This is a genomic window from Roseovarius sp. B08, assembly GCF_051417955.1.
GTDB lineage: Bacteria > Pseudomonadota > Alphaproteobacteria > Rhodobacterales > Rhodobacteraceae > Roseovarius.
Genome location: NZ_JBPRLW010000001.1, coordinates 170667 through 227896, shown reverse-complemented (window position 1 = coordinate 227896; position 57230 = coordinate 170667). Strand labels below are relative to the sequence as shown.

Here is a 57230-nt window from a genome sequence, read left to right as displayed (position 1 = left end):
GATGAGGGCCGCGTCCAGATCGTCATCAAGGATTTTCTGCCAGCAGGCACGGTGACTGTGAAAGGCCGCGATTTCAGATGGCCGCATCGTGAAAGGATAGGTCGGCCGCATAAGCTTGCGGCGATAGGCGTCGGCGTGGACATCGCTCATCTGCTGGCCGTCCACGGCTCTGACGACATGAGACTCAAGCGGCACGGCCTTTTTCGTGGCTTCAACCTGCGGCAGACGGGCCTCTGCTCGCTCAAGGTGGATAATCATACACTCCGCTTCCAAAAAATCGGCCTTTCTACGAGCTGACGTCGATACCTAACACCTATTGGCTTTCGAACCGAGATGCCACTGTAGGTCATACTTCGATTCAGAAAACGGCATGGCGTACGGCAAAAGTTCCGCTGTCCTGTTCGGCTTTGAATTTGTGCTCTCAACCCAATCTATCGCTCTTCCTTCGGTGAAATAGGTTCGCGACCTTCGCGGACCCGAGCGCAGAACACGGCCGACAAAGAGTGTCCGCACTGCTCACCAATTCCTTTCAAAATACTTCACCCAGTACCGAATCCTCCTATTTCTTTTTCATGCGCTCAACTTAAACCCACGTCCTCCTCGCCGGCCCAAATGGGGACCGGATGGTAGGAGCGGGTAGTCCTCCTACCAGCAACTACCACTACCAAATCGAGGACAAGTTCATGACCCAGAAAACTCCAATTCCAAAGGACCAACGCCCCGCCGCGATCGAACGGCTACTTCGAGACTTTCGCAATAAAAACCCGGCCGCATGGATGCCTTGGAAGGAGGTTCTTCAAGCCGTCGGTGGCTCCGAGCGTGACCTGACCAAGATGATGCGGACGACGAAAGAAAAGATTTTGGCCGAAGAGGCAGCCATCGCGGCTATCCCCGAACTTCCCCCGGAAATAGGGTCAGAGTTCGAGCGGTTCGCGCTGAGCATTTGGAAGCAGGCCTGTGACGCCGCGGACGTCAATGCCTCGGAACTTCGCAATGCACGCCGGATTGATCGTGAAAACATGGATCGTGAACGTGGCGAATACGACGAGATTATCGACAGCCTCGTCCAGGAGCGCGACGGGTTGCGAGCAATGCTTGAGACCCTGCAAGCCACAGATTTGGAAAAATCCGAAAAGCTTGAGGAGAAACAGGCGGAGCTCCGTGATGCGAACGCAGCCCTCGAAGAACTCCGCTCACTCTTTTCCACTATCACCGGGAGTGCGCCCGACGCCGCAACGCCGAGCGAACAAAAGCCGTCTCCCCGGAAGGCAGCGTCGTCTCGGAAAACATCCGCGAAATCGCCAGCCACAAATGTTCAGAGCGAAGAACGTGACAACGCGTCCCCGAATGAGCCCGAGGAACCCGAACTCCCCATGTCGTGACCATCACCTGACAAGCTGGCGGTCTCTCACTGCGCGGCGCACGCGAATTGCTTCATGTGGTGTATCCGTGTGCAAGGTGGCTCGTTTCGGATTTTCGGCTTTTGACGGGTCGTATCGGCCCTTCTCGAGGTCGACGCCCCGCTGACGAGCCTCGAATGCCAGCACCCGCACGCCCATGCCGAATGTCGACTGAAGCGTCTCGTCGCTCTCGGAAAGGAGATACGCGTCCTGCGTCGCCGAGAAGCACCTCGCAAGACCAGCGTTCGACATTGCATCAAGTTGCTTCTGGACGGCGTTCCGATCCGTTTCCTTTGAAACGCCATACGCGTCGGGAAACATCTCGATGCCTTTGGAAAGATCGGGCTCTTCACCGCGCTCGACTGCTTCGAGGATGTTATGGAGGCCTTTAGGAACGAATTCCCGCAGCTTTCGACCAGCCTTTGCGATCATGCGGGCCCGCCATCCCAAATGCGCGGCCTGTGCCTCCTGCCGTTGCTCCTCGGCCCGCTGCTCGGCCTCACGCTGCCTTAGATCGGCGGAACGCGCGCTCAGGGCATCCTCGCTTTCTTGGAGTTCCTGTTCCCGACGCTCGATCGCGGCAAACCGGCGTGCAAACGCAATCACACCATCGAATGCAGGTAGAATCCGATCAGCCAGCTTGCACCGCTCCGATTTCTCTTCAGGTGCGTTCGGCCCGTATTGCAACCCTTCGGGTCTGTGTTTTGTCTTCGGCCGATACGCGATCTGCCTCTCCAAAACAGCCGTCGTTCCAGCATCAAGCGCATCCGCGCGAGCGGCCGCACTGGCCTCACGCGCTTCACTCCTCTCAATGGCTTCTGCAGCCTCGTCATTTTTCCTTTCAGCCGTTTCACGCAAATGCTCCGCTTGGATCATCTTCTCAGCGATAACGTCTTCTTGGATCCGGACCATTTTGGCTCTGTCGGAGACATCTGCGTCCCAGCGCTCAAGCCCCGCTCTACGTTCCTCATCCTCGGACCGAAGGCCTGCGGCCTCCTTCATCCTCTTGTAGTCCGCGCGTGACATACGCTCGCGCCTGGGGCCAACACGAAGCAGGCCAGCGTCCCGAAAGACCTCCTCGTAGAAATCTGTCTGCCACGCGCGCATTGCATCGCAATATGCCGCGTTCCCGAGCTTGTTGACCTCCTTCTTCGGTAAATTCTGACCTTGGCTTTCCTCGAAGACGCGCTTCTTTGCAGCCCGTCCCGGATGCAAATGGTCGACACGGCCAAGTTCAGGTTCGAGCGCAATGATGTGAACGTGCAAATACTCTTCGTCCCAGTGCACGACACCCATCATGAATCTGCCTCCGGCTTTCTCGATACGTCGCCGCTCATGATCAATAGAATCTTTCAAGAGCTCGACACTCCTGGATTTCAGATCCTCATCCTCCAGGGCCTCCTCTGTCCTCACAGGGAGCGATACGACGCTCGCATAAATCGATGCTGCATCGGCTCGGAGTTTGCGCTGGCGCATCGATCTGGTTCCGTCCTTTCCTGTATAAGGAAATTTCTCCTTCACCGATGCAGCCGCGATCTGCGCTTTTCGAAGGTCGCTGAAGTTATCGACCGCGCCCGGAAAAATCTCTGGCGCAGGCCGGTCTGCAATTACGTGCCGCGACGCATGCTCGAGCCGCTCAAGCTCGTCGATGATTTCCTGAGCCGTCCACGCGCGCTGTCCATTCTTCTTATTGCCATGCTGATCTTCCGGGCCTGCGGCCGTGCGGCCCTTCGCAGAATAGACTTCCATATGTGCGAACTGATAACCTTGCATTTCCACCTCCACTTTGGTTTTCGGTGGATCGGAATTAGGTAAACCTATCCGTGTTCGAAAAATCGCGCGGGTGTGTATCAAGAGACCGCGAATAAACTTAGGGACCGACTATGTGTATTGTTCGGCTTCTTCGGCGCCGAACAATACACAAGCGGCTCTCCGAGGGCCCCTCACCGGGGAGGCCTCCTGCGCGGAGTGCGGCAGGGGCGTCGTTCGACACTCCCCCTGCACCCCTGTCGCCCGCCGGCGGCTCGGGGAGGTCGTTCCGCACTCCTCCCCTGAACCCCTCCTGCTCGCTCTACGCAGCCAGGAGAGGGGAGTGGCCCCTCTCCTGGACCTCTCCCCGTTCTTGCGCAGCCGCATGGCCTGACACAGAGAAAAACGGCGACCTCTATCACCAATCACCCCTCACCTTGTGATCGATTTCGCAAGGGGGATCTCGCCATCTCCTTTTCCGCGCCGTCCTGGTGAGACGCTGAAAAGGAGATGACAGTTCTCATAAGGGGAAGAGCGCAGCTGACATGCCAATCCCGGCAGGTCCTCAGAATGAGGTGCTCAAAATGTATATACGCCTTCCCGATCTCCATGATTCCGCAACGCCGGTTCAGCCTCCAAATCTCAACCCGTTGAAGAGCCTGTTCCAAGAGCGGGCAGACGCGCTTTCAAATGCCGCCACGCTCCTTGCGGGATCCAAAGGGGCTGCGCTGGTGTTCGCGATCAGAGACGCGCTCCAGCGAAATGACCATCTGGGTCGGGGCGTAAAGACCGCTCTCCAACGTCTCCTCGATATCCTGTCGCTGGAGAACGTGAATGATCTCTCGCGCGAAGAAGCTGCACGTTTCGCAGCGATCGACTCCAGCGACTCGGTTGTCGAAGAAATCTGTCTGCTCACAGACGAGTTGCGGGATGCCCTTGATTGTGCGGACGCTACCACCGCACTGGCACCCCGCCAAAGGGTCATCGCGTAATACTGCGCGATCGACCCGCACCGCCCTGGTCTCCTGCCGGGCGGTGTCTGACCGCGCCAGCTAAACTGATCGTGTCGATCGTCGTCACGAGCTGGTCGCGTATGGTTCTGAACATGAACACCGTTATCCCTGGCTTTCACAGTATCGATCCTAAAGCCGTCCAAGATCGCCTTCGTCGACACCTTTCTAAAGAGAGAGTCAGCTTGGAAGAGCTCCTTCGGCAAGTCCGAGGAATACCGGAAGTTGGCGAGTGGCACATGCTGAATGATTTCGCGCCCAAGCGACTCTCGAGAGCCGATGCAGAGGAAGTCGTAGCACGCTTGCGGGCTTGTACGGATGAGCTTCTCGGCGCACTCGGCACGCCGGCAAACAACATCGATCGCGCATACAAGGCGCCGGAACTGGACGCTGCGATGCGCTGGCATGCGGCACAACTCACGGACCTCGAAAGAGATTTCAAGCGCGCATTCGGCTTATCTTAAGGCACGCGGTATCGGTGCAATTTCTCAATCTTCGGACCAGCGAATATGCACCGATACCTCTCGAAGCCTCGGCGTCAGTAAACCTTATTCCAGAGTTCTGCCGAGCTTCTCGGGAAGTATCGATCTCTCTTTTGCGGGCGCCCTGAGCCTCCGCGGAACGCAACTGAAGATCGAGCAGAACGAATGTCCAACCCGGAACTCATCACAATAAAGACCGCGGCCAAACAACTCGGCGTTCCAGCAACAGAGTTGCTGGAGTCGGCAAAGGAACACGGCTTCCTCGTGAAAATGGGGACCCGGACAATCCGTCTCGAGAAATCTTCTCTTACAGAATTGGTGAAAGCATGCCGAGAAAATCCAAAGGCGCACGCCTCTACTTCCGGAAAGCAAAAAACAAACGCAGGGCAGTCTATGTCATCCGCGACGGCGGAAAAGAGTACTCAACGGGCACAACGGATTTCAGCGAAGCTGAAACAGCGCTCCGAATCTACTTGAACGAAAGAGACAAGCCGCGAGCGGCTTCATCGGAAAACTACTTGGTCACAGATGCGCTCTTCACGTATGGCTCAGAACGAGCCGAGAACACGGAAAACCCGGAGCGAATTGGGTATGCCATCGATGCTTTGAGCATGTGGTGGTCCGGCCGTACGGTCTCTGATGTCAACGAAAATTCTTGTCATGCTTACGCGCGAGATATGCGCGAGGGCTATCAGCCTCCCGAAGCCGAAATTCGGCGGCGTCCAGTCGGCGACGGGACCATCCGTCGAGAACTTGGTTGCCTTCGCGCGGCGCTGAATCTGTGCGGTCGAAAGGGTCTATTGAGTTCGGTACCGACAGTCACCCTCCCACCGGCTCCGCCGGTCAAAGATCGTTGGTTGACCCGCGACGAGGTGGCCAGGCTCATTCGCGCGGCACGCAAATCACCAAGGACACGATACCTCGCGAGGTTCATTCTAACGGCTCTCTACACCGGATCCCGAAAATCGGTGATACTTGGTCTGGGTTTCATTCCTCACGTTTTTGGTGGCCATGTGGATTTCCGAACCGGAAAGCTTCACCGCAAGGGGAATGCCCAAAAGCAGACCAAAAAGAATGCGCCGACCATTCCGACTCCGGATCGGCTGCTCCGACATTTCGAGCGGTGGCAAAAGAATGGTGCGAAATGGGTTGTCGAGATCGAAGGACATCGCGTTGGAGGGATAAAGAACGATTGGGAAACCATCCGTGAGATCGCCGGGATGCCGGAGGTCACGCCCCACACATTGCGACACACCGCGATTACCTGGGCAATGCAGGGCGGTGCGAATGTCTGGCACGTATCCGGGTTCTTCGGCGTAACGATGGACACGCTCGAGAAGTATTACGCGCACCACCATCCCGACTACGTGAAAACGGCGGTCAACGTCGCCAACAAAATGGGCAAATCATAAATGTCCAACGGACACGCCAACGCTGAGCTTCACGCCGGCCTGCCTCCAAAGGAGAAGGGGCAGACCCCACCGTAAGACGAAGTCGGTGTCGCATTTCTGGGACGCGTCCCAGATAAAACCACATTTTGAAAAACCTAAAGGCCCCTCGGGGCCCTTATTTTATTGGTCGGAGTGAGAGGATTCGAACCTCCGGCCCCTGCCTCCCGAAGACAGTGCTCTACCAGGCTGAGCTACACTCCGACCGTAAGCCCGCCGATTATACCGGCGCAAATATTTTTGCAAGGGCAGATCGTCGGGAACCCGGAAGTGCGGGAAGGCGTTTACGACGGATCATGAGCTTTCATTTCGAACCCCATGCGCCCCTGCCGGAAGAGGTGCACAGGGTCGCCGAGGACCAATTGAACCGCGCCCTCGCCGCGACCGAATGCGCCGGCGACGATGTCGATGGCGCCGTGCACGACCTGCGCAAGCGCATGAAGAAGCTTCGAGGACTGGCGAGGCTGGTCCGAACGGGGTTGGGAGATACTTTTAACGAAAAAAACAAACACTTTCGTGATATAGCACGCCTGTTTTCGGGTATTCGGGATCCGCAGGTGCTGTGCGAAACACTGGACACCCTGCAACAGGCAGCAAACGGCGATGCAGCCGGGCAGAGCTTTCAGCCGCTCAGGGCTTGGGCGCAGGATCGGCGCGACCGCGTTCTGACTTCCGGCGACCTCGGTGACCGCATGTCCACCGCCCGCAACAGGCTGCGGGACGCTCTTGCCGACGTCGACGCGTGGCGCATCGATGGTCCTCCGGAGGACATTTTGCGGAAAGGCCTGAAAAAGACGTACAAGCGCGCCCGCAAACGCTACGAATTCGTTCAGGAAACGCCAGGCCCCGGCCCGCTTCACGAGTGGCGCAAGCGGGTAAAATACCATTGGTATCATTGCCGCCTGCTACGCGAAGGATGGCCTGAGATCCTGATGCCGCAGATCGACGCGCTTGACCGGCTCGGCGATCTGCTTGGCGACGATCATGACCTCGTCGTTCTGGTTGACACGCTGGAGGCGGAAGACGCGCCGGACGCCGCGCGAAACGTTATCGCCCGCTGCGCTGCGGAGCAGAGCCATTGCCTCAGGCGAGCCGCCTTCGCGCTCGCGCCACGCCTCATGCTCGAAAAACCGGCGGCCCTGTCCCGGCGGGTCGCCGGATACTGGGACGTCGCCTCGGATTAAAGGCCGTCAGACAAGGCCGCGACGATTGCATCGCCCATCTGGCTGGTCGACACCGGCTCGACCCCCTCTTCACCAAGCAGGTCTGCGGTGCGCAAACCATCGGCCAGCACCTTTTCGACCGCCGCCTCCAGTCGCGTCGCCTCGTCTCCCTGATCAAAGCTGTACCGCAGGGCCATTGCAAAGCTCAGGATGCAGGCGATTGGATTGGCCTTGCCCTGCCCGGCGATATCGGGCGCCGAGCCGTGTACCGGCTCGTAAAGCGCCTTGGGCCGCCCATTGGCCATTGGCGCGCCGAGGCTGGCAGAGGGCAGCATCCCAAGGCTGCCTGTCAGCATGGCCGCGGCGTCCGACAGAAGGTCTCCGAAAAGGTTGTCCGTGACGATCACGTCGAACTGCTTGGGCCAGCGGCACAGCTGCATGGCGCCGGCGTCGGCATACATGTGGCTCAGTTCGACGTCCGGGTAATCCTCGTCATGCACCTTTTGCACCACTTCGCGCCAGAGGATGCCAGATTCCATGACGTTGGCCTTTTCCATCGAGCAGACCTTGTTCGAGCGGCGCCGCGCCAGTTCGAACGCAGACCGCGCGACACGGTCGATTTCGGACTCGGTGTATCGCTGGGTGTTGATGCCGACCCGTTCGTTGCCTTCCTGGACGATACCACGCGGCTCTCCGAAATAGATGCCACTGGTCAGTTCGCGGATGATCACGATGTCCAAGCCCGCAACCACGTCCCTTTTCAGGCTCGAGAAATCCGCCAGGGCGTCAAAGCACTGTGCGGGGCGCAGGTTGGAATAAAGGTCCATCTCCTTGCGCAGACGCAACAGGCCGCGCTCCGGCTTTACCGAAAAATCGAGGTTGTCGTACTTCGGACCGCCGACAGCGCCGAGCAGAACTGCGTCCACGGATTGCGCCTTTTCCATCGTGTCGTCATGCAGCGGCGTGCCGTGCTTGTCATAGGCCGCGCCGCCGACCAGATCCTCGCTTACGTCAAAGGAAAGGCTGCGGTTGGCTCCGAACCAGTCGATCACCTTGCGGACCTCTACCATCACCTCGGGACCGATCCCGTCGCCGGGCAAAATAAGAAGCGAGGGCGTGCTCATGTGCAATCCTTTCGAAACACTGTCGTTGCCACCGCGTAGCCCGAGCAGCGGGAAGGGTCAAGAAAGGTACGGCTTCAATCCCTTCGCCAGCGCCTCCCAGACCACTGCAATCCTCGGGGTGTTGCGCAGGGCTTGATGCGTGGCCAGCCAGACCGGAAGGCTTGGCAGGTCAATGTCGAAGTCCAGGTCCTCGACATCGTCGTGCAAGGTTCCGAGGGCTTTCATTCCAAATCCGATCCCACATCCCGCGCGGACAAGCACCCACCCCACCGTGTGACTGTCGCAGCGAAAGGCAAACATCTCGCGCGAGGCTGGCATGCCGCGTTCCTGCATACCCCGGATGATCTCTTCGTTGCGATCATAACCGATCAGGGGATGATCGTAGAGATCCATGAACGTCCGCGGGCGCCCTGCTTGTTGCAGGTAGGCACGTGACGCGAAAAGGCTGAGCGGGAAGTCTCCGAGGTGACGTACGACGAGTTCAAGCTGTTCGGGCCGGTACATGCGGACGGCGATATCGGCCTCGCGGAACAAAAGGTTCTCGGTGCTATCCGATGGCATCACGTCGATGCTGATGCCCGGACGTTCGTCCCGCAGCCGTGCCAGGACCGGCGGCAGGATGTAGACCGAAACGGTCTCGCTGGCCGTCAGCCGCACCGCACCCGTGGCTTGGGTTTGCTGGCCGGCGGCGGTCAGCTCGATCTCGACCATGGCACGATGCATGGCGCGGGCGGGCTCTAGCAGCGACCGCCCGCTCTCGGTCAGGTCCAGGCCCTTCGGCTTGCGATGGAACAGGACCTGTCCCAGTTGCTCTTCCAACTGCCGGACCTGTCTCCCGAGTGTTGGCTGGCTGGCCCCGACCATCCGCGCCGCGGCGGACAGCGAGCCCTTCTCAGCGACGGCGAGAAAGGCGCGGATCAACGACCAATCCAGATCAGACATGCGGCTTACCATTCACAAATGCATATCCAATGCGCAGAAATTGGCAATTCCCATTCTCACGCAATTATCTAACGTGACGTCAAATTCAGACCGTGCGGAGCGAAAGCCGATGCAGAAAACCGTTCTTGTACTTGGCGCCACCGGGCGTTTCGGCCGTCATGCAGCCGAAGCGTTCTGGAATGCTGGCTGGACCGTCCAGTTGTTCGACCGCCGGCGCGACGATCTGATGAAAGCGTCCCGTGGCGCGGACATCATCATTGCGGCATGGAACCCGCCTTACCCCCTGTGGCGGACCCACCTTCCCCGGCTTCACGCCGAGGTTCAGGCCGCGGCCCGAGCCTCCGGTGCGACGGTTCTGCTGCCCGGAAACGCTTATGTCTACGCGCCCGACGCCACGGTGCCCTGGTCAGAGGCCACGCCTCAGGCCGCACCCACGCCGCTGGGGCGCGTCAGGCAGAAAATCGAACAGGGCTACCGCGACAGCGGTGTGCAGACGATCCTGCTGCGCGCCGGCGATTTCATCGACACAGACGCGACAGCGGGCTGGTTCGACCGTGTTTTGCTTTCGCGCATCAGCCAGGGGCAACTGCTTTATCCCGGTGAACCGACCGCTCTGCACGCCTGGGCCTTTCTGCCCGATCTGGCCCGAGCCGCCGAACACCTTTCGCGGCAAAAGCACAGCCTGGGAACGTTCGAGGAAATTGTATTCCCCGGCTACGCCGTGACGGGCGAACATCTTGCCGGCTATCTGTCGCGGATTGCAGGTCGCACGGTCACCACGCGACGGATGCCGTGGCTGCCGCTGCACATGACAGCGCCCGTCTGGCCCATGGCTCAGGCACTCTTGGAACTGCGCTATCTATGGGAGACGCCTCACAGCCTCGCCTCGATCCGCCTGCACGACCTGTGTCCCACCTACCGCGATACGGACATCGAAGACGCGCTCGGTCAGGCCGCTGCTGGGCGGTTGGCCCAGGCCCGGCAGCAGCGCTGCGTCCGGCCTTGTCACTTCACCAGGAGGTCGACCCAGACAAGCCTGTGACGGCTCGCCTCCGCCTCACCCCGCGTCATGCCGCTATCCACGGCGCGCAGGTCGATGGACGGCAGCACATAACTGACCCGCAGCGATCCCGGATCGGGCGCGGGCCAGTCCACCGTGTCGAGGTGAGGATCACCCTTGTGCGCGCCAACCTTCGCCTCGGCGCTATCGCGCATCGGCTTGGGGTCAGCTAATCTATCATCTGCCAGAAGGCGCCGTATTGCCGCCCTGCGCCCTTCTCCGTCGACAGGATCAAGATTGGCATCGCCGGCAAGCACGAACCGCTTGACCGGCGCCTCGCCAAGCAAGCCATCGAGATAATGCAGCCAAAATACAATCTCGTCGTGGTTCCTGCGACCGTTCCGATCTTCCGCTCCGTCAAAGACCGGCGGGCTGGCATGAAAGGTCAAAAGCCGCAGGGTTGTATCCCCAACCTGAATTGGGACATCCCAATGCGCCACGGTCGACAGCCGCTGAACGGCGGCGACACCCGGGGACAGCAACGGCGACCCGTCCATAAGTTGCAGTTGTGCACCCGGCATGTCGCGCCATAGGTATCCGCTCAGGTCTCGCACATCGTCAGTCAAGATGGGGAATCGTGACAGAACCGCCATGCCGCCCTGGCCCGCAAACTCTCCGTATCCCTGCGCGTCCCTGGCGCGCCCTAGCCGGCCGTCGCCGTCTAGATCCAGCCCTGTGGCCATTCCGGAGTTGGGGCGCAGCGCAAGAGCATGGGGCATGTCATATCCGTGGTGCGCAACCCGCCGGCCCAGTGCGCGCAAGGCGGTAAGGTCATGGTCATAGTCGATGCCCTGCAATGCGATGATGTCGGGCCTTGCCGCCGCGATGGTCCGTGCCACCGTCTCGACCTGCGGATCATCCTCGGACAAGATATCACGCAGCAGCAGCCCGGGGCCATTTCGCTCAAGCTCGGCATTGAATGTGGCAACGCGGATCTTGGTCTCGGAAAACGCGGGCCATGCCCCCGCGATGCAGACCAGGAGTCCGGCAATCAGGCTTTCTGCAAGCCTTCGGCCTCGGCCTTGGCGTAGACGCGCCGGCGTTTCTCTTCTATCAGCTCGGCCACGCGCATCAATGCGATGCCGCGCATCAGGATGCTTGCAGGAAGAAGGGCCCATACGGTCATCATCCAGATCAGAGTTTGTTCGCTCTGGAACGACACCGGCTCGATCACCAGCGATGCCGCCTTCACGATCGCCGGGATCAAGAATGGCAGCAAAGCCCCTAACACAATGTTAAGACCCGAGTCGCGACGCAGCCGGTCCACGATATCGCCCCCTCGGGTGGGGTCGAACAGCGGCAGGTTCACCCAGACGTTGAAGGCTCCGTTGCGCATAGGCCACCCCAGAAGGCGCACAAGAATGACAAAGACCAGAATCATCACCAGCGACACGCTGTAGGCCACCCCCGCCGCGATCCGGACGCTGTTGGCCAAGTCCAGCGTCGCTTCGGGCGGCAACATCAGCACGACAAGCCTCACCGGCGAGAACGGAAAGTCCATCGCGTTGCCGATTGCCTGGGCGAAGTAAGTGATTATCAGGGTGATCGCGCTCGGCTCGATCTTGCCGCGCGCAATCAGCGACAGCAAGACGACCACCAGGACCAGCGCCAGGAATTTCAGCCGGTTGAAAGGCGGGGCAAACCGGAATTCGACGATACTCGGGTACCGGCCAAAATACTCGATGAAGGTCAGAAGCGAAAAGAGTAGCGCGATCACCACGACGATCTGTGCCGTGTCCGTTGCGACCGACGGCAGCACTAGGGCCGGTGTCGCCACCAGCAAAGCCACGAGTATGGCACGCGTCAGCGCGCTGATGATCTGCGAAACCACTGTCCGGTTCCCTCGCAACTGGCCTGCCGCGGTGCGATGCCGCGACATTGTTCCAATTCGGGTCCGTCGATTATGACGGCTTGCCTCATTCTTGCCCAATTTTTGCCTTCTTTCACCATTCGGCTCAAGACACCAAGTCGTTAGACTTAGAATTTCCGGCGATTTGATGGTGAGGGTGGTGCCGGTTTGCATCAATTTATTGACGGGTTCGAGGCACCGTTGTGGTCACCCGCTACATGTGGGGGTTTCAGGCTAAGCTACCACAATAATTCACTAATATTCGTTGCAATTTTGATTAACTTTTTTATCTCACGATTGCGCCGGCCGCATAAGGCAACCGGCGCATCTCTTGCGTTTTCTGGATCAGACCCAAGGACGCTCCGTCGCCGCTTTAGCCTCGAACGCGTCGATCGAAGCGGCCTTCTCCATAGTCAGTCCGATGTCGTCCAGCCCATTGAGCAGGCAGTGCTTGCGCCAGGGGTCCACGTCGAATCCAATGGTGCCGCCATCCGGGCCGGTGATTTCCTGGTTTTCCAGATCAACGGTCAGCACCGCGTTCGCCCCGCGCTCCGCGTCATCCATCAACTCGTCCACCTTCTCCTGCGGAAGCGCGATGGGCAGGATGCCGTTCTTGAAACAATTGTTGTAGAAGATGTCGGCAAAACTGGTCGAGATCACACAGCGAATTCCGAAATCAAGCAGAGCCCACGGCGCGTGCTCGCGGCTGGAGCCGCACCCGAAATTATCCCCGGCCACGAGGATCTTCGCCTCGCGATAGGCCGGCTGGTTCAGCACGAAATCGGGGATCTCGTTGCCATCGTCGTCATAGCGCATTTCGTCGAAGAGGTTCACACCCAACCCCGATCGCTTGATCGTCTTCAGGAACTGTTTCGGAATGATCATGTCGGTGTCGATGTTGACCAGTGGCATCGGCGCCGCGACGCCGGTCAGTTTCACGAATTTTTCCATCACATGATCTCCCGGATGTCAGTCAGCTTGCCGGTCACCGCCGCTGCCGCCGCCATGGCCGGGCTCATCAGGTGGGTCCGTCCGCCGCGGCCCTGCCGGCCCTCGAAGTTGCGGTTCGACGTTGCCGCACAGCGCTCACCTGGCGACAGCTGGTCGGGGTTCATGGCCAGGCACATGGAACAGCCCGCAAGCCGCCACTCGAAGCCGGCCTCGGTAAAGATCTCGGCCAAGCCTTCCTCCTCGGCCTGCGCGCGGACAAGGCCAGAGCCGGGCACAACCATCGCCCGCTTCACCTTGATCTTCTTGCCTTTCAGGATCTCGGCTGCGGCGCGCAGGTCTTCGATCCGGCCATTGGTGCAAGACCCGATAAAGACCGTGTCGATCTCGATATCCTTCAGCTTCTGACCGGGCTTGAGACCCATGTATTCCAACGCGCGCTTGGCCGCCTCGGTCTTGCCGCCGGTAAAGCTTTCGGGTGCAGGCACCTCTCCGTCGATCGGCAGCACGTCCTCGGGGCTGGTGCCCCAGGTAACGACCGGCGCGATATCCTCGCCCTTGATCGTGATCACCTTGTCCCAATGGGCGTCGTCATCGGAATACAGCGTCTTCCACCAGTCCATGGCGGCTTCCCACTGTGCGCCCTTCGGTGCATGGGGCCGGCCCTTGATGTACGCGAAGGTCTTTTCATCGGGTGCGATCAGGCCCGCGCGTGCGCCGCCTTCGATCGCCATGTTGCAGACGGTCATCCGCCCTTCCATCGAAAGGTCGCGGATGGCCTCGCCGCAATACTCGATGACATAGCCCGTACCGCCAGCGGTCCCGGTGCGGCCGATCACCGAAAGCGTGATATCCTTGGCTGTCACACCGGGGCGCAGCTTACCGGTGATCTCGACCTTCATATTCTTCGACTTGGTCTGAATCAGGGTCTGGGTCGCCAGCACGTGCTCGACCTCCGACGTGCCGATCCCGTGCGCCAGCGCACCGAACGCGCCATGGGTCGCTGTGTGGCTGTCGCCGCAAACCACGGTCATGCCCGGCAAGGTCCAGCCCTGTTCCGGGCCCACGATATGCACGATTCCCTGCCGCACGTCGCTGACCGGGTAATAATGGATGCCGAAATCCTTGGCGTTCTTGTCCAGCGCGGCCACCTGGGTGCGGCTGTCCTCGGGCATGGCATCGGGATTCTCGCGCCCCTCTGTGGTCGGCACGTTGTGGTCCGGCACGGCAATGGTCTTGTCCGGCGCGCGCACCTTGCGGTTCGCCATGCGCAGCCCTTCAAAGGCCTGCGGGCTCGTCACCTCGTGCACGAGATGCCGGTCGATATAAAGCAGGCAGGTGTCGTCCTCGGCCTCATGTGCCAGGTGGGCATCCCAGATCTTGTCATAAAGTGTCTTGGGGGACATCGGTCCTCTCCCGTCGTGTCAGTGAAATCTCAAAATGGCAGGTATCGGCACCGCCTTATAGGCGTGCCAGAACCGTGCAGGCCGCACCGAAGAAACGCCAGGGCAGGCGCGCACGATCGTCCATGTCGAAAACCCGTATCATCACTGTCAGATACAACCCCGCTCCGAGTCTATCAAGAGCACAACGAAACCGCGGACCGAACCGCCTCTTCTTCTGGCCGTAAATATCCCGGGGGTTCGGTTGAAGCAGCGCTTCAACCCTGGGGGCTGGCCCCCAATCGACCAAACCTGCGCGGCGCAGCCGCCCTTCGGATCACGCCTCAATCCGGCGCCAGCATGTATCCTTCGCCGCGCACCGTCTGCAAATAGCGCGGCTGCTTCGGGTCGGCCTCGATCTTGCGCCGCAACCGAGTGATCTGAACATCCACCGCGCGTTCCTGCGCCTGCCCCTTGTCGCGCCCCAGGTCCTCGACCAGCTTGGTGCGGCTGACCGGCTCGCGCAGGTTCTCGGCAAAGATGCGCATCAGCTGAACCTCGGTTGCCGTCAGCCGGACAAGGTCTTCACCGCGCATCAGTTCCGACCGTTCGATATCGAAACGCACCGGGCCCATGCTCAGAACTTTCGGCGCGATCTGTTCCGGTGCGGGCTCCGGCATCCGCCGCAAGATCGCGTTGATCCGCAACAACAGCTCCTTGGGCTCGAACGGTTTGGGAAGATAGTCGTCCGCACCGGCCTCGAGCCCCGCGATACGCTCGTCGGTCTCACCCTTTGCGGTCAACAATAGAATGGGCGTTTGAATCGTCTCGCGCAACGCCCGTGTCAGCATCACGCCATCCTCGCCGGGCATCATCACGTCCATCACGATCAGGTCGAACTCCAACCCCAACAGAACACGACGCGCGTGGCTGGCATCCCGCGCCACAGATACCAGAAAACCGTTGCGCGCAAGGAACTTGCGCAGAAGATCGCGGATGCGCTCGTCGTCATCGATGATCAGCAGGTGAGGCGCCGGATCGTTCATTTATCTGTCTCCCGGATCGCATGATACTTTCGGCGCATGTCAGGGTCCATCATTGCTTCCAGCACTTGCCGGAACCCCGCGACGGCCTCGGGGCCCGCCTTGCGATACGCGGCCCGCATTCGGGCGCGCTGTGCGTCCGAAAGGGTCTGCTCAAGCGCGCGGCCCTTGTCCGTCAGGGTTAGGTTGCGTTCACGCCGGTCCGATTTGCCCTGCCGGCTTTCCACCAGCCCGTCCTCGACCAATGTGCGCAGTACACGGTTCAGCGACTGCTTGGTCACGCCGAGGATGCCCAGCAGGTTGTTGACCGTGGTACCCGGCCTCCGCGCGATGAAATGCAGCGCGCGGTGATGCGCACGGCCATAGGCCATGGTGGCAAGAATGCGATCCGGGTCCGCAGTGAATCCCCGGTAGGCGAAGAACATCGCCTCGATCCCCTGGCGCAGCTGTTCATCGGTCAGGAACAGCAGGCTTTCGCCGCTATGCACCTCGGCCATCGTTATCCTCCCGTCATACTCGGCGACAAGATAAGTCAGCCTTGTTGACATTCCAAGATCAAACTGGTAGCGAATCGCAGTTTCTGCGCAATTTTATGTCCGCTTCGGACGTTTGACGCGCAACAAATGGAAAAGGTCAGGCTGAGGAGGCGGAAATGGCAGCGTATGATGATCGTGACGGCAAGATCTGGATGGACGGAAAGCTGGTCGAATGGCGGGACGCGAATGTGCATATTCTGACCCACGGCCTGCACTACGCCAGTTCCGTGTTCGAGGGCGAGCGGTGCTACAACGGCAAGATCTTCGAGAGCCGCAAGCATTCGGAACGCCTGCACTTTTCCGCTGGCCAGCTCGATTTCGAAATCCCCTACACGGTGGACGAGATCGAGGCCGCCAAGATGGAAGTCCTTCAGGCCAACGGGTTCGAGAACGCCTATGTCCGCGCAGTCGCATGGCGCGGCGCTGGCGAGGATATGGGAGTCGCGTCGGCCCGCAACCCCGTCCGCCTGGCCATCGCCGCCTGGGAATGGGGCGCCTATTACGGGGATGCCAAGATGAAGGGTGCCAAGCTCGACATTTCCAAGTGGAAGCGGCCCAGCCCCGAAACCATCCCCAGCCACGCCAAGGCGGCCGGTCTTTACATGATCTGCACCCTCAGCAAGCACGCCGCCGAGGCGAAGGGCTGTTCCGATGCGATGATGTTCGATTATCGCGGCTACGTGGCCGAGGCGACGGGCGCCAACATCTTCTTCGTCAAGGATGGCGAGGTGCATACGCCCGATCCCGACTGCTTCCTCAACGGGATCACGCGCCAGACCGTCATCGGGATGCTGAAAGACCGCCAGGTCAAGGTGCACGAGCGCCACATCATGCCCGAGGAGCTGGAAGGCTTCGAGCAGTGCTGGCTGACCGGCACCGCCGCCGAGGTCACGCCCGTGGGCCAGATCGGCGACTACAATTTCGAGGTCGGCGCGCTGACCCGCGACATCGCGGAGAGCTACGAGAAACTGGTGCGGGCGTAAGGCCATGGCTTTCGCCTGCCGCGCCAGGAAATGAGTGTGCGCACCGCGATCGAGGCTGCGAGCCTGCGGGACGGTGCGACACTGTCGTTTCACCATCACCTTCGGAACGGCGACGACCTTATGCGCGAGGTCTTGCAGACCTGCGCCGAAGAGGGCCTGCGCAACCTGCACGTCGCGCCCTCGTCGCTCTTTCCCTGCCATGCGGCCCTGATCCCTTTCGTGAAAGACGGTACCGTTACACGGATCACCACGTCCTACATGAACGGGCCCCTCGCCGAGGCGGTGCAGCGCGGTCTTCTGCCTCATCCGGTCCGTCTGCAAACCCATGGCGGGCGGGCCGAGGCCATCGCCTCAGGCCGACTGAAAATCGACGCGGCGTTCATCGCCACACCCGCGGTGGACACCGAACGCAACCTCGGCGGCGCTGCGGGCCCGAACGCCTGCGGCCCGCTGGGGTACGCCATGGTCGATGCCGCCCATGCCCGTTACGTCACGGCGGTCACCGATCACTATGTCTATGACTTGCCGCGTGTCTGCATCCCGGCCGCGCAGGTCGATCTCGTGGTCACCGTCGACAGCATCGGTGATGCGCAGCAGGTGGCCTCCGGCACGACCGCTCGTGCGCCGTCTGCCAAAGGGCAGGCCATCGCCGACCTGACCGCCCGCCTCATTGCATGCAGCGGCCTTCTGAAAGACGGGTTCAGTTTCCAGACCGGCGCGGGCGCGACATCTCTTGCCGTCGCACGCAGCCTGGCGCCAGTCATGGCCGAACGCGGCGTGGTTGGCGATTTCGCGGCGGGCGGCATCACCGGACCACTGGTGCAAATGCTGCATTCCGGTCTCTTCCGCCGACTGCTCGACGTTCAGGCCTTCGACGGAGCCGCCGTGGCCTCCTATGCCAATGACACCGCGCATTACGCGATGTCCGCGTGGGATTACGCGAGCCCGGCCAATCCCGACAGCGCGGCGTCCCGGCTTGACGTGATGATCCTCGGCGCGGCCGAGGTCGACATGAATTTCAACGTCAACGTCACCTGCGCCAGCGACGGGCGTATCATCGGCGGATCGGGCGGCCATGCCGACACCGCTGCTGGCGCGAAGCTGGCCATCGTGACAACCCCGCTTTGCGCCGGCGGGTTTCCCAAGCTGGTCGAACGGCTGACCTGTCTCACCACGCCGGGCGACACCATTGGCGCCGTGGTCACGGAAGAAGGCATCGCCATCTCCCCCGCCGTCCCAGAGCTAGCGCGGGCCGCGAAGAGCGCCGGGTTGCCTCTGACGTCTCTCGACGACCTGCGCGGCAAGGCCGAAGCACAGGCCACGCAAAGTGCAACGCCCAGGTTCGCTGAACGCATCGTTGCCGAATGCGAAGCGCCGGACGGCACGGTGATCGACCACGTGCGCGCGCTGGACCCTTAAGCAAAAGAAAAGCCGGGCGACGAGGCCCGGCTTTCCGATTGGATAGATTCACGTTCAGCCCGGGCTCAGTCCGCGCAGGCGCTCCGACCGGCGGCGCAACAGCTCCACCGTGGTCAGCAGCAGGATCGAGATTGTCACAAGGATTGTCGCCGCGGCAAGGATCGTCGGCGAGATCTGCTCGCGCAGGCCGGTAAACATCTGCCACGGCAGGGTCTGTTGCTGCGCCGAGCCGACGAACAGCACTACGACCACCTCGTCAAAGGACGTGATGAAGGCGAAAAGCCCGCCCGAGATCACGCCCGGAAGGATGAGCGGCATCTGAACCCGGAAGAACGTCGTGACCGGGTTCGCCCCCATATTGGCCGAGGCCCGTGTCAGCGAGCGGTCGAAGCCTACCAGCGTCGCCGTCACCGTGATGATCACAAACGGCACCCCAAGAGCAGCGTGTGCCAGGATGACTTTCACGTATCCGACGAAGGCCTGGTCCAGTCCCAGGTTCGCCTCCAGCCAGTTGCCCAGCGGTGCATAGAAAAAGAACATGCCGGTGGCCGAGATGATCAGCGGCACGATCATCGGCGAGATCAGGATCGCCATGATCGCCTGCCGTCCGGGCACGTGGCTTTGCGACAGGCCAATGGCCGCCAGGGTGCCGAGGCTGACCGAGATGAACGTGGCGAAGGGCGCAATGATCAGCGAGTTCTTCAGCGGCGTCATCCATTCGTCCGTGCCAAGGAAATCGCGGTAGTGCTTCAACGAATATCCTTCCGCCTGGAAGTTCAGCATTTCCGGCGTAAAGGTAAAGAAGTTCTCGGCATTGAAACTCAGCCACATCACCGGGATCAGCGGCGCGATCAGGAAGAAGAACACGAGCCCGCAGATGAACAGGAAAGTGTTGTGCCACAGCACCTGGCCGGGGGTGTAATAGATCGGCACGTTCTTGCGGTAATCGCCGGTGTCGAGCCAGTACGCGAACCAACTGAGAACCGCGCCGATGATAACGCCGGAAATCGCCGCGCCAAGCCCGCCGGCGACAAATCCCGCGACGGCGAAGGCCGCGATTATACCCCAGCGGGTTTGCGTGCGCTGATGTGACATCTGATGCGCCAGCATCGCGATCCCGGCGCCGATGGCCGCGCCGACAAGCGCGCCAAACCAAGGCTGACCATAGACGTTACCGGCGACAAATCCGAACATCGCGCCCAGAACCGCCGTCAGCGGAAGTGTGAACCCGGTCAGCGGCGGGCGCGGGATGGTGACTGTGTATCCGTCGTCTTGATCAGTCATGACCTAGCCCCCCAACTTGACGTTATCGATGCCCACGATCCTGTCGTAGCACCAGTAAAGCACCAGCACGACGACCAGCAGGATGGTCCCCAGCGCGGCCGCCAGACCCCAGTTCAGCGAGCTGGAAATGTGATAGGCGATCCGGTTCGAGATGAAGACACCGTCGGTGCCGCCCACGATCTCGGGCGTGATGTAATAGCCGATCGACAGGATGAACACGAGGATCGAGCCCGCGCCGATGCCCGGCACAGATTGTGGGAAGTAGACCCGCCAGAAGGCCGTGACATTCGTCGCGCCCAGCGATTTCGCCGCGCGAAGGTAGGACGGCGGGATCGTCTTCATCACCGAGTAGAGCGGCAGGATCATGAACGGCAACAGGATATGCGTCATGGCAATGATCGTGCCCGTCGCGTTATTCATCAATATCAATCGGTTCGCATTATCCACGAAGCCCAGCCAGACGAGGATCTCGTTGATCACCCCCTGTTGCTGCAACAGCACCTTCCACGCGGAGGTCCGCACCAGCAGCGAAGTCCAGAACGGCAGCAGAACGAGGATCATCAGCACGTTCGCCGTGCGCAACGGCAGATTGGCCAGGATCCACGCCACCGGATAGCCCAAGAGGATGCAACTGCCCGTGATGATCAGCGACATGTAAAGCGTGCGCATGAACAAGGTGATGTAGATCTGCTGATTCTCGGGCCGCGCCTCGACCCCTTCGAATCCAAGCTGATAATCGGCTGCGTTCAGGAAATATCCCGACGTGTAGGACGATTTGTAGACGCTAAGCGTCTTCCAGGTTCGCGGATTGCCCCAGCCCTCGTCGATCTCCAGAAACGAGTCCTTGAAATTCAGCTGCGGCTGATCTGCTAGCATCTCCTGCGCCGCAACAAGTTGCTCTGCTCCGAAACCGCTGTAGGACGCCACATCGGCACCGGCCTGCAATTCCTGGATCAGGGCGATCTTGACCGACTCCCAGGGTTCTTCCTCGGCGACGACGTCTTCTTCAGCGATAGCGGTATAGACGGCAAAGCTGGCATATTCATATGCGGTTCGCGGCAGCAACGCGGAAATTTCCGCTCCGGGCAGAAATCCGGTTCCGCCGGTAAAGCTGTCGCCTGTCAGGGTCCGCAAACGCGCCCGGGCGCGGTCCAGCACATCCTGGTCGGAGTTCTCGGCCGTTTCGCCGCCGCGCATCAGATCGAACCAGAATGTCTCATTGTCCCAGGTGTCCTCGGCCAGATCTTCGAGCGCATCGATCTGGTCTTCGCCGATCTCGTCAAGGTCGCGTCCGACCGAGCGAAACTGTGACGACAGGCCGGTTTGTTCGTAATTCAGGCGTGTGCCCAGCTTGGTGTGCTCCTTCGCCTCGGAGGCAAGGAACAGGTCATAGTAGAGCGCCTCATAGACGGGTTCGTCCGGCAGGTCGCTCGCCGTCGGATCCCACTCGGAAATTGCGCTGACGGTTTGCGGCAGGGTATCGGGCACAATCGTGTTGTCGACCGAGCGCAGCAGCATCGAGACGATGGGAACGATGAAGGTTACAAGAACAAAAATCAGCAACGGCGCGATGAGCAGCAGCGCTCGCATCTTCTGGCGGCGCAGTGTGCGCGAAAGGCTTTTCTTTAGCGGTGTGCCGTCTGCAGCCAGAACCGGGCCGCCCTCGTTGCTGTCCGCAATGCGCAGCCCGTCATCGGGTGTGGGTGCCACCTTCCCGGTCGTCGCGTCAGTCACATCGCTCATAAAGTCCCCGTCGGCCGTTTGTTGTTCTGTTTTTTGTCGGTGTGGAAGGGCCGCGGACGGCCCTTCCGGATTTCACTATGCGAACCGCTTATTGTGCCAGCCACGCCTGGAACTTGGCGTCGATGTCGTCGCGGTAGTCAGCCCAGAACTCGTAGTTGTAGAGGAACGTGTTCTTGGCGTTCTCCGGGTCCGTCGGCATGTGCGGCGCCATGTCGATGCCCAGGTCGGCGTGCTGACCCACCAGCGGTGCCGAGGAGGCACGTGCCGGACCGTACGAAATGTACTTGGCCTGGTCGGCCAGACGCTGGGTGTCGGTGGCGAACATGATGAAGTCCATGGCGCGTGCCAGGCGATCCTCGGGCAGGCCTTCGGGGATGATCCAGCCGTCCAGGTCGAAGACCTGCGCGTCCCACATCATGCCGATCGGCTGATCCTGCTCTTCGATCGCGGCAAACAGGCGGCCGTTATAGGTCGAGCCCATGAAGACCTCGCCATCTGCCAGAAGCTGCGGGGTGTCGGCACCGGCGGACCACCAGATCACGTCGTCCTTGATGGTTGCCAGCTTGTCCAGCGCCCGCTGCTGGCCTTCGTCGGTGGCCAGAACGTCGTAGACTTCTTCTTTCGCAACGCCGTCACAAAGCAGCGCCCACTCGACGTTGTTGATCGGGCGCTTCTCCAGCGCACGCTTGCCCGGATAGGTTTCCAGGTCGAACACGTCGCAGATGTCGTTCGGCGCTTCCACGCCTTCCGGCACCATGTCGGTGCGATAGCCGAAGGTGGTCGAGTAGACGATCTGCGGGATGAAGCAGTCACCGACCAGCAGTTCGCCGAAATCTTCCTCTGCCGAGGTGCCATCGGGCGCGGCGGCCAGATGCTCTTCGGGGTCGATTTCCATCGCCAGGCCTTCGTCGCAGAGGCGCAGCGCATCGGCGGCCACCACATCGACAACATCCCAGGTGATGTTCCCGGCCTCGTCCATGGCGCGCAGCTTGGCCACGGCCTCGTTCGAGCTTTCGTCCCAGATCACTTCCAGGCCTTCGTTCATCTCCATGTACGGCTCGGTATAGGCTTTCTGCTGGCTCGCCTGATAGGCGCCGCCCCAGGACACGACGGTCATCGAGTCGGCCATTTCCTGTGCGTGAGCCGACGCGGCAGCAACCGTCAGTGCGGTCGTCGCCATGAGTGTTTTCGTCAGTTTCATGTCATTCTCCCAAAGTACTCCCGTTTACCTTTCGGGCCCCATGTCACGGGAACAACATGCGGACCTCGTTCTATCCGGGCTGGCGCGGTGGCCTGCTCGAATGCCTTTAACTCCTAGTTCGCATCCAGCGCGCGGCAATCCTCGGGCAGCCAGCCGATCTCTATCGTCTCGCCCGGTGTCAGCCGGGTCTGGTCCGGCGCGTTACGCGACTTGATCACGAAATTGTCGTTACCCGCCACGCTCAGACGGGTGCGGAAAATGTCACCCATATAGATGAATTCCAGCACCTCGGCCTTGATCGTATGCGTGCCTTCCTTGAGGCGTTTTTTATCGAATTCCACGCGTTCCGGCCGGATCGAGACGCGCGTGCGCTCGCCGACCTTGCTGACGTTGACCGGCTTGCAGTCGATGATTCCACCATCATCCAACTGCACCTGCGCGAGGCCGCCCTCGATCTCCTTGACGGTGCCTTCCAGCGTGTTGTTCTCACCGATGAACTGCGCGACGAAGCTGTTCTGCGGGCTCTCGTACAGCTCGTCCGGCGGCGCCAGCTGCTGGATGCGGCCATCGTCGAACACCGCGACGCGGTCCGACATGGTGAGCGCTTCGGTCTGGTCGTGGGTCACGTAAACAGTGGTGATGCCCAAGTCGTGTGCCAGCTTGGTGATCTCGAACTGCATGTGCTCGCGCAGTTGTTTGTCGAGCGCGCCCAAAGGCTCGTCCATCAGAACCAGCTCGGGCTCGAACACCAGCGCCCGGGCCAATGCGATCCGCTGTTGTTGACCGCCCGACAACTGCGCCGGGCGGCGTCCGCCGAAGGCACCCATTTGCACCATGTCCAGCGCCCGCTTGACCTTCGTCTCGCGGTCGGACTTGCCGATCTTGCGCACCTCCAGCGGGAAGGACAGGTTCTCGGCCACTGTCATGTGCGGGAAGAGGGCATAGTTCTGGAACACCATGCCGATGCCCCGCTTGTGCGGCGGAATATCGTTGATCGAGACGCCGTCCAGTAGGATTCGCCCGTGCGTGGCCGTCTCGAAACCTGCCAGCATCATCAGACATGTGGTCTTGCCGGATCCCGACGGCCCCAGCATCGTCAGGAACTCGCCCTTGGGCATGGAAAGGTTCAGATCCTTTACGACCAGCGTCTCGCCGTCGTAACTTTTCTGAACGCGATCAAATGCGACGAACGCATCGCTCGCTTGCGATTCGGTCAAGAGTGTCTCCCCATAATATTCTTACTCGCGGTTGCTCCGCGCTCGGCAGGAAATAAAGACAGATTCCGGCAGTGATGCAAGCGATCTCCTTTAAATTCTTCCCCTGAAGGCGAATCGACTGGCTACGCTCATCAAACAGTCACTTTTCCTGCAAGGTGCCAAACATGGACCCATCTTACGCACGAATGCACCAGCGGTTTACCCCAATGACGGCCCAGCATGCGATTTGCTCGGGACAGATTTTTTCGTGCAATCCAGTACGATCGTAGGCAGGCTCGATGCGCCGGAGGCGTTCGGCCCGGCCCGGACAGACGAGGTTCAGTATCCACGATGAAAGACTTGCCCTTTACGCCAGTAGAGTATGATCGCCGTCTCAAGCGGGCCCGTGCCGCGATGGAAGAGCGCGGGCTGGATGCGATCTTCATCACCGACCCGTCGAACCAGAACTGGCTGACCGGATATGACGGTTGGTCCTTCTACGTGCACCAGGGCGCGATCCTGACAATGGACGGGCCGCCGCTGTGGTGGGGGCGGCACATGGATATGCTGGGCGGTCGCAGGACCTGCTGGATGGAGAACGATTTCATCCTCGGGTATGGCGACCATTTCGTGCAGTCGACCGAGCGCCACCCGATGCAGGACCTGGCGGAGGTGCTCAAGCGGTACGGGCTTGAGACCGCGACGATCGGCGTGGAAATGGAGAACTATTACTACTCCGCCAAGGCCCATGCGGTGCTTTGCGAGGAAATGCCGAATGCCAAGATCGTCGACGCCACCTCGCTGGTGAACTGGCAGCGGATCGTCAAGTCGGACGAGGAACTGGTGCTGATCCGCAAGGCCGCCCGAATTTCGGAAAAAGTGATGCGCACCGCCATCGACATGGCCGAGCCGGGGCTGCGCAAGAACGACCTTGTGGCAAGCATCCTGAAGGCCGGCATCGAAGGCGTGGACGATGACTGGGGCGACTATCCGGCGATCATGCCGCTGACGCCTTCGGGCCTTGACGCCACCGCCGCGCACCTGACGTGGAACGGCAACCCGATGCAGCCGGGAGAGGCAACTTTCTTTGAACTTTCAGGGTGTTACCGTCGATATCACGCGCCGCTCTGCCGCACGGTCTTTCTTGGGGGAGAGCCGCCGCAGGTATTCGCGACGCCGAGAAAGCGCAACTGGAAGGCATCCAGGCGGGATTGGAAGCGGCCCGTCCCGGCAACCAGACCCGCGACATTGCGCAGGCGCTGCTGGACGTCCTGGCCAAGTACGAGATCAAGCGCGAGGGGCGCATGGGCTATCCCGTCGGCGTCAGCTATCCGCCCGACTGGGGCGAGCGGACGGCGTCGATCCGGCTGGAGGACGAGACGGTGCTGGAACCCGGCATGGTGTTCCATTTCATGCCCGCGCTGTGGATGGATACCTGGGGGCTGGAAACGACCGAGACGATCCTGATCAACGAGGACGGACCGGCGGAATGCCTGTGCAACATGCCCCGCCAGATGTTCGTCAAGGACTGAGGCGAATCACCTGACCGCGCGGAAGGTTACCGCCTGAAAACCGTGTCGGTATCACGTCGGTATTCAGGTGGTATGCCGTCGGTAAGAGCCGCATCCATCCGATCGTTACGGTGGCGCGCGGTGCTCCCTCGCGCCACGGTATGTCGAACGGCTCAGCTCGCCGCCTTCATCAGACCTTCATCTTTCAGTTGCTTGTGCGCCAGGTCGAGCGCGATGTTCGCGCGTTCGATCAGCGTGTCGATCTCGGGTTTGGTGATGACCAAGGGCGGCGAGATCACCATGCGGTCGCCGACGTGGCGCATGATCAGACCGTTCGAGAAACAATGCTCGCGACAGATCAGGCCCGCCGTGCCGCCATCGGCGGCGAATTTTGCGCGGTTGGCCTTGTCGGGGCTGAGCGCGATGGAGCCCATCAGGCCGCAGATCGCCGCCTCGCCCACCAGCGGGTGATCGGCAAGGGTTTGCCATTTTTCCTTAAGGTAGGGCGCGGTTTCGGTACCGACGCGCGTCACGATGCCTTCCTCGTCAAGGATGCGCAGGTTTTCCAGCGCGACGGCACAGGTCACCGGGTGGCCGGAATAGGTGTAGCCGTGGGCGAATTCGCAGCCGTTGAGCACCTCGGCCACCTCGTCGCTGACCAGCGAGCCACCCAGCGGGGCGTAGCCCGAGCTGACGCCCTTGGCGATGGTCATGACATCGGGCTTGATGTCGAAGGTTTCCGAGCCGAACCAGTTGCCGGTGCGCCCGAAGCCGCAGATCACCTCATCGGCGATCAGCAGGATGTTGTACTTGCGGCAGATGCGCTGGATTTCGGGCCAGTAGGTTTCGGGCGGAACGATCACGCCACCCGCGCCCTGCACCGGCTCGCCGATGAAGGCGGCAACCTTGTCTTCGCCCAGTTCGAGGATCTTTTCCTCAAGCTGGCGGGCGCGCTCAAGCCCGAATTCGGCTGGATCAGTGTCTTTCCCTTCGCCGTACCAATAGGGCTGGTCGATGTGGTGAATGTCGGGAATGGGCATGCCGCCCTGGGCGTGCATCGCGGCCATGCCGCCAAGCGAAGCGCTGCCCATCGAAGAGCCGTGATAGGCGTTCTTGCGGCTGATGATCGCCTTCTTTTCCGGGTGGCCCTTCTGTTCCCAGTAGGTGCGCACGAGGCGGATGTTGGTGTCGTTCGCCTCGGAGCCAGAGGAAGCGAAGAAGACGTGGTTGAGGTCGTGCGGCGTCAGTTGCGCCAGCTTGTCGGCCAGCGCGATGGCTGGCACGTGGGTCGTCTGGAAGAAGGTGTTGTAATAGGGCAATTCCTTCATCTGGCGGGCGGCGGCCTCGGCCAGTTCCTCGCGGCCATAGCCGATATTGACGCACCACAGCCCGGCCATGGCGTCGAGATATTCGTGCCCCTCGCTGTCGGTCAGGGTGACGCCGTTGGCGCGGGTGATGACTCGCGCGCCCTTCTTGTTGAGCGCGTCGCCATGGGTGAAGGGATGCAGGTGGTGTGCAGCGTCCAGCGCCTGAAGCTCGGCGGTGGGCATATGATTCGTGATCGCGGTCATGGTGGTGCCTTTCATGATCGGGGGATCGGACAGGGCGGGCCGGTCCGTTTTCCCCAGGATATGATCAAATTATTCGAAGTCAATCGAATCACGCCGAACCGGCGGACTGCTCCAGCGAAACGCGGACCTGCTCCATTCCCTGGATCACATCTTCGCGGATGGCGCGGGCCGCCCCTTCGGCATCGCGGGCATGCATGGCGTCCAGCATGTCCTTGTGCTTGTCGGGCAGGTTCTGGGTGCCCATGCGTCCGCAGACGACCCGCAGGGAAGGACCGAATCGCAGCCACAGCCCCTCGGCCAGATCAGCAAGAATCGGGGCGTCCGCAATGCTGTAGATATGCGCGTGAAAGGCGTAGTTGCGTTCCAAGTAGGCGCGCAGATCGCCCCGGTCGATCGCTGCGTCAAGATCGCGGTCGAGGGTTGTCAGGTGATCGAGGTCTTCCAGCCCCGCACGCTCGGTCGCCCGTAAAGTAAGGTGCGGGTCAAGCCATTGGCGTGCAAGGATCAGCTCGGAAATGTTGTCGGCGGTCAGCGTTGGCACCACCACGCGGCGGTTGCCGCGAAACTCCAGCGCGCCTTCGGCGGTGAGGCGGCGGATGGCCTCTCGTACCGGGGTCATGCCGGCCCCCAGGCGGTCGGTCAGACCCTGGATCGTGACAGCCTGCCCCGGCGCGAGGTCGCCGAACAGCACCAGCGCGCGCAGTTCGCGATAGATCAGCTCATGCGCCGGAGCGCGGGCCGCCTCCGCGCTGTCCGTGCCGAATTTCTGGGCGTGTCTGCTCATTACATATGCTTTCCGTCGCGGCGATCTCAGCAATCGCCTTGCGAGTTTAGCGGCTGCGTGAAAGCATTACCATATTGCCATACCGGGTTTTGTTTGATCAAATCCTGGCCCAAGATGCGACAAGCATCGAACCAAGGGGAGATACCGAATGACACAGAAGTTTCTGACCATGACCGCCGTTCTGGCGCTGGGCGCGACAAGCGCCATGGCGCAGGAAGTGCGCGTCTACAACTGGTCCGATTATATCGACGAGGACCTGCTGAGCCAGTTCGAGGAAGAGACCGGGCTGGAGCTGGTCTATGACGTGTTCGACAGCAACGAGGTGCTGGAAACCAAGATGCTGGCCGGCGGCTCGGGCTATGATGTGGTGGTGCCGTCGGGCACCTTCCTGCAGCGCCAGATCGCGGCGGGCGCGTTCCAGAAGCTGGACAAGTCGCAGCTGCCCAACCTGGACAACATGTGGGACGTGATCCAAGAGCGGACGGCGAAATACGACCCCGGCAATGAATACGCCATCAACTACATGTGGGGCACCACCGGCATCGGCGTGAACACCGCCAAGGTGGCCGAGGTTCTGGGCGAGGATGCGCCCGTCGACTCGCTGTCGCTGATCTTCGACCCGGCGAACATGGAGAAATTGCAAAGCTGCGGTGTGCATTTCCTGGACGCGCCGACCGAGCTGATCCCCGCCGCGCTGAAATACATCGGCGAGGACCCCGACAGCCACGACCCCGACGTCATCGCCAAGACCGAAGAGGTGCTGATGGGCGTGCGGCCCTACGTGCAGAAGTTCCACAGCTCGGAATACATCAACGCGCTGGCCAATGGCGACATCTGCGTGGCCTTCGGCTGGTCGGGCGACATCCTGCAGGCGCGCGACCGTGCGGCCGAGGCCGACAACGGCGTCGACATCGCCTATAACGCGCCCAGCGAAGGGGCGCTGATGTGGTTCGACATGATGGCGATTCCGGCCGATGCGCCGAACCCCGAAGGGGCGCACACGTTCCTGAACTTCATCATGGATGCCGAGAACATCGCGGCGGCCTCGAACTATGTGTATTACGCCAACGGCAACAAGGCGTCGCAGGAATACCTGATCGAGGACGTCATCGACGACCCGGCGGTCTATCCGAACGAGGAGACGCTCGAGAACCTCTACACCACCACGCCCTATCCGGCGAAGGTGCAGCGGGTGGTGACGCGGCTCTGGACCAAGATCAAGTCCGGCACCTGAACCAAGACACGCCAGGACCCGCGCCGCGTTTGTGCGCGGGTCCATTCCTTTCAAGGGGACAGGAATGCCGGAAACCAAGTTCGCGCCGTGGACCGATCCGAATGAAAAGCCGTTGATCCAGTTCCGGAACGTGACCAAGCGGTTCGGCACGTTCACCGCCATCGACGACCAGTCGTTCGACATCTATGCCAAGGAATTCTTTGCGCTGCTGGGACCGTCGGGCTGTGGCAAGACGACGATGATGCGGATGCTGGCCGGGTTCGAGACGCCGACCGAGGGCACGATCCTGCTGGGCGGGCGCGATATCGCCCCGATCCCGCCGAACAAGCGCGAAGTGAACATGATGTTCCAGTCCTATGCGCTTTTCCCGCACCTGTCGGTGCGCGACAACATCGCCTTCGGCCTGAAACGCGACAAGCTGCCCGCCGACAGGATCGCGGCGCGGGTGGACGAGATGCTGAAACTGACGCGGCTGGAAAAATTCGCCAGCCGCAAGCCGCACCAGATTTCCGGCGGTCAGAGACAGCGCGTGGCGCTGGCGCGGAGCCTTGCCAAGGGGCCGAAGCTGCTGCTGCTCGATGAACCGCTGGGCGCGCTGGATGCCAAGCTGCGGCAGGATACGCAGTTCGAGCTGATGGACATCCAGGAAAAGACCGGCACCACCTTTGTCATCGTCACCCACGACCAGGAAGAGGCGATGACCGTGGCGAGCCGCGTGGCGGTGATGGATGACGGGCGGATCGTTCAGATCGCCACGCCCGACGAAATTTACGAGGCGCCGAATTCGGCCTATGTGGCGGACTTCATCGGGGACGTGACGCTGTTTTCCGGCACCGCGATGAACCGGGCGCCGGAGGCGGAGCCCATTCAGGAGACCGCCGAAGCCGGAACCGAGGCGGCGCCGGGAGAGGCGGAAAACCCCGAAACAGAGACTGTCGAGACACCCAAAGCGGTGACGGATATCGGCGTGCCGGCGGAACCGGAAGCGCCCATTTCCGCCGAACCCGACGCGCCCGAGCCCGCACGTGCCGAGCCAGCACCCGCGGCCGCACCGGCGAAGGCGGCGCAAGGCCCGCAGCCCAACCGCATGGGACTGTGGCTGCATGACAAACTGTGGGCCAAGGTCTTTGGGCCGCGCACCGATATCGTGCGGCAACTGCCGCCGCCGAGCGATGCGGAACGCACTGTGAAGAGCGCAGAAACAGAGCCCGTTTCCGCCGAGTCCACCCGGGCTCCGGGCGGGGGCATCACCATCGACTGGGCCGAGGGGCAGCCGCCGTTGATCGCGCTCGACGGGCCGGAGGTGAAGGATGGCCAGCAGGTTCAATTGGCCCTGCGCCCCGAGAAGGTCGGGATATCCAAGACGAAACCGGATGCGGTCAATGCGTTGAAAGGCAAGGTGATCGACATCGCCTACCTCGGCAACCTGTCGACCTATCACGTCGAGCTGGAAAACGGCATGATGATCAAGGCGCAGCTGGCGAACACCCGGCGCATCTCGCGCCGGGACATAACCTGGGAGGATGAAGTCTGGGTGAGTTGGACGGGAACAGCCGGGGTGGTTCTGACATCATGATGCGCCGCGTCGTCCTGATCCTCGTGCCGTACCTGTGGCTGCTGGCGCTGTTCCTGGTGCCGTTCGCCATCGTGCTGAAGATCAGTCTCAGCGACATCGAGCTGTCAATCCCGCCCTATACGCCGCAGCTGGACCTGTCCGAGGGCTGGGAGGGGATCAAGACGTTCTTCGCCGGGCTCGATTTTGAAAACTTCGTATTCCTGACCGAGGACGATCTTTACTGGAAATCCTACCTGTCGTCGCTGCAGATCGCCGTGATCTCGACCATCCTGACGCTGCTGGTGGGCTATCCGATCGCCTATGCCATGGCGCGCGCGCCGAACCACTGGCGTCTGACGCTGCTTATGCTGGTGATCCTGCCGTTCTGGACCAGCTTTCTGATCCGGGTCTACTCGTGGATGGGGATCCTGTCGACAGAGGGGTATCTGAACCAACTTCTGCTGGGTTTGGGTCTGATTTCGTCACCGCTGACGATCCTGAACACCAATATCGCGGTCTATATAGGGATCGTTTACACCTACCTGCCCTTCATGATCCTGCCGATCTATTCGACGCTGGAGCGGATGGATGACAGCCTGCTGGAAGCCGCAGAAGACCTGGGCTGTTCGCGGCTGACGGCCTTCTGGCTGGTGACGCTGCCGTTGTCGAAAAACGGCATCATCGCAGGCTGCTTCCTGGTCTTCATCCCGGTGGTGGGCGAGTTCGTGATTCCATCCCTGCTGGGCGGGTCGCAGACACTGATGATCGGCAAGGTGCTGTTCGAGGAGTTCTTCAACAACCGCGACTGGCCGGTGGCAAGTGCGGTGGCGGTGATCCTGCTGTTGATCCTGATCATTCCGATCGTGCTGTTCCAGCGCAACGAGCAGAAGCAGCGGGAGGCGGAAGGATGAGCGGCAGCAAAACTCTTGCGAAGAGTTTTGCCAAAAGCTTTCTCAAAGCTTTTGGCGCTCCGGCGTGGAGGGCTGTGCGATGAGACGGCTATCGTGGTTCAACACGACCTCCCTGACGCTGGGCTTCGCGTTTCTCTATCTGCCGATGATCATCCTGGTGATCTACAGCTTCAATGCGTCGCAGCTGGTTACCGTCTGGGCCGGGTTCTCGACCAGATGGTACGGGGAGCTGTTGCAGAACGAGGCGTTTCTGGATGCCGCGTGGGTTACGTTGCAGGTGGCGGTGGTCAGTTCCACCATCGCGACGGTGCTGGGCACGATGGCCGCCTACGTATTGGTGCGCGCCGGGCGGTTCTGGGGGCGGACGCTGTTTTCGGGAATGATATATGCGCCGCTGGTGATGCCCGAGGTAATCACCGGCCTGTCGCTGCTCTTGCTCTTCATCGGGATCGGGCTGGACCGGGGGGTGCTGACGATCATCCTGGCGCATACGACCTTTTCGATGTGCTTCGTGTCCGTCGTTGTCTCCTCGCGGCTGGTCAGCTTTGACAGGTCGCTGGAAGAGGCGGCACTGGACCTGGGATGTTCGCCGTTCCAGGCATTTCGCCTGGTCACCCTGCCGATCATCGCGCCGGCGGTGATTTCCGGCTGGCTGCTGGCCTTTACTCTGTCGCTGGATGACCTCGTGATCGCCAGCTTTACCGCGGGGCCGTCGGCCACGACGCTGCCGATCAAGATATGGTCGTCGATCCGCCTTGGCGTCAGCCCCGAGATCAACGCGTTGTCGACGATCCTGATCGGTATCGTGGCGGTGGGGGTTATCACCGCATCGCTGGTGTCAAAGCGCCAGCTGATGCGACAGGATGCGGATGAAAAGGCCGCGGTCCGGGCCGAGGCATGACCAAGCTCAAGCGAATCTGGGAAGACGGGGCCTATGGCGCCGCGCCGGTGGCCGATTTCTGGTGGACGGATACCGTGCCGCCGGGCGACTGGCCGGCGCTGGAGGGTGACACGACCACCGATGTGGCGATCATCGGCGGCGGTTTCACCGGGCTGAACGCGGCGCTGGCGCTGGCCGAGGCGGGAATCGGCGTCACGGTACTGGAGGCGCGGCATCCCTTCTGGGGTGCCTCGGGGCGCAATGGCGGGTTCTGTTGCCTGGGCGGGGCCAAGGCCAGCCATGCCGAGATAAAGGCGAAGTTCGGCGAGGCCGAGGCGCGCGCCTTTGCCCGGGCCGAGATGGCGGCGGTGGAGCATGTGGGCGGTTTGATCGACCGTTTCGGGCTGGACGTGGAGCGCCATTCGGAGGGTGAGACGCAACTGGCGCACCGTCCGGGCGATTTTGACGCGATGCGCGAAAATGTCGGTGCGACGCAGGAGCTTTACGGCGTGACGCCGATGTTGACGCCGCCGGAGGAGTTGGCGCAGGCCGGGCTGAAAGGCCCGTTCCACGGCGCCTGCACCATGCCGATCGGCTTTGCCCTGAACCCGCGGAAATACGCGCTTGGGCTTTGCCGGGCGGCCGAGGCGGCGGGGGCCGTGGTGCATGGGCAGAGTGCCGTCACGCGGATCGAGAGCCTGGTCGATGGGCGCTATCGGCTACACACGGATAAAGGCTCTGTTACGGCCGAAAACTTCATTGTCGCGACGAACGGCTATAGCTCTGACAACCTGCCGGACTGGATGGGCGCGCGGTACCTGCCGACGCAATCGAGCGTGATCGTAACGCGCCCGATGAGCGATGACGAGCTGGCCGCCCAAGGCTGGACCAGCCGACAGATGTGTTACGACACGCGGCACCTGTTGCACTATTTCCGGCTTATGCCGGACAACCGGATGCTGATGGGGATGCGCGGCGGGCTGCGGCATTCACCTGGCACCGAGGCGCAGATCAGGGCGATGATTCGCGCCGATTTCGAGAAGATGTTCCCGGCCTGGGCGCATGTGGAAACGCCGCATTACTGGTCGGGCTTCGTCTGCGTGACGCGCGATCTGGTGCCTTATGCCGGTCCGATCCCGGAGATGCCGGGCGGGTTCGCGGCGTTCGGCTATCACGGCAACGGCGTGTCGATGGGCAGCTATGCGGGCAGTCTGCTGGCCGATCTGGTGCTAGGCGAGACGCCCGACAGGCCCTACCCCGCGCCACTGCGGCACAAGCCGCGAAAGTTCCCGCTGGGCCGGTTCCGCCGGATGCTGATGCGGCCGGCCTACCTGCATTACGCGTGGCTTGATCGCTAGCCCTGTGGCGTCTTTGCCGCCTTGGCCTTGCCGCGCTGGATTCCAAGCTGACGTTCGCGCAGGATGATGATGATCCCCGCCAGCACGATCAGCGCGGCGCCGGCCAGCATCTGCGTGGTCGGCACCTCGTCGAAGATGACGTAGCCGATGGCGATGGCAAAGAGCATCGAGGCATAGTCGAAGGGCGCGATGACGCTGGCATCGGCAAAGCGGTAGGCCGAGGTCAGGAAGATTTGCGCAAGCCCGCCGATCAGGCCGGCAAGAACGAGGTAGACAGTCTCTGTTCCGCCCGGAATGACCCATCCGAAGGGCAGAGTCAGCAGCGACAGCAGCGTCGAGGTGAGCGAGAAATAGAACACGATCGCGCTGGTCTGTTCGGTCTGGACCAGTTTGCGGATATAGATCTGCGCCAAGGCGGCGCAGACCGCGCCCAAAAGGACCAGTACCGCACCCACGGCCTGTGCGGTTTCCACGGTGGCCCCGCCAAAGGTGGTCAGGCGCGGGGTCAGGACCACCAGGACTCCGACAAGGCCCAGCGCCACGGCCCCAAGGCGGAAGATGCCGACTTTCTCATCCAGGAACATCGCCGCGAAGACCACCACCAGAAGCGGGGCGGCATAGCCCAGCGCCGTCACCTCGGGGAGAGGCAGAAGGCCGAGACCGGCGAACATCAGGCCCATTGCCGTGGTGCCGACGAAGCCGCGCCAGAAATGGCCCATGCGCGATTTCACGCGAAGGCCGGTCGACATTTCGCCGCGGATCGCGAGCCAGGCGAGGATCACCGGGATTGCGAAGAAAGAGCGGAAGAAAACCGCCTGCCCGGGTGGAACAGTGTCTGATGCGGCCTTGATCAGGGCGGACATGACGATGAACAGAGTCACCGCGACAAGTTTTAGGGCAATACCTTTGAGAGGTTTCATGGAGCGTCTCCGTCACCCTGAATTGGCCCAAAGCTGCGGCAAAATCAATCGCCGCGCACGCAAGGCCGCCATGCGGGATTGATCCGGGCTGGGCGATGGCGCGTATCGCCCTATAATCACGGAGTATGATGATGCGCTTTCTTTTCGGGCTTCTGGCCACGGTTTTTGCCCTTCCCGCGCTTGCGCTGGACCTGCAATCCACCTTCACCAATATCGACGGCGGTACGCACCGCCTGGCGGATTGGCAGGGACAGCCTGTGTTGGTGGTCAACACCGCGTCGATGTGCGGGTTCACCGGGCAATATTCGGATTTGCAGACGCTGTATGACACGTATCGCGACCGCGGACTGGTGGTGCTGGCGGTGCCGTCAGGCGATTTCAACCAGGAATTGGCGAGCGAGGACGAGGTCAAGGATTTCTGCGAAGTGAACTATGACCTGACGCTGCCGATGACCGGCATCACCAACGTGCGGGGCGCGGCCGCTCACCCGTTCTATCGCTCGGTCGCAGAGGAGGCCGGGTTCACGCCAGCGTGGAATTTCAACAAGATCCTGCTGAGCCCCGAGGGCGAGGTCGTTGCGACCTACGGCTCGCCCGTCAAGCCGATGTCGTCCGCGATCACCGGCGAGATCGAGAAGCTGCTGGCGCGGACGGGCGGCTGATCGGCGTGGTCGCGTCGGCCTCCTTGCTGGGGGCAATGTTGTAGAGCTTGCGGTAGGCGCGGGAAAAATGCGTGGGGCTGGTAAAGCCGCATAGCACGCTGATCTCGGTGATGCTCATCTCGGTCTGCCGTAGCAGGTTTCGAGCCTTTTCCAGCCGAATTTCCAGGTAATAACGGCTGGGCGAGGTGTTGAGGAACGCCATGTAGAGGCGTTCGAGCTGGCGCACCGAGACGCCGACCATCGCCGCCAGTTCGCTGAGCTTCAGCGGATCCTCGATATTGCCGCGCATTATCTCGATCGCCTGCGTCAGGCGGCGGTTTCCGCGCCCGACGCGGGCAGGCAGCGACAGGCGCTGAGACTGGCTGTGGTCGCGCGGAGCGGTATAGACCATCTGTTCGGCCACGTATTCCATAAGCTTCAGCCCGTAATCCTCGCCAATGAGGTGCAGCATCAGGTCCATCGAGGAGGCACCGCCAGCACAGGAAAAGACCCGGCCGTCGACCGAATAGATCGTGTCCTGCACCGTGACCTGAGGCAGCGCCTCGGTCAGGGCATCGACATATTCCCAGTGCGTGCTGACCCGGCGGCCCGCGATCAGGCCCGCAAGTGCGAGCGTGTAGGCGCCGCTGGAAAGCGAGCCGAAACTGATGCCTTTGCGCGTTTCGCGGCGCAACCAGGCCAGCACATCCTTGGTGCTGCCCGCGGCGGCGGCGTGACCGGCGCAGACCACCAGCGTATCGTCGCGGCGCAACTGTTCCAGCGCGCCGTCGACGGCGACTGTCACGCCGTTCCAGGCCTCGGCCGGGGCGCCGTCGGCGCTCAGCAGGCGCCATTCATAATAGCTGCGGTTGCTGGAGTGCCGGTTCGCCAGGCTCAGCGATTCCAGCGCGCAGGTGAAGCCCAGCATCGAGAAGCCCGGAATCAGCAGGAAGACATAGCGTTTCGGCGGCTGGGTTCTGTCGCGCATCAGATGGTCTCTGGCTGTGGGTCACGAAAGGCGTGTCTGCGGGATGCATGATCGGGCTTCCCTCAACCATTCCGGCCCTGCCTGTCGCGCGTGTTTTCGGCGCGAAGCTGTCCGCAGGCGACATGAATTGACCCAATCCGTCAGATTCGTGTCGTTGGCCGGTTCATGGCTTCAGGACTCGCCCCAGTCCATCACCACCTTGCCGGAATTGCCCGAGATCATCGCGGCGAACCCTTCCTCGAAGTCGTCGATGCCGATCCGGTGCGTGATCAGGCCGGAGACGTCCAGCCCCGACTGCACCAGCGCGATCATCTTGTACCACGTCTCGTACATTTCGCGGCCATAGATGCCCTTGATATGGAGCATCTTGAAGATGACCGTGTTCCAGTCGACCGGAAACTCGGTGGGGGCGATGCCCAGCAGGGCGACCTTGCCGCCATTGTTCATGCGCGCGATCATCTGCTGCATGGCCGCCGAGGCGCCCGACATTTCCAGCCCCACGTCGAAGCCTTCGGTCATGCCGATCTCGTCCATCACCTCGCGCAGTTCTTTGCGGCTGACATCCACGACGTGCTGCACGCCCATCTCTCGGGCGAGGTTCAGGCGATAGGGATTGATATCGGTGATCACGGTCTTGCGCGCGCCGACCTTCTGCGCGACCAGCGCGCCCATGATGCCGATCGGGCCGGCGCCGGTGACCAGAACGTCCTCGCCCACGAGGTCGAAGGACAGGGCCGTGTGCACGGCATTGCCGAACGGGTCGAAGATGGCGGCGATCTCGTCGGGGATATCCTCGGGAATCGGCACGACGTTGGACTCGGGGATGCAGAGATATTCGGCAAAGCTGCCGGGGCGGTGGACGCCGACGCCTTTGGTGTTGCGGCAGAGGTGCCCGCGCCCGGCGCGGCAGTTGCGGCAGGCGCCGCATACGATGTGCCCCTCACCGCTGACCCGCTGGCCGATCTGGTATTTCAGCGCGGCGGGGCCCATGTCGACGATCTCGCCCACGAATTCGTGGCCCACGACCATCGGCACGGGCACGGTCTTGGCGCTGAATTCGTCCCATTTCCAGATATGCACGTCAGTGCCGCAGATGGCCGATTTCTTCACCTTGATCAGCACGTCGCTCGGCCCCGGTTCGGGGACCGGGACATGGTCCATCCACAGCCCCGGTTCGGGTTTGGACTTCACGAGGGCTTTCATCTGGTTCTGCATGGTCTAGTCCCACAAATCGGTGCTGAGGTATTTGAGGCCGCTGTCGCACATCACGATGGCGATCGTGCCGCCCTGTTCGAGCCCGCCCAGCAGCTGGATCGCCCCGGCGAGGTTGGCCCCGGTGGAATAGCCGGCGAATATGCCTTCGGTACGGGCCAGGAGACGGGCGGCCTCGGCGGCGTCACGACCGGAAACAGTGACTGTTCCGGCCAGATCAGCGGTTTTCAGGTGCGTGAGGTCCGGCATGGAATAGCCGCCTCCCTGGATCGGATGATCGGGTTTGTCGGGGTCGATCCCGTAACAGCGCACGCCTTTTGGTCCAAGATAAGCCGTTACCCCGGCCAGCGTGCCGCCGGAGCCGATGAAGTCGCAAAAGGCGGTGACCGTGCCGCCCGACTGCGCCCAGATCTCTGGCCCGGTGCCCGTCTTGTGCGCCAGGGGTTGCCGGCCCGTTCGAACTGGTCGGCGCGGTAGGCGTCCCGTTCTGCCGTGATCTCCTGCGCGGCGGCGTCGACCAGCGCGAGGTCCGCGCCGGACACCTCTCCCTTGCGGCTGCCTTGCGCCTGCGGGACGAGGATCACCTCCGCCCCCAAGGCGCGCATCATCCGGGCGCGTTCCTCGGAATTGCCCTCGCTCATCACCGCGACGAACGGATGCCCCAGCACGCCGCAGACAATGGCCAGCCCCGTGCCCATGTTGCCCGAGGTCAATTCCACCACGGTCTGGCCCGGCGCGAGGTCGCCCATGGCGCGCGCGCCTTCGACGATCGCCCGTGCCGCGCGGTCCTTCTTGGAAAAGCCCGGCATCAGGTAATCGAGCTTGGCGAGGATGCGGCCATCGAGGTGCAATGTGTCTCTGATACGGCTCAATTCGACCAAGGGCGTCTCTTCCATGGCCTCGATGACGGAGGGCAGGACGGTCATGAAATGACCTCCAGTTCGCGGCCCACGGCCTCGAACGCGTCGATGGCGCGGTCCAGCATGGGCCGCGTCAGGGCGGCGCTCATCTGGGTGCGGATGCGGTCCTGTTCGCGCGGCACGACCGGAAAGCTGAAGGCGGTGACATAGACGCCGCGCTCGTTCAGGCGCCTGGCCATTTCTTGCGCCAGCTTCGGGTCGCGCAGCATGACGGGGATGATCGCGTGCTGACCGGGCAGCAATTCGAAGCCCAGCTGGCCCATACGCTCGCGGAAATAGGCGGCGTTGTCCCACAACCGACCGCGCAGATCGTCGCCGCGTTCCCCCAGCAGGTCGAAGACGCGCAAGGAGGCGGCGGCGATCACCGGGGCAAGCGTGTTGGAAAACAGGTAAGGCCGCGAGCGCTGGCGCAGCCAGTCCACTACCGGCGCGCTTGCAGCCGTGTACCCGCCCGAGGCACCGCCCATCGCCTTGCCCAGCGTGCCGGTCAGGATATCGACCCGCCCCATGACGCCGCAATGCTCATGACTGCCGCGCCCGGTGGCGCCAAGAAAGCCGGTGGCGTGGCAATCGTCGACCATGACCATCGCGTCGTACCGCTCGGCCAGGTCGCAGATCTGGTCCAGCCTGGCGATATAGCCGTCCATGCTGAACACGCCATCTGTGGCAATCAGGCGGTGGCGCGCGCCCGTCGCCTCTTTCAGGCAGCGTTCCAAGTCGGCCATGTCGCTGTTAGCATAGCGATAGCGCTGCGCCTTGCACAGGCGGACGCCGTCAATGATGCTGGCATGGTTTAGCGCATCCGAAATGATGGCGTCCTCGGGGCCCAGAATCGTCTCGAACAAACCTGCATTCGCGTCGAACGCGGCGGCGTAAAGGATGCTGTCCTCTGTCCCCAAAAACCCCGCGATCCGCGCCTCCAGCGCCTTGTGCTCTTCCTGCGTGCCGCAGATGAACCGCACGCTGGCCATGCCGAACCCGTAACGGACGAGCGCATCGTGGGCGGCGGCAATCACCTCGGGATCGTCGGCAAGGCCGAGGTAGTTGTTGGCACAGAGGTTCACCACCTCGTGCCCGCCTTCCAGCGTCACCTCGCCGGCCTGCATCGAGGTGATCACCCGCTCGGTCTTATACAGCCCGTCGTCGCGCAACCCGTCGAGGCGCCCGGCAATATCCGCGTCAAATTTCTCGGCCGCCCGCATGGTACGCTCCCCCTCGCTTTCATCGTTCCTCAAATACTCAATGTAGCATCCGCCGATCACAAGCGCAGCCGTCAGATGTGTGACCCGGTCACGTGGCGATGCGCGGTCGGCCGCTGACCTCCACCGTGATGGTGGCCTCGAGGAACACCTCGCGCGCTTCGGCTTGCGCGGTCCTGATATCGCGGGTCATGCCGGTTTGAAGATGCTCGGCGCCAGCGGCGAGGGCTGTCTGACGTGCATCGGATTTCAACACGTCTATCAACCGCTCCATGGCTTTGTCGGACTCGAAAAAATCTTCCGGCCCGGTTTCCAGATGCACGCGAAAGCGGCCCTCGGCGGGGCTGGTGATGGTGCCCTGCCGCCGGATCGTGACCCGCCCGACCACCGCCCCGATGGCATTGGCGACCCCGGCATGTTCGGGCAGGATCATGTCGCAGCCAAGGCGCACGCCCACCGCCGGATAATAGCTGCCGGCCGAGGCGCCAAGCCCGATCACCGGCACGTTCAGCCCGCTGTCGAGCCGCACGAGGCCGCGATGCCGGTCCAGCCCTTTCTGCATCAGGACATGCCGCGCCAGTTGCGCCGGAGGCAGGCCGAAGTCGTGGTCATCCTCCGCAAAAGCAGTCTCTAGCAAGGCCAAACTTGTCTGTTGGGTCAGTTGATCGACGATCATCTGCGCCATCGTCTGAGGCTCGGGGCACAGGCGCATGCCGTTGCCGGTGCGCTTGCGCCCGACCAGTTGCACGGCCTTGCGCGCGGCCCCGGCATCCCAAGCATCGAGCCGCCCCAGCACGTGACTGGCATCCGAAGGCGTAACGCCCGCGACCTGCACCAGACCCCGCACCACCAGTCGCCGCAACGCCGCGCCGTCCATCCGGTTGCGCAGGACCGCGCCCAGCGGCTGGACCCCGGTGCCGATCCGCTCCAGCAGAGCGGCCTCTTTCGGCCCCAGTCCGTCGGCCTCGATCCCCGGCACGATGCGGATGAAGCGCCCGTCATGTTCGCCCGGCGTGTCGTTGCGCAGCTGGTCGTCCAGCACGGCATGCAGGGCTGCGGGGTCTTCCAATGCGATCAGGCTGACCGGGACCACACGGCGCGGGCCCAACGTGACGCCACCGACCAGCCCTTCGTCGATGACGTGCACCTCGCTGTCGCCGCCCAGGCCGGTGGTGCGCATCGCGACCGCCTCGACCATGGTGCGCCAGGGGCCGACCTGCGCGCCCGCCGGGTCGATCATGGGACGGCCATCGCGCAGCACCGCCACGTCCGTGGTCGTGCCGCCGATGTCCGACACCAACGCCTCGGTAGCGCCGGTCATCCAGCGCGCGCCGACGATGCTGGCCGCCGGACCGCTGAGGATGGTCTCGATGGGCCGCTCCCGCGCCTGCGCGCTGGAGATCAAGGCACCGTCGCCGCGCACCACCATCAGCGGCGCGTCGATGCCGAAGCGGATGAGCGTGGCTTCGGCCTTTTCGATCAGCCGCGCGATCATGCCGATCAACCGCGCGTTCAAGAGCGCGGTCAGCGCCCGCTTGGGCCCATTCAGCTTGGCCGACAGGTGATGCGAGCAGCTGACCGGCTTGGCGGTCGCGGCGCGGATCATCTCGGCCACGCGCAGCTCGTGGCTGGGGTTGCGTGTGGCGAACTGGCTGGCGACGGCAAAGGCAGACACGCCGAATTCAGTGTCTAACCATGCGGAAAGCGCGCCTTCATCCAATGCTGCCGCCTCACTGCCCGCGTGATTGTGCCCGCCACTGAGCACGAGCGCCGGGTCCCCGGCCAGCGCCTCGGTCAGGCCGTGCGTGTCGAGGTCACGCTCACGAAACCCGATATAGACCAGCGCGACCCGCCCGCCCTGCCCCTCGACCAGCGCGTTGGTGGCCAGCGTGGTGGAGAGCGATGCAAGCCCGATCTGATCGGGCGTCACGCCGCTTTGACTCAGCACCGCCTCGGTCGCGTTGCCGATGCCGATGGACAAGTCCTGCCGCGTGGTCAGGGCCTTGGCGCTGGCGATCACTTCGCGCTCGTCGCGCACAAGAACGGCGTCGGTATAGGTGCCGCCGGTATCCACGCCCAGAAGTATCGCCATAATGGTCCCTCTCGTTCGGGGTTCGGTTTACGCCAAACCGCGGGCTAATCGCGCCCGTTTGCGGCATCCGCGAGCCGCTTTACCGCCCATCGCGCCGCATCTGCCACGGTTGGGTCGGGATCGTCGCACAAATCCTGCGCCACCGGCGTCAGACCGGTACGGCCCGAGTTGCCGATGGCATAAAGCACGTTGCGCACGAAACGGTCCCGCCCGATGCGCTTGATCGGACTGCCGGAAAACCGCGCCCGAAATCCGGCATCGTCCAGTTGCGCCAGCTCTGCCAACGGCGGCGCGACGAGATCGTCGCGCGCGTGATAGCGCAGCTCGGTCGCTTCGACCGCGAACTTGTTCCAAGGGCAGACCGCAAGGCAATCGTCGCAGCCATAGATCCGGTTGCCCATCTTTTCGCGCAACTCCTCGTCGACGGGGCCCTTGTGTTCGATCGTCAGGTAGGAAATGCAGCGCCGCGCATCCAGCTGGTAGGGTGCCGGAAAGGCATCTGTCGGGCAGACATCCAGACAGGCGCGGCAGCTGCCACAATGGTCATTTTCTGCCGGATCAGCGTCGATTTCAAGCGTGGTGAAAACCGACCCGATGAAGAACCAGCTGCCCATGTCGCGGCTCACGAGATTGGTGTGCTTGCCCTGCCAGCCCAGCCCTGCCGCCTCGCCCAGCGGTTTCTCGGGCACCGGGGCGGTATCGACGAACACCTTCACCTCGCCGCCCGCCTCCGCGATCAGCCAGCGCGCCAGCCGCTTCAGCCGCTTCTTCACCACATCGTGGTAGTCGCGGTTGCGGGCATAAACCGAAACAGTGCCCACCTCGGGGTCAGCCAGCGTCGCCATCGGGTCGGTGTCGGGCATATAGCTTTCGCCCAGCATGATCACCGATCGCGCCTCTGGCCACAGAACATCGGGCGCGCCGCGCCAATCCGCCCGGTCGGCGAGCCAGCCCATCTGCCCGTGATACCCCTTTTCCAGAAACGCGGCCAACCGCTCGGCCACCTGCGGCACGTCGCCGGGCCGGCACACCCGGCAGAGGTCGAACCCTTCGGCCAAAGCCTGCGCAACCAGTCTCTGTTTCAGCCCATCCATGGCTCTTCTTCTGGCCAAAAATATCCTGGGGTGAGGCCGTAGGCCGAGGGGCAAAGCCCCTCAGAAATCAAGATTGGCATATTGCGACGGCGGCGGGAAACCCGGCACCTGGTCGGCCAGGATGCTGCGGAAGGCCGGGCGCGACTTGATCTTGGCGTACCAGTCCTTGACCACGTCCGAGCGGTTCCAGTCCACATCCGAGATATAGTCAAGGCTCGACAGGTGCGCGGCCGCGGCAAAATCTGCCAAAGTCATCACGTCGCCCGCCAGCCAGCGGCGCCGGTCCAGCAGCCATGCCATGTAATCCAGGTGAAACTTGATCGCCTTGGCGCCCGCCTTGACATTGGTGCTGTCGGGAAAGCCTTTGCCCATGACCTTCTTGTTCACCCGCTCGTAGAGCAGTTTCGACGACACCTCGTGGTGGAACTTGTCGTCGAACCACGCCACCAGCCGCCGCACCTCGTAGCGCCCTTCATGCGCCTTGGGCAGCAGGGCGGGTTCGGGGTACTTGTCTTCGAGGTACTCGCAGATCGGCGTGCTTTCCGACAGGGTCATGCCATCAAGGCGCAGCACGGGCACCTTGCCCGCCGGGTTGCGGCGCAGGAAATCGGGATCGGCCTCCCAGTAGCGTTCCTCGATCAACTCGCACTCGATCCGCTTTTCGGCCAGGCAGAGCCGCACCTTCCGGCAGAACGGGGAAAGGGGAACGTGGTACAGCTTGGCCATCATGACTCCGGGCGGCTTGCGAGAATCTGTTCTTCCATGCCCTCAAACCGCGTCCATTTCAATCCTCGAAACACGACGCGCGCCCGTCGCGGCGAATCGTGGCCGCCCCGTCCATGATGCCGGCGGCGCGCTTGCGGGTGGCATCGCTGGGCTGAGAGGCGGAGCGCTCCTTGGGATTCGGCAGGATGGCCGCCAGCCGGGCGGCCTGCACATCGCTCAGCGCGGCGGGGGCGACGCCGAAATAGTGGCGTGCGGCGGCGTCGATGCCGAAAATCCCCTCGTCGAACTCGGCGACGTTGAGGTAGACCTCGATGATCCGCCGTTTCGACCAGAACAACTCGACCACTGGGGTCAGGGCCGCTTCGAGCGCCTTGCGGGTCCAGCTGCGCCCGTGCCAGAGATAGACGTTCTTGACCACCTGCTGGCTGAGGGTCGAGGCGCCGCGACCGCTGCCGTCTTCCAGCGCATCGCGGATGGCGTTCATGTCAAAGCCCCAGTGCAGACAGTAATTGGCGTCTTCGGCCGCCACCAGCGACCGCGCCATGACCGGCGCCACATCACCGAGCGGCACCCACTGGTGCCGGATCTCGCCCAGGCGGTGGGCTTCCTGCTTCATGTAGAGCGTGTCCGGCGGGGCCCACCAGCGATGCGCCAGGACCGTGCCACAGACGATCACGACGACGATCAGGAAGACGCGCACGACCCAGTTGCGCGCCCACACCACGGGGGCCGCGATCCGATCCATCACCGAAGGTCTGGATTTTCTGCTGCTCTGTTTCCTGGCCATCGCTGCCCGCAATAGTGCAAACCGGGGTCCGATGGTCAATCGGCTCGTTCTTCTGACGCGAAGCATCTCGGCCGAGGGCAGGTCGAGTCCGCCCTCGGCAAGATCTCGATCCAGACCCTATTCCGCCGGAACGGCGCTTTCTTCGATGCCGATCGGGTGCTCCAGCTTGCCCAGCATTTCCTTGGGGCAGACCTGGACGAACTTGTCTTTCTCGGCCTCCCAGTATTGCAGGATCTCGCTGGCCTTGACGCTGCCGGTCTCATCGACGTGGCGTTCGATCAGGCCTTTCAGCTCGCTCAGCCAGTGGATCTCGGTCACCGGGCAAGTCACCACGGATTCCCGGTTGATCAGCTTGTCGGTGGCGCCTTCGGGATCATAGAGGAAGGCCATGCCGCCGGTCATGCCCGCGGCAAAGTTCGCTCCGACCGAGCCGAGGATCACGGCGATACCACCGGTCGTGTATTCGCAGCCGTTGCTGCCGCAGCCCTCGATCACCACCTTGGCGCCGGAGTTGCGTACGGCGAAGCGTTCGCCCGCCCGGCCGGCGGCAAAGAGGTATCCTTCGGTCGCACCGTAAAGCACGGTGTTGCCGATGATGGTGTTATCGGCCGCCTCCAGCGGGCTGACCATGGGGGGGCGCACCACGATGGTGCCGCCCGACAGGCCCTTGCCGACATAGTCGTTGGCATCGCCCGACACCTCGATCTTGAGCCCCGGTGCCGCGAAGGCACCCAGGGACTGACCCGCGCTGCCGGTCAGCTTGACGGTCAGGTGATCGGGTTGCAGCGCGTTGCGCATGCCGAAGTTGCGAACGATATGGCTGCTGACGCGGGTGCCCACGGTGCGGTGCGTGTTCTGCACCGCATAGTGAAGCTGCATCTTCTCGCCATCGTTGAGGAACCGCGCGGCGTCGCGCACGATCTCGGCGTCCAGCGTATCGGGTACCTCGTTGCGCGGCTTGTTGCGGTCATAGGTGATGTGCTGGGCGCCATCGACGGTGATCAGCATCGGGTTGAGGTCAAGGTCATCAAGGTGCGCCGATCCACGGCTGACCTGGGTCAGCAGGTCGGCACGTCCGATCACGTCATCGAGGCTGCGTGCGCCGATGCTGGCCAGCACCTCGCGCACTTCCTGGGCGTAGAAGGTGATCAGGTTCACCACCTTGTCGGCATTGCCGGTGAACTTCTCGCGCAGCGATTCGTCTTGGGTGCACACGCCCACGGGGCAGGTGTTGGACTGGCATTGGCGCACCATGATGCAGCCCATCGCGATCAGGGCGGCGGTGCCGATGCCGTATTCCTCGGCCCCCATCATCGCGGCCATGACGATGTCACGCCCGGTGCGCAGGCCGCCATCGGTCCGCAGGGTGATGCGGTCGCGCAGGTTGTTCATCGACAGAACCTGGTGCGCCTCGGTTAGGCCCATTTCCCAGGGCAGGCCGGCATATTTTATCGACGTGGCGGGCGAGGCGCCCGTGCCGCCATTGTGGCCCGAGATCAGGATCACGTCGGCCTTGGCCTTGGCGACACCGGCGGCAATGGTGCCGACACCGGACTGCGACACCAGCTTGACGCAGACCTTCACATTCGGGTTGATCTGTTTCAGGTCATAGATGAGCTGTGCCAGGTCCTCGATCGAATAGATGTCGTGGTGCGGCGGCGGCGAAATCAGGGTCACGCCTTCGGTCGAGTGGCGCAGACGCGCGATTAGCTTGGTCACTTTCATTCCCGGAAGCTGGCCGCCCTCGCCGGGCTTGGCACCCTGGGCGATCTTGATCTCGAGCTCTTCGCACTGGTTGAGGTATTCCGCCGTCACGCCGAAGCGGCCCGAGGCGACCTGCTTGATCTTGGCGCTGGGGTTGTCGCCGTTGGGTTCGGGCACGAAATGTGCCGGATCCTCGCCGCCCTCGCCCGAGTCGGACCGCGCGCCGATGCGGTTCATGGCGACGTTCAGCGTCTTGTGCGCCTCGGGGCTGAGTGCCCCCAGCGACATGCCTGGCGTGACGAACCGCTTGCGGATCGCGGTGACGCTTTCCACCTCTTCCAGAGGCACGGCCTCGCCCATGGGCTTGATCGCCATGAGGTCGCGCAGGTGAATCGGCGGATTGGCCTGCATCGCCTGGCTGTAGCGTTTCCACAGCTCGAAGCTGGCCTTGTTGCAGGCCATCTGCATCATGTGCATCGTCTGCGCGCCCCAGGCGTGGGTCTCGCCCGATTTGCGGGACTTGTAGAAACCGCCGATGGGCAGCACGTTCTTGCCGCCGCGGAAGGCGGTGGCGTGGATTTCCTCCAGCTTGGCCTGGATGCCGCTGATCCCGATACCGGAGATGCGGCTGGTGAGGCCCGGGAAATACTCGGCGCACATGGCGCGGCTCAGGCCCACGGCCTCGAAGTTCAGACCGCCGCGATAGGACGAGATGACACTGATGCCCATCTTCGACATGATTTTCAGCAGGCCCTGGTCGATCGCCAGACGATAGCGCGCCACGGCCTCGGTCAGCGAACAGTCCAGCAGGCCGCGGTCGATGCGGTCGGCCAGGCTGTCCTCGGCAAGGTAGGCGTTGACCACGGTCGCGCCGGCGCCGATCAGCACGGCAAAGTAATGCGGGTCGATGCATTCGGCGGACCGCACGTTCAGGCTGGTGAAGGTGCGCAGGCCCTTGCGGGTCAGGTGGCTGTGCACCGCGCTGGTGGCCAGGATCATCGGCATCCCGACGCGTGTCTCGCTCACGCCTTGGTCGGTCAGGACGATATGCCCCGAGCCCGAGCGCACCGCATCCTCGGCCTCGGCGCGGATCCGTTCCAGCCCGTTGCGCAACGCGCCGGTACCGGCCTCGAATGTGCAGTCGATCTCGCACACCTCGGCGTTCAGGCAACCCAGCATGGCCTGCCATTGCGCGTTGCCGACAAAGGGGCTTTCAAGAACCATGATCTCGGTCTGGGCGCTCGATTCGTCCAGCACGTTCTTGAGGTTGCCGAACCGGGTCTTGAGGCTCATGACGCGGAACTCGCGCAGGCTGTCGATCGGCGGGTTGGTCACCTGGCTGAAGTTCTGGCGGAAATAGTGACTGAGCGGGCGGTATTTCTTGGAAAGAACCGCGCTGGGCGTGTCGTCGCCCATGCTGGCCACGACTTCCTTGCCGTCCTCTGCCATGGGGGCCAGCACGCCTTCGAGTTCCTCGACCGAGTAGCCGGCGGCGATCTGACGGCGGCGCAGGTCGGTGCCCGAACACGTCGCCGTCTCGGTCACGCCGGCCAGTTGTTCGTCGAGGTCGGTGATCTTGCCGACCCATTCGTCGAAGGGCAGGGCGCGGGCCAGTTTGTCCTTGATCTCGGTGTCGTGGTAAAGAACGCCCTTTTCGGTATCGATGGCCAGCATCTGGCCCGGACCAAGCGCGCCTTTTTCGCGCACGGTGGCCTCGTCGACCGGAACCATCCCGGCCTCGGACCCGGCGATGACAAGGCCGTCGCCCGTCACCACATAGCGCATCGGGCGCAGGCCGTTCCGGTCGAGCCCGGCGCAAACCCAGCGGCCATCCGTCATGGCGAGCGCCGCGGGTCCGTCCCAGGGCTCCATCACGGAGTTGCAGTAGGAATACATGTCGCGCCATGCCTGCGGCAGTTCCTCGGCCTGCTTGGACCAGCTTTCGGGCACCAGCATCGTCTTGGCCATGGGGGCAGAGCGGCCGGCGCGCACCAGAACCTCGAAAACAGAGTCCAATGCGGCGGAATCCGACGATCCTTGGGCGATGATCGGCTTGATGTCCTCGGCCATCTCGCCAAAGGATTGCGAGGCCATGCGGATCTCGTGGCTCTTCATCCAGTTGGTGTTGCCCTTCAGCGTGTTGATCTCGCCGTTATGGGCCAGCATGCGGAAAGGCTGCGCGAGCCACCATTGCGGAAAGGTGTTGGTGGAATAGCGCTGGTGATAGATGGCGAAGTTGGACTTGAAGCGCTCGTCCTTGAGGTCGGGATAGAACTCCGCGACCTGCTCGGCCAGCATCATGCCCTTGTAGATGATGCTGCGGCAGGACAGCGACGCGATGTAGAGCTGTCCGACGCCCGCCGCAGCTGCGGCTTTCTCGATCCGACGGCGGATGACGTACAGTTCGCGCTCGAAATCCTCCTCGTTGATGCCCTTGGCATTGGAAATCAGGATCTGCTCGATCTCGGGACGGGTGGCGTTGGCCTTTTCACCCAGCACGCTGATATCGACGGGCACGTGGCGCCAGCCGTAGATGTAATGCCCCATGCGCAGCACTTCGGTTTCCACGATGGTCCGGCAGGTTTCCTGCGCCCCGAAATCGGTGCGGGGCAGAAAGACCTGGCCCACGGCCAGCAACTGATCCTCGCGCGGCTCGTGGCCGGTGCGGCGGACCTGGTCATAGAAGAACGGTGCCGGGATCTGGATGTGGATGCCGGCCCCGTCGCCGGTCTTGCCGTCGGCGTCCACGGCGCCGCGGTGCCAGATCGCCTTCAAAGCGTCGATGCCGGCCTCGACCACCTTGCGGCTTTCCTTACCGTTGATCGAAACCACCAGACCGACGCCGCAGGAGGAATGCTCTTCCGCTTCGGAATACATGCCGTTCTCGGCCATCCACTTGCGCTTGGCCTCTTCCTGCGAGGCCCAGTTCTCATCGAATTTCGTCATCACTATACCCTTTCAGTGGGTGCGGGCAGGGCCCTGAAACAGTCTCTAATGCGGCGATAAGCGCTTATTCCGCCGCCACCGCCGTTGCGCCGGCGTCCATCTCTTCGAGGATTGCCGCTGCGGCATCCCGCCCGTCGCGGATGGCCCAGACAACCAGACTCGCGCCGCGCACGATGTCGCCCACGGCGTAGACGGCCGGAAGCGAGGTCTTGCCGCTGGTGAACTCGGCCCGGATCGTGCCCCAGCGGGTCACGGTCAACTCGTCCTGGTTCCACAGCGTCGGCAGTTCCTCGGCCTCGAAGCCCAGCGCCTTGATCACCAGATCGGCGGGCTCGTCGTAATCCGCGCCCTCGATTTCCTCGGGGCTTTGACGGCCCGTCGCGTCGGGCGAGCCAAGGCGCATCTGCTGCACCTTCACGGAGGTCACTGGATCGCCGTGGAAGGCCTTGGGCGCGGAAAGCCACTGGAAGTCGACGCCTTCTTCCTCGGCATTCATCACCTCGCGCTGGCTGCCCGGCATGTTGGCCCGGTCGCGGCGATAGAGACATTTGACGCTGGTGGCGCCCTGCCGGATCGCGGTGCGCACACAGTCCATCGCGGTGTCGCCGCCGCCGATCACGACGACGCGCTTGCCCTCGGCGTTCAGCTCGCCGCTTTCGAACTCGGGCACATCGTCGCCGAAACTCTTGCGATTGCTGGCGGTCAGATAGTCGATGGCCCGCACGATGCCTGCGGCGCCCGCGCCGGGGCCGGGCAGTTCGCGGCTCTTGTAGACGCCCGTCGCAATGAGGACGGCAGTGTGTTTCTGGCGGATCTCGTCAAAGGTGATGTCCTTGCCCACGTCGCAGTTCAGCACGAATTCGACGCCACCTTTTTCCAGTTGTTCGACACGGCGCATCACCACGTGCTTTTCCAGCTTGAAGCCGGGGATGCCGTAGGTCATCAAGCCGCCGGCGCGATCATAGCGGTCGTAGACCGTAACCTGCACGCCGGCGTTGCGCAGCACGTCCGCCGCCGCCAGCCCGCCAGGGCCCGCGCCGATGATGCCGACGCTTTCCTCGCGTTCTTGGCTAGGCGCGATGGGCTGCACCCAGCCTTCCTCCCACGCGGTGTCGGTGATGTATTTCTCGACCGCGCCGATCGTGACCGTGCCGTGGCCCGATTTCTCGATCACGCAATTGCCTTCGCACAGGCGGTCCTGCGGGCAGATGCGGCCACAAATCTCTGGGAAGGTGTTGGTGGCCTGGCTGACCTCGTAGGCCTCCTGCAACCGCCCCTCGGCGGTCAGGCGCAGCCAGTCGGGGATGTTGTTGTGCAGCGGGCAATGGTTCTGGCAATAGGGCACGCCGCACTGGCTGCAGCGGCCGGACTGCTCTGCTGCCTTATCGTCGGCGTATTCGGCATAGATCTCGTTGAAATCTTCCCGCCGCGCATCAGCGGTGCGCTTGGTGGGCATGTGCCGCTCGACGGACACGAATTTCAGCATCGGTGTTTTTGCCACGATTCTCTCCAAAGATCGCCTAGGTCCACATGGTTTAGTGCAAGGTCATGGTAAAATAAAGTCAGTACAGTTGACCTATATTCCATTATTTCTATCTTCCATCCCGGCTTGCGTCAAGTTTGATCAAAAACTTGGGTCCGATTCGGACTTAAATGTCCTCTTTCTTCCGTAGGTCCATGCGGTATAGCTGGTTTAAAAGAGCAGAGCAGCGCATATGCCACTTTTCCATCTCATCCTGGTCGCGGTGATCCAGGGGATTACCGAGTTCCTGCCGGTGTCGTCCTCGGGCCACCTGATCCTTCTGCCGGGCCTGACCGGGCTCGAGGACCAGGGACAGGCGATCGACGTGGCGGTGCATGTGGGCACGCTTTTCGCGGTGATCCTGTATTTCTGGTCGGACGTGAAGCTGGCGCTGTCGGGCCTGCCCCGCGCCCTGACGGGGCGGATCGACACTGACGGGGCGAGACTGGCTTTTCTGCTGATCGTGTCGTCTATCCCTGTGGTGGCGTTCGGCTTGCTCTTGAAAATGACGGGGCTGGACGAGGACATGCGGTCGATCGCCGTGATCGGCTGGACGATGCTGGTTTTCGGCATCGTCCTTTATTGGGCGGACCAGGCGGGCGAGGCGACACGCAAGGCCGCTGACTGGTCACTGCGTGACGCGATGGTAATGGGTGTCTGGCAGGCCATCGCGCTGATCCCCGGCACGTCGCGATCCGGCATCACCATCACCGGTGCGCGGTTCATGGGCTACGGCCGGTCCGACGCTGCGCGGCTGTCGATGCTGATGTCGATCCCGGTGATCATCGAAAGCGGCGTGTTCCTGGGGGGCGAGGCGATCTTCACCGCGAATACCGCACTGATCCGCGACGGCGCCATTGCCGCCGCCTTCGCCTTTGTCTCGGCGCTGCTGGCGCTGACCCTGATGATGCGGCTGTTGCGCAGCGTGTCGTTCACGCCTTACGTGGTCTACCGGATCGTTCTGGGTGTCGTGCTGCTGGTCGTGGCTTATTCGTAATCCGGCAGGTCACTGAAACGCTCGGGGATGAACAGCGCATAGGTCAGGAATCCCCAGTAGTCGTTCCAGGCCGGATCTGTCACGGCGACGGTCACGGTCGAGAAGGTGGTGAAGTACGAACCGTCGAGCGTATTTCTTCCGAAATACAGAACTTGTCCGCGCCATTTCTCTGCCATCGCGGGCGAGGCGCACCACAGGTGCAACGTGTCGCCCAGCGGCAGATCCAGCGACAGGAGCACATGCCCCTTGCGCGCCGTCGCCCCCTCGATCGCGCGGACATGCCCGCCAAAGCCCTTGCGGAAGGCGCGCCATTGATCGGCAGTTGGCCCGGTTTCTGGGTCTATCTCGCCGGGAAATAGGGTCATGATATCCCTTTGCGGGTCGCCTGCGAAATCGGCCAGGCCTTGCTGTTCCAGCACCAGCGGCATCTCGTAGATATACTTGTCCTCGAACCCGTGGATGTGACCGCGGGCGTCGAGCAGGCTGATGATCCCGCGCAGCGTGCGCTCTGCCGCCGGGGCGTTCTCGAGACCGTAATAACCAATGGCTTCGCGCGTGGTGGGCGGCGTTTCGATCAGACGCTGCGCGGTATCCATGACCTGCGGGTCTTCGCCCGACACGTCGCGCGCGAATTCGAGAAACAGCTGCGCCTGCTTTTCGGGGATCGGTTGCGCAGCGGCACCAAGCGTCCCCAGCAAAACGATCAGCGCGGCACAGATCGCGCGGGGGATCATCCCTCGCGCAGGTTGCGCGCCGACTCCTTGATGTCGGAATACTGGCCCGACGGGCGGAAGCGCCACAGATAGTCGGGCAGCACAGCTTCCATCGCCGTGGGCCGGATGCCCAGCGCGGCAAAACCCCTGGCATCGTCGGAGGCGACATTGTCGCGGCCAAGGCTGGCGACCTGGTCACGCGTGATCTGCGCCGGGATCAGCCCGCCGCTGAGAAACTGGACCCCGTCCATCACCGCCCCCAGGGGCCGCGCAACCGCGAAGGGGATGTTCATGATCAGGCGACGGCGGCGGATCACTTCCAGCATCTGCTGCATCAGTTCGCGGAAGGTGTGCACGTCCGGCCCGCCCAACTCGTAGATGCCGGGCGCGGCCTCGCCCGTGGCGCCCATCACCGCGGCCTCGGCGACGTTGTCGACATAGACCGGCTGGAATTTGGTGCTGCCCCCCACAACGGGCAGCACCGGCGAGAACTTGGTCATGCCCGCGAACCGGTTGAAGAAGTTGTCCTCGTGCCCAAAGATGACCGACGGGCGCAGGATCACGGCGCCGGGCATATGCTCCAGCACGGCCTCTTCACCCTTCGCCTTGGTCTGGCCGTAGATGCTGGCGGACTCCGTGTCGGCGCCGATGGCCGAGATCTGCACCATGCGGTCGACGCCCATCTCGGCCGCCAGTTTCGCCACGCGGCGCGCGCCCTCCACCTGGATGGCGTCGAAATTGTTCTTGCCGCGCCGCTCGAACGTGCCGACGCAGTTGATCACCGCATCCGCGCCGTGCATCACCGAGCGCACGCTGGCGTCGTCACGGATGTTGCATGCCACGGGCGCGACCTGTCCCACCACGCCATAGGGTTTGACGAAGATCGCCTCGTGCGGGCGGCGTACAGCGACCCGCACGCGCCAGCCCTTTTGCGCCATCCGCCGCGCGATATACCTGCCGACAAACCCCGATCCGCCGTAAATGGTGACAAGCCTGGACATGATTGGTGCTCCCGTCTGCGCCTTTGGGTTCCTTTCTACTAGACGTGATGGGCGAAATCGACAAGGCGAATTGCCCAATGCGAATTATCCGCACGAATCCTCGTTGACATGGTGAGGCGTCATGTCTAAATGCCCCTCCACGACACCTGCCCAGGTGGCGGAATTGGTAGACGCGCTAGCTTCAGGTGCTAGTGTCCGTATGGACGTGGAGGTTCGAGTCCTCTCCTGGGCACCATCAAACTTCTGTAAAATTCAAATTCGCCATTGGCTTGAGAGGCTTGCAGCTAGCAGGCGAGCGAGCGTGGTTCAGCCTGGCGCAGCCATCTCGCAGAGCGCGAATTGCGGCAACCGCCGGGCATCGGCGGTCGCCGCGCGCATCCTCAAATGTTTGCTGTAAGAACTCGCTACACATCGCAGGTGTCGCGATTCTATGCTGGGCAAAAAAAGACACGCGCATGTCGAATTTGCACCTCCGCACATAGTCCGGAAGCCACGACACCGAATTGAGCCCTTCGCTGCAAATCGACCTTGGGCACGCGCAAGGCCACCCCTGTCGCTCATGAAGGCGCCAGGGCAAATCCGAGCAGCCACGGCGGGCCCCTTCAAGGGGCCACGCCAGGCCGGGCTCTCCTAGATGTTCATGCTGCGTTTGTCGTACCAGAAATCTTCCAGGTTCCGTGCGTGGCGCCCGCTTTCGCGCTCTGCGCTTTCGTGGGCCGTTGCCAGCGCGTCCACCGCACTCTGGCCAGACTTCCACACCAGGCGAACCTGTTCGCCGGCCGACACGAAGGCACTGATCGGCGTACCGTCGTTGGAATAAAGCTCCATCCCGCGCAGGGTCATGTTCACCTGATCCGCAAGCGCGTCCGGCCTCAATTGCGTTCCGCATTCCAAAACACAGAGATAGGTGCCGTTCCCGGCATAGGAAATCAGCGCGCCGTACTCTTCCAGGGCGATCGAAATTGCCTCGGCCACGTCGGTAACGATGCACTCGTATTCGTAGCGAGTGGATTTCCTGTGCAGTTCCTCGATATCCCGGATGGTGAATCCGATGATGGACGATCCGAAGAGCTTTTTCCGCGACATCAGCGAAACGTAGTTCTCCAGCGCGAGATAGGTGATGCACCCCTCGACGTCCTGAACGAAAATCGGGTCATGAAGCGCCAGCGTCGTGGCTTCCGTCTTGACCGGGCTCGCGCTGGACTTGGCGCTGATGACGGTTTGGCGGCTGTTCCTGGACAGGTCATCGATCAGCTGGATGCGGCCGCGCAGGTTGTCGATGTCGAACGGTTTGGTGATATAGTCGCTGGCGCCGGCGAGGAAGGCCCTGTCGATGTAGGACTTGTCGGTCATCGCGGTAAGCATCAGGATGGGCGTCAGCTGGTACTCGGGGCGCAAGCGAAGCGTCTCGCAAAGCGAGATCCCGTCGGTATCCGGCATCTGGATATCGATAAGGAAACAATCGATCGCCGGCGTCTCGGGCTTCTCCAGTATCTCCAGAGCTTCGGCAGCAGACGCTGCCGTAATCACGGTATGGTCACCCAGCGTCTGGATGATCAGCTGAAGCAGCTCGAGGATTGTTGGTTCGTCGTCTACGGCAAGTAGATGCATTTCCATGGCTCCTGACAGGTGACGGTTCAGGGCCCTTTTGCTGACGGATGCACCCTTAACCACCTCGTTAATAGTTAAACCTTGGAAATCGGCTAAATTAAGACAACTTTAAGGTGATTTTTAAGGTTATAGGACGTCAATGTGGCGGGCTCCGGGCCCGCAAACGCCCGGTGCGGCGCAGCGCATGACGCACGCCAGCGGTCCGGGATGGTCATCGATTGCGGCCCGTACGGAGTGCCGGTTGGGGCGATCGAGGGCCCGCCATGGCGCGCTTGATACCCGGACGGGGCAGCATTGATGTTGTCATGCTCCGCGACGCCCAGAAAATGTGCAACCAGGTCCAGAACGACCGGGCCGTCAGTATACGGCATTACGAACATCACAACTCCAAGACCATTGCGCTCCAGCGCTTCACGGGTCTTGTCGGCGAGGATTTCGGTCGTTTTTTGTCGAAACCGGGATAATTTTACTGCCGTTTTGTGGTAGCTGCCTTAACCTGGCCACAGTTCGGTCCTGGACGGTTCCGCCGCATCAATGCCTGACGGTCCATCGACCAATAATGCACCAAAAGGTTGATCACCACTTCCGATCGCCGCACATCCCTCGTTTCATGCGGCCTGCGCCCGATAATGAGCCCCAAGCCAGGCAGAAGTTGTGGCCGATTTGCATCAAAACTAACCGTCAGCAGAAACAATGGGTGTTGAATCAACCCTTTGTTGCCCTTGCGGCTTGCAATGTCGGTCTGAAATACTAAAAATTTACTAATGATTTTACCGGCCTGCGATTGGTTTCGCACCTCATTTGGCGGATGTGCACATGCCGTCGCAACTCTTTCAGAAGGACGTGTTCGCCGTGAGTCTTGTTGAAACAAACGGCACCGGTTACGCGTCGAACGCTGACTGGAGCGCCTATGCGACGGCCTACGACCTGCTGTCGAGGCACAACCCAGAGTATAAGGCGTTGATGCGGGAGTTCGAAGAGTTCCTGGCAGAGATCGACGCCCCCAAGATCATCTACGATGTCGGAGGCGGGACGGGAAACTACACCGAGATCGCGGCCCGCCTGTGCCCTGAGAGCAGTATCTGCCTCGTGGAACCCGACCCCGGAATGATGCAGGCCGCAAAGGTCAAACTGTCCGCTCGAAAGAACGTCACGTACCAGAATGTCGGTCTGGAGAATGCCGAAGTGCCGGAAGAGGCCGATCTCCTTATCAGCGTGCATTCGCTTTATGCCATGCCGGACCCGCATCAACGGCTGGCCGACATGCGCAGGATGCTGCGTCGGGGTGGGCTGCTCTATCTCGTCGATCTTGGCCGTCCGATGGATGTTCAGGACTGGCGCAGGTTTCTCTTTTCCAGAATCCGGCAGGAACATGGCCTGTTCGGTGCACTCATGATCTTCTGGCAGGGCCGGCAGATCGCCAAGCAGAACAAGGCAATATTCGAGGCGCAGCAGGACGGCACGTACTGGACGCACTCCGCGGACGAAATCGCGGCGGCCGTCACGGCGGCCGGCTTTGACATTCTCGATCAACGATCCGTGTATCGCGGCTACAGCGACCTTCTGGTGTGTCGCGCGACGCCCTGACACCGCAGGTTTGAAGGACAGTTAATGAACGAACACGTCATAGAAGCTCTCAGAAAGGCGCGTTACTCCGTTCTGACGGACGACGACGATCTGGAAGAGCTCTATCGCCTGAGATACGCGTGCTACCGTGCCGAAGGCGCCGTGCCGGCGAGGGCGGACAAGAGAATGACCGACGCGTTCGACGAAACGGCGAACTGCCTGCATGTCGCGGTGCGGATGGAGGGCAGGATACAAGCGGCGGTCCGGCTGCATCTTCTGTCAAAGCTTTGCTGGCAATCACCGACCCTCGAGGTATTTCCGGAACTTCTGGATCAGCTCAAGGCGGGTAAAACCATACTCGATCCGACCCGCTTTGTTATCTCTGCGTCTGCAAGACGGCAACGGATACCGTTGAACTTTCTGACGTTGCGCATCCCGTTTCTGGCGTCGATCTTCTATGACATCGACCTGGCCCTGGCTCCGGTACGCGCCGAGCACACGGCGTTCTATCGTCGTTACCTGGCGTACGAACCGGCGCTGGAGCCGCGCACATATCCCGGCCTGACCAAGCCGATCCAGCTTTTGACCGCCAATTTCCAGCAGCAGCGCGAAAGGGTACTGGACCGGACGCCGGTCTTCGGCCCGCTGGAGGATTTTCCGGATGCGAGTATAGATTTCCCGTCGCTTTCGGACGTGTATGCGCCCTCCAAATCGGGCAGTTCCGAGGCTGCGTGACATTCGGCCACGAAGGCGAACCATGCAATGCGGCACATTGCGGCCGGATTTGGGCGTCAATTGCACGAAATAAACGCATGACAAAACGCG

At 62.2% G+C, this 57230-nt stretch carries 49 protein-coding genes, 2 tRNA genes and 1 pseudogene (1 of these 52 only partly in view); 20 read left to right on the top strand and 32 right to left on the bottom strand.

The window, feature by feature from the left end; genetic code table 11:
• Positions 1-258 carry the 5' portion of a glycosyltransferase family 25 protein gene (locus ACSQ76_RS01105; RefSeq protein WP_437155121.1) on the bottom strand. It extends 465 nt beyond the left edge of the window, so 258 of the gene's 723 nt are visible here — the first part of the coding sequence; its start codon is at positions 256-258; its stop codon lies off the left edge, out of view.
• A 425-nt stretch (positions 259-683) separates the two neighbouring features.
• Between ACSQ76_RS01105 and ACSQ76_RS01100 the strand changes: the two genes are divergently transcribed.
• Positions 684-1382 (top strand): hypothetical protein, encoded by a 699-nt coding sequence (locus tag ACSQ76_RS01100; RefSeq protein ID WP_437155120.1) that lies wholly within the window; start codon positions 684-686, stop codon positions 1380-1382.
• A 3-nt stretch (positions 1383-1385) separates the two neighbouring features.
• Here ACSQ76_RS01100 and ACSQ76_RS01095 read toward each other — a convergent pair whose 3' ends face one another.
• Positions 1386-3173 carry a hypothetical protein gene (locus tag ACSQ76_RS01095; RefSeq protein ID WP_437155119.1) on the bottom strand — a complete coding sequence of 596 codons (1788 nt, stop codon included), beginning with the start codon at positions 3171-3173 and terminating at the stop codon, positions 1386-1388.
• Positions 3174-3733: 560 nt separating this feature from the next.
• Here ACSQ76_RS01095 and ACSQ76_RS01090 point away from each other — a divergent pair.
• The 3 genes from ACSQ76_RS01090 to ACSQ76_RS01080 all read left to right on the top strand — a co-directional run bounded on the left by ACSQ76_RS01090 (position 3734) and on the right by ACSQ76_RS01080 (position 6053).
• A complete protein-coding gene (locus ACSQ76_RS01090) occupies positions 3734-4141 on the top strand; it encodes a hypothetical protein (RefSeq protein WP_437155118.1) in 408 nt (135 codons plus the stop codon).
• A gap of 113 nt (positions 4142-4254) precedes the next feature.
• Entirely contained in the window at positions 4255-4623 is a 369-nt protein-coding gene (locus ACSQ76_RS01085) for a hypothetical protein (RefSeq protein ID WP_437155117.1), read from the top strand.
• A gap of 344 nt (positions 4624-4967) precedes the next feature.
• A complete protein-coding gene (locus ACSQ76_RS01080) occupies positions 4968-6053 on the top strand; it encodes a site-specific integrase (protein ID WP_437155116.1) in 1086 nt (361 codons plus the stop codon).
• 163 nt (positions 6054-6216) lie between these two features.
• Here ACSQ76_RS01080 and ACSQ76_RS01075 read toward each other — a convergent pair.
• Positions 6217-6293: transfer RNA gene (locus ACSQ76_RS01075), tRNA-Pro, on the bottom strand.
• Between the two features lie 158 nt (positions 6294-6451).
• Between ACSQ76_RS01075 and ACSQ76_RS01070 the strand changes: the two genes are divergently transcribed.
• Positions 6452-7273, top strand: a complete 822-nt coding sequence (locus ACSQ76_RS01070; RefSeq protein WP_437155115.1) for a CHAD domain-containing protein — start codon at positions 6452-6454, stop codon at positions 7271-7273.
• On the opposite strand, the gene leuB is transcribed toward ACSQ76_RS01070, so the two are convergent.
• Together leuB and ACSQ76_RS01060 are read right to left on the bottom strand one after the other, a co-directional pair.
• Positions 7270-8376: a 3-isopropylmalate dehydrogenase gene (gene leuB / locus ACSQ76_RS01065; protein ID WP_437155114.1), complete on the bottom strand. Its 1107-nt coding sequence runs from the start codon at positions 8374-8376 to the stop codon at positions 7270-7272. The genes ACSQ76_RS01070 and leuB overlap by 4 nt on opposite strands.
• 57 nt (positions 8377-8433) lie before the next feature.
• Entirely contained in the window at positions 8434-9318 is an 885-nt protein-coding gene (locus ACSQ76_RS01060; protein WP_437155113.1) for a LysR family transcriptional regulator, read from the bottom strand.
• A gap of 109 nt (positions 9319-9427) precedes the next feature.
• Here ACSQ76_RS01060 and ACSQ76_RS01055 point away from each other — a divergent pair, with 109 nt between their 5' ends.
• Positions 9428-10360 (top strand): epimerase, encoded by a 933-nt coding sequence (locus ACSQ76_RS01055; protein WP_437155112.1) that lies wholly within the window; start codon positions 9428-9430, stop codon positions 10358-10360.
• On the opposite strand, the gene ACSQ76_RS01050 is transcribed toward ACSQ76_RS01055, so the two are convergent.
• The 6 genes from ACSQ76_RS01050 to ACSQ76_RS01025 form a co-directional block, all read right to left on the bottom strand.
• The gene (locus ACSQ76_RS01050) at positions 10324-11247 is read right to left on the bottom strand and encodes an endonuclease/exonuclease/phosphatase family protein (protein ID WP_437155111.1); all 924 of its coding nucleotides are present in this window, start codon (positions 11245-11247) and stop codon (positions 10324-10326) included. The genes ACSQ76_RS01055 and ACSQ76_RS01050 overlap by 37 nt on opposite strands.
• A gap of 122 nt (positions 11248-11369) precedes the next feature.
• The gene (locus ACSQ76_RS01045) at positions 11370-12209 is read right to left on the bottom strand and encodes a hypothetical protein (RefSeq protein ID WP_437155110.1); all 840 of its coding nucleotides are present in this window, start codon (positions 12207-12209) and stop codon (positions 11370-11372) included.
• A gap of 363 nt (positions 12210-12572) precedes the next feature.
• Positions 12573-13178 (bottom strand): 3-isopropylmalate dehydratase small subunit, encoded by a 606-nt coding sequence (gene leuD / locus ACSQ76_RS01040; protein ID WP_437155109.1) that lies wholly within the window; start codon positions 13176-13178, stop codon positions 12573-12575.
• Positions 13178-14581 carry a 3-isopropylmalate dehydratase large subunit gene (leuC, locus tag ACSQ76_RS01035; RefSeq protein ID WP_437155108.1) on the bottom strand — a complete coding sequence of 468 codons (1404 nt, stop codon included), beginning with the start codon at positions 14579-14581 and terminating at the stop codon, positions 13178-13180. The genes leuD and leuC overlap by 1 nt, the downstream gene beginning before the upstream one ends.
• A 320-nt stretch (positions 14582-14901) precedes the next feature.
• Positions 14902-15603 (bottom strand): response regulator, encoded by a 702-nt coding sequence (locus ACSQ76_RS01030; RefSeq protein WP_437155107.1) that lies wholly within the window; start codon positions 15601-15603, stop codon positions 14902-14904.
• Complete coding sequence (locus ACSQ76_RS01025) at positions 15600-16097, bottom strand: MarR family winged helix-turn-helix transcriptional regulator (RefSeq protein WP_306128797.1); 498 nt, start codon at positions 16095-16097, stop codon at positions 15600-15602. The genes ACSQ76_RS01030 and ACSQ76_RS01025 overlap by 4 nt, the downstream gene beginning before the upstream one ends.
• Positions 16098-16252: 155 nt before the next feature.
• Here ACSQ76_RS01025 and ACSQ76_RS01020 point away from each other — a divergent pair, with 155 nt between their 5' ends.
• Both ACSQ76_RS01020 and ACSQ76_RS01015 read left to right on the top strand, forming a co-directional pair.
• Complete coding sequence (locus tag ACSQ76_RS01020; RefSeq protein ID WP_437155106.1) at positions 16253-17119, top strand: branched-chain amino acid aminotransferase; 867 nt, start codon at positions 16253-16255, stop codon at positions 17117-17119.
• 30 nt (positions 17120-17149) lie between these two features.
• On the top strand, positions 17150-18538 hold the full coding sequence (locus ACSQ76_RS01015; RefSeq protein WP_437155105.1) for a citrate lyase subunit alpha: 1389 nt from the start codon (positions 17150-17152) through the stop codon (positions 18536-18538).
• 54 nt (positions 18539-18592) lie between these two features.
• On the opposite strand, the gene ACSQ76_RS01010 is transcribed toward ACSQ76_RS01015, so the two are convergent.
• From ACSQ76_RS01010 to ACSQ76_RS00995, 4 genes are all read right to left on the bottom strand, one after another.
• Entirely contained in the window at positions 18593-19822 is a 1230-nt protein-coding gene (locus ACSQ76_RS01010; RefSeq protein ID WP_437155104.1) for an ABC transporter permease, read from the bottom strand.
• Positions 19823-19825: 3 nt separating this feature from the next.
• Positions 19826-21565, bottom strand: a complete 1740-nt coding sequence (locus ACSQ76_RS01005; RefSeq protein ID WP_437155103.1) for an ABC transporter permease — start codon at positions 21563-21565, stop codon at positions 19826-19828.
• A gap of 88 nt (positions 21566-21653) precedes the next feature.
• Positions 21654-22766 (bottom strand): extracellular solute-binding protein, encoded by a 1113-nt coding sequence (locus ACSQ76_RS01000; RefSeq protein ID WP_437155102.1) that lies wholly within the window; start codon positions 22764-22766, stop codon positions 21654-21656.
• A 113-nt stretch (positions 22767-22879) separates the two neighbouring features.
• Positions 22880-23983 carry an ABC transporter ATP-binding protein gene (locus ACSQ76_RS00995; RefSeq protein WP_306128727.1) on the bottom strand — a complete coding sequence of 368 codons (1104 nt, stop codon included), beginning with the start codon at positions 23981-23983 and terminating at the stop codon, positions 22880-22882.
• Positions 23984-24202: 219 nt separating this feature from the next.
• On the opposite strand from ACSQ76_RS00995, the pseudogene ACSQ76_RS00990 reads away from it, so the two are divergent.
• Positions 24203-25494: pseudogene (locus tag ACSQ76_RS00990) on the top strand (M24 family metallopeptidase).
• A gap of 152 nt (positions 25495-25646) precedes the next feature.
• Here the strand turns inward: ACSQ76_RS00990 and ACSQ76_RS00985 are convergent.
• Both ACSQ76_RS00985 and ACSQ76_RS00980 read right to left on the bottom strand, forming a co-directional pair.
• Positions 25647-27044, bottom strand: coding sequence for an aspartate aminotransferase family protein (locus ACSQ76_RS00985; RefSeq protein WP_437155101.1), 1398 nt, complete (start codon positions 27042-27044; stop codon positions 25647-25649).
• A gap of 88 nt (positions 27045-27132) precedes the next feature.
• A complete protein-coding gene (locus ACSQ76_RS00980) occupies positions 27133-27828 on the bottom strand; it encodes a GntR family transcriptional regulator (RefSeq protein ID WP_306128730.1) in 696 nt (231 codons plus the stop codon).
• Positions 27829-27976: 148 nt separating this feature from the next.
• Between ACSQ76_RS00980 and ACSQ76_RS00975 the strand changes: the two genes are divergently transcribed.
• The 5 genes from ACSQ76_RS00975 to ACSQ76_RS00955 all read left to right on the top strand — a co-directional run bounded on the left by ACSQ76_RS00975 (position 27977) and on the right by ACSQ76_RS00955 (position 33766).
• The gene (locus tag ACSQ76_RS00975; protein WP_437155100.1) at positions 27977-29062 is read left to right on the top strand and encodes a polyamine ABC transporter substrate-binding protein; all 1086 of its coding nucleotides are present in this window, start codon (positions 27977-27979) and stop codon (positions 29060-29062) included.
• Between the two features lie 64 nt (positions 29063-29126).
• On the top strand, positions 29127-30638 hold the full coding sequence (locus ACSQ76_RS00970) for an ABC transporter ATP-binding protein (protein ID WP_437155099.1): 1512 nt from the start codon (positions 29127-29129) through the stop codon (positions 30636-30638).
• Positions 30638-31528, top strand: coding sequence for an ABC transporter permease subunit (locus ACSQ76_RS00965; RefSeq protein WP_437158136.1), 891 nt, complete (start codon positions 30638-30640; stop codon positions 31526-31528). Before ACSQ76_RS00970 ends, ACSQ76_RS00965 begins: the two co-directional genes overlap by 1 nt.
• Positions 31529-31607: 79 nt before the next feature.
• Positions 31608-32429 carry an ABC transporter permease gene (locus ACSQ76_RS00960; protein WP_437155098.1) on the top strand — a complete coding sequence of 274 codons (822 nt, stop codon included), beginning with the start codon at positions 31608-31610 and terminating at the stop codon, positions 32427-32429.
• Entirely contained in the window at positions 32426-33766 is a 1341-nt protein-coding gene (locus ACSQ76_RS00955) for an NAD(P)/FAD-dependent oxidoreductase (RefSeq protein WP_437155097.1), read from the top strand. The genes ACSQ76_RS00960 and ACSQ76_RS00955 overlap by 4 nt, the downstream gene beginning before the upstream one ends.
• Here ACSQ76_RS00955 and ACSQ76_RS00950 read toward each other — a convergent pair.
• Positions 33763-34686 (bottom strand): DMT family transporter, encoded by a 924-nt coding sequence (locus ACSQ76_RS00950; protein WP_437155096.1) that lies wholly within the window; start codon positions 34684-34686, stop codon positions 33763-33765. The two genes, ACSQ76_RS00955 and ACSQ76_RS00950, sit on opposite strands and share 4 nt — an antisense overlap.
• A gap of 128 nt (positions 34687-34814) precedes the next feature.
• Here ACSQ76_RS00950 and ACSQ76_RS00945 point away from each other — a divergent pair, with 128 nt between their 5' ends.
• On the top strand, positions 34815-35348 hold the full coding sequence (locus tag ACSQ76_RS00945; protein WP_437155095.1) for a glutathione peroxidase: 534 nt from the start codon (positions 34815-34817) through the stop codon (positions 35346-35348).
• Here the strand turns inward: ACSQ76_RS00945 and ACSQ76_RS00940 are convergent.
• The 11 genes from ACSQ76_RS00940 to ACSQ76_RS00890 all read right to left on the bottom strand — a co-directional run bounded on the left by ACSQ76_RS00940 (position 35305) and on the right by ACSQ76_RS00890 (position 50496).
• Positions 35305-36315 carry a GlxA family transcriptional regulator gene (locus ACSQ76_RS00940; RefSeq protein WP_437155094.1) on the bottom strand — a complete coding sequence of 337 codons (1011 nt, stop codon included), beginning with the start codon at positions 36313-36315 and terminating at the stop codon, positions 35305-35307. The genes ACSQ76_RS00945 and ACSQ76_RS00940 overlap by 44 nt on opposite strands.
• A gap of 171 nt (positions 36316-36486) precedes the next feature.
• Positions 36487-37518, bottom strand: coding sequence for an L-threonine 3-dehydrogenase (gene tdh / locus ACSQ76_RS00935; protein WP_437158135.1), 1032 nt, complete (start codon positions 37516-37518; stop codon positions 36487-36489).
• A 15-nt stretch (positions 37519-37533) separates the two neighbouring features.
• A complete protein-coding gene (locus ACSQ76_RS00930) occupies positions 37534-37938 on the bottom strand; it encodes a pyridoxal-phosphate dependent enzyme (RefSeq protein WP_437158134.1) in 405 nt (134 codons plus the stop codon).
• Entirely contained in the window at positions 37863-38453 is a 591-nt protein-coding gene (locus tag ACSQ76_RS00925; protein ID WP_437155093.1) for a pyridoxal-phosphate dependent enzyme, read from the bottom strand. The genes ACSQ76_RS00930 and ACSQ76_RS00925 overlap by 76 nt, the downstream gene beginning before the upstream one ends.
• Positions 38450-39649 carry a glycine C-acetyltransferase gene (locus ACSQ76_RS00920; protein WP_437155092.1) on the bottom strand — a complete coding sequence of 400 codons (1200 nt, stop codon included), beginning with the start codon at positions 39647-39649 and terminating at the stop codon, positions 38450-38452. The genes ACSQ76_RS00925 and ACSQ76_RS00920 overlap by 4 nt, the downstream gene beginning before the upstream one ends.
• A gap of 88 nt (positions 39650-39737) precedes the next feature.
• On the bottom strand, positions 39738-41738 hold the full coding sequence (locus ACSQ76_RS00915; RefSeq protein WP_437155091.1) for a hydantoinase/oxoprolinase N-terminal domain-containing protein: 2001 nt from the start codon (positions 41736-41738) through the stop codon (positions 39738-39740).
• A 44-nt stretch (positions 41739-41782) separates the two neighbouring features.
• Complete coding sequence (queG, locus tag ACSQ76_RS00910; protein WP_437155090.1) at positions 41783-42832, bottom strand: tRNA epoxyqueuosine(34) reductase QueG; 1050 nt, start codon at positions 42830-42832, stop codon at positions 41783-41785.
• Between the two features lie 60 nt (positions 42833-42892).
• Complete coding sequence (fzlA, locus tag ACSQ76_RS00905; protein WP_306128800.1) at positions 42893-43558, bottom strand: FtsZ-binding protein FzlA; 666 nt, start codon at positions 43556-43558, stop codon at positions 42893-42895.
• A gap of 58 nt (positions 43559-43616) precedes the next feature.
• Positions 43617-44303 carry a monofunctional biosynthetic peptidoglycan transglycosylase gene (mtgA, locus tag ACSQ76_RS00900; protein ID WP_437155089.1) on the bottom strand — a complete coding sequence of 229 codons (687 nt, stop codon included), beginning with the start codon at positions 44301-44303 and terminating at the stop codon, positions 43617-43619.
• A 159-nt stretch (positions 44304-44462) separates the two neighbouring features.
• The gene (gltB, locus tag ACSQ76_RS00895; protein WP_437155088.1) at positions 44463-48995 is read right to left on the bottom strand and encodes a glutamate synthase large subunit; all 4533 of its coding nucleotides are present in this window, start codon (positions 48993-48995) and stop codon (positions 44463-44465) included.
• A 64-nt stretch (positions 48996-49059) separates the two neighbouring features.
• Positions 49060-50496 carry an NAD(P)-dependent oxidoreductase gene (locus tag ACSQ76_RS00890; protein WP_437155087.1) on the bottom strand — a complete coding sequence of 479 codons (1437 nt, stop codon included), beginning with the start codon at positions 50494-50496 and terminating at the stop codon, positions 49060-49062.
• 214 nt (positions 50497-50710) lie between these two features.
• Here ACSQ76_RS00890 and ACSQ76_RS00885 point away from each other — a divergent pair, with 214 nt between their 5' ends.
• A complete protein-coding gene (locus ACSQ76_RS00885; protein WP_437155086.1) occupies positions 50711-51514 on the top strand; it encodes an undecaprenyl-diphosphate phosphatase in 804 nt (267 codons plus the stop codon).
• On the opposite strand, the gene ACSQ76_RS00880 is transcribed toward ACSQ76_RS00885, so the two are convergent.
• Both ACSQ76_RS00880 and ACSQ76_RS00875 read right to left on the bottom strand, forming a co-directional pair.
• Positions 51505-52248, bottom strand: a complete 744-nt coding sequence (locus ACSQ76_RS00880) for a hypothetical protein (protein WP_437155085.1) — start codon at positions 52246-52248, stop codon at positions 51505-51507. The genes ACSQ76_RS00885 and ACSQ76_RS00880 overlap by 10 nt on opposite strands.
• Positions 52245-53228, bottom strand: coding sequence for a complex I NDUFA9 subunit family protein (locus ACSQ76_RS00875; protein WP_437155084.1), 984 nt, complete (start codon positions 53226-53228; stop codon positions 52245-52247). Before ACSQ76_RS00875 ends, ACSQ76_RS00880 begins: the two co-directional genes overlap by 4 nt.
• Before the next feature lie 148 nt (positions 53229-53376).
• On the opposite strand from ACSQ76_RS00875, the gene ACSQ76_RS00870 reads away from it, so the two are divergent.
• Positions 53377-53463, top strand: a tRNA-Leu gene (locus ACSQ76_RS00870).
• A gap of 395 nt (positions 53464-53858) precedes the next feature.
• Here ACSQ76_RS00870 and ACSQ76_RS00865 read toward each other — a convergent pair.
• A complete protein-coding gene (locus tag ACSQ76_RS00865; protein ID WP_437155083.1) occupies positions 53859-54839 on the bottom strand; it encodes a response regulator in 981 nt (326 codons plus the stop codon).
• A 305-nt stretch (positions 54840-55144) separates the two neighbouring features.
• Between ACSQ76_RS00865 and ACSQ76_RS00860 the strand changes: the two genes are divergently transcribed.
• The 3 genes from ACSQ76_RS00860 to ACSQ76_RS00850 all read left to right on the top strand — a co-directional run bounded on the left by ACSQ76_RS00860 (position 55145) and on the right by ACSQ76_RS00850 (position 57140).
• The gene (locus ACSQ76_RS00860; RefSeq protein WP_437155082.1) at positions 55145-55303 is read left to right on the top strand and encodes a hypothetical protein; all 159 of its coding nucleotides are present in this window, start codon (positions 55145-55147) and stop codon (positions 55301-55303) included.
• A gap of 388 nt (positions 55304-55691) precedes the next feature.
• Complete coding sequence (locus ACSQ76_RS00855; RefSeq protein ID WP_437155081.1) at positions 55692-56426, top strand: class I SAM-dependent methyltransferase; 735 nt, start codon at positions 55692-55694, stop codon at positions 56424-56426.
• A gap of 24 nt (positions 56427-56450) precedes the next feature.
• Positions 56451-57140: an N-acyl amino acid synthase FeeM domain-containing protein gene (locus tag ACSQ76_RS00850; RefSeq protein WP_437155080.1), complete on the top strand. Its 690-nt coding sequence runs from the start codon at positions 56451-56453 to the stop codon at positions 57138-57140.
• The last annotated feature ends 90 nt before the right edge of the window (positions 57141-57230 follow it).

Bases quoted from the DNA above. Each gene is read 5' to 3' on its own strand.
- ACSQ76_RS01060 (WP_437155113.1), bottom strand. From the start codon at position 9,318: ATGTCTGATCTGGATTGGTCGTTGATCCGCGCCTTTCTCGCCGTCGCT.
- ACSQ76_RS00880 (WP_437155085.1), bottom strand. From the start codon at position 52,248: ATGATCCCCCGCGCGATCTGTGCCGCGCTGATCGTTTTGCTGGGGACG.
- ACSQ76_RS00970 (WP_437155099.1), top strand. From the start codon at position 29,127: ATGCCGGAAACCAAGTTCGCGCCGTGGACCGATCCGAATGAAAAGCCG.
- ACSQ76_RS01015 (WP_437155105.1), top strand. From the start codon at position 17,150: ATGAGTGTGCGCACCGCGATCGAGGCTGCGAGCCTGCGGGACGGTGCG.
- ACSQ76_RS00945 (WP_437155095.1), top strand. From the start codon at position 34,815: ATGATGCGCTTTCTTTTCGGGCTTCTGGCCACGGTTTTTGCCCTTCCC.
- ACSQ76_RS00975 (WP_437155100.1), top strand. From the start codon at position 27,977: ATGACACAGAAGTTTCTGACCATGACCGCCGTTCTGGCGCTGGGCGCG.
- ACSQ76_RS01010 (WP_437155104.1), bottom strand. From the start codon at position 19,822: ATGACTGATCAAGACGACGGATACACAGTCACCATCCCGCGCCCGCCG.
- leuD (WP_437155109.1), bottom strand. From the start codon at position 13,178: ATGGAAAAATTCGTGAAACTGACCGGCGTCGCGGCGCCGATGCCACTG.
- ACSQ76_RS00860 (WP_437155082.1), top strand. From the start codon at position 55,145: ATGCTCCGCGACGCCCAGAAAATGTGCAACCAGGTCCAGAACGACCGG.
- ACSQ76_RS01080 (WP_437155116.1), top strand. From the start codon at position 4,968: ATGCCGAGAAAATCCAAAGGCGCACGCCTCTACTTCCGGAAAGCAAAA.
- ACSQ76_RS01055 (WP_437155112.1), top strand. From the start codon at position 9,428: ATGCAGAAAACCGTTCTTGTACTTGGCGCCACCGGGCGTTTCGGCCGT.
- leuB (WP_437155114.1), bottom strand. From the start codon at position 8,376: ATGAGCACGCCCTCGCTTCTTATTTTGCCCGGCGACGGGATCGGTCCC.
- ACSQ76_RS01020 (WP_437155106.1), top strand. From the start codon at position 16,253: ATGGCAGCGTATGATGATCGTGACGGCAAGATCTGGATGGACGGAAAG.
- mtgA (WP_437155089.1), bottom strand. From the start codon at position 44,303: ATGGATCGGATCGCGGCCCCCGTGGTGTGGGCGCGCAACTGGGTCGTG.
- ACSQ76_RS01095 (WP_437155119.1), bottom strand. From the start codon at position 3,173: ATGCAAGGTTATCAGTTCGCACATATGGAAGTCTATTCTGCGAAGGGC.
- ACSQ76_RS00940 (WP_437155094.1), bottom strand. From the start codon at position 36,315: ATGCGCGACAGAACCCAGCCGCCGAAACGCTATGTCTTCCTGCTGATT.
- ACSQ76_RS00920 (WP_437155092.1), bottom strand. From the start codon at position 39,649: ATGCGGGCGGCCGAGAAATTTGACGCGGATATTGCCGGGCGCCTCGAC.
- ACSQ76_RS00980 (WP_306128730.1), bottom strand. From the start codon at position 27,828: ATGAGCAGACACGCCCAGAAATTCGGCACGGACAGCGCGGAGGCGGCC.
- ACSQ76_RS00850 (WP_437155080.1), top strand. From the start codon at position 56,451: ATGAACGAACACGTCATAGAAGCTCTCAGAAAGGCGCGTTACTCCGTT.
- ACSQ76_RS01005 (WP_437155103.1), bottom strand. From the start codon at position 21,565: ATGAGCGATGTGACTGACGCGACGACCGGGAAGGTGGCACCCACACCC.
- ACSQ76_RS00985 (WP_437155101.1), bottom strand. From the start codon at position 27,044: ATGACCGCGATCACGAATCATATGCCCACCGCCGAGCTTCAGGCGCTG.
- ACSQ76_RS01025 (WP_306128797.1), bottom strand. From the start codon at position 16,097: ATGGCCGAGGTGCATAGCGGCGAAAGCCTGCTGTTCCTGACCGATGAA.
- ACSQ76_RS00885 (WP_437155086.1), top strand. From the start codon at position 50,711: ATGCCACTTTTCCATCTCATCCTGGTCGCGGTGATCCAGGGGATTACC.
- ACSQ76_RS00865 (WP_437155083.1), bottom strand. From the start codon at position 54,839: ATGCATCTACTTGCCGTAGACGACGAACCAACAATCCTCGAGCTGCTT.
- ACSQ76_RS00955 (WP_437155097.1), top strand. From the start codon at position 32,426: ATGACCAAGCTCAAGCGAATCTGGGAAGACGGGGCCTATGGCGCCGCG.
- gltB (WP_437155088.1), bottom strand. From the start codon at position 48,995: ATGACGAAATTCGATGAGAACTGGGCCTCGCAGGAAGAGGCCAAGCGC.
- ACSQ76_RS01100 (WP_437155120.1), top strand. From the start codon at position 684: ATGACCCAGAAAACTCCAATTCCAAAGGACCAACGCCCCGCCGCGATC.
- ACSQ76_RS00925 (WP_437155093.1), bottom strand. From the start codon at position 38,453: ATGACCGTCCTGCCCTCCGTCATCGAGGCCATGGAAGAGACGCCCTTG.
- ACSQ76_RS01090 (WP_437155118.1), top strand. From the start codon at position 3,734: ATGTATATACGCCTTCCCGATCTCCATGATTCCGCAACGCCGGTTCAG.
- ACSQ76_RS01030 (WP_437155107.1), bottom strand. From the start codon at position 15,603: ATGAACGATCCGGCGCCTCACCTGCTGATCATCGATGACGACGAGCGC.
- ACSQ76_RS01085 (WP_437155117.1), top strand. From the start codon at position 4,255: ATGAACACCGTTATCCCTGGCTTTCACAGTATCGATCCTAAAGCCGTC.
- ACSQ76_RS00875 (WP_437155084.1), bottom strand. From the start codon at position 53,228: ATGTCCAGGCTTGTCACCATTTACGGCGGATCGGGGTTTGTCGGCAGG.
- tdh (WP_437158135.1), bottom strand. From the start codon at position 37,518: ATGAAAGCCCTCGTGAAGTCCAAACCCGAACCGGGGCTGTGGATGGAC.
- ACSQ76_RS01000 (WP_437155102.1), bottom strand. From the start codon at position 22,766: ATGAAACTGACGAAAACACTCATGGCGACGACCGCACTGACGGTTGCT.
- fzlA (WP_306128800.1), bottom strand. From the start codon at position 43,558: ATGGCCAAGCTGTACCACGTTCCCCTTTCCCCGTTCTGCCGGAAGGTG.
- queG (WP_437155090.1), bottom strand. From the start codon at position 42,832: ATGGATGGGCTGAAACAGAGACTGGTTGCGCAGGCTTTGGCCGAAGGG.
- ACSQ76_RS00950 (WP_437155096.1), bottom strand. From the start codon at position 34,686: ATGAAACCTCTCAAAGGTATTGCCCTAAAACTTGTCGCGGTGACTCTG.
- leuC (WP_437155108.1), bottom strand. From the start codon at position 14,581: ATGTCCCCCAAGACACTTTATGACAAGATCTGGGATGCCCACCTGGCA.
- ACSQ76_RS00915 (WP_437155091.1), bottom strand. From the start codon at position 41,738: ATGGCGATACTTCTGGGCGTGGATACCGGCGGCACCTATACCGACGCC.
- ACSQ76_RS00965 (WP_437158136.1), top strand. From the start codon at position 30,638: ATGCGCCGCGTCGTCCTGATCCTCGTGCCGTACCTGTGGCTGCTGGCG.
- ACSQ76_RS00960 (WP_437155098.1), top strand. From the start codon at position 31,608: ATGAGACGGCTATCGTGGTTCAACACGACCTCCCTGACGCTGGGCTTC.